Below are 57671 nucleotides of genomic sequence, written 5' to 3' on the forward strand. Positions count from 1 at the left end.
GATGTAGGAATGATTATAATATTTAACAGTATTAGTATTGATATTAATTGATTATTCTTCTTATTTTCATTTAAATCTAATCTCTCTATAAACTCATTTGGTATAAAATTCTTATTTCTTAAATATTTCTTCATAAACTTTTTCTCCTATATTTATAATATAGTCATAATTATTAATAGTTATATCTTCGATACCTTTATCTATAATTAACTTTTTATTTTGATTTTTATATTCTATTATAAATTTATTTATATCTGTAGCATCATTAGTTATATAAGAATTTTCAATGACTCCATTTTCTATATTTATCAAGTGGAATAAGTCTTTTATTCTATATATTATTATCGAATACTTACCTCCTCTTACTTTCTTTATTACATATTTTCTTATTAAGAACTGTATTGGCTCTACTTGAATATGAGTAATATTTGTACAAGATTTAATAAATCTATTATATCTTATAGAATAAATATAGATAATTTTAGAGTTTTTTAAAAACTCATAATGAAACAACAAATTCTTCTTATCTGAAAAGTCCTCTGAAATCTTTTTTTCAATAAACTTATCAACACTTATTCTCTTATTAAGTATTTCATATTTTTTAATAAATATTGATTGAGATAAGATTAATAATCTTCTTTTGTTCCCTAGTTTTTCTAATAGTAAATTTATATTATAGTTATCATATTCCTGTCCCTTATAATAATATTTATTATTAAATATACCTATAGAATTAACCATTTTTACTCCTTAATATAAATATATTTTGTTTTATAAGTAGTTGGGGTAAAGTAAGCTTTATTTCCAATTTCATTTTTCTTTAGCTCAATATACATAACTGAATTTTCCTTCTGTCTTGTTAAATAATAACTTCCATCTTTATATTCAAAATTTAAGCTTTTTAATTCTGGGTATTCTTCAGATTTTTTCTTACTTACTTTTTGTAAAAGTTCTTTCTGATCTAATTTATTATCTTCAGCCAAAGTATTTATAAGTTCTAAAACTCTTTCTTCTTCAACTTCCAGAGTATATAAGTCTCTATATGTTTTAAAATTTTGAGATTTTATATAGTTATTGTATATTATTTTTATTGAAAGATTTACTATAGCAAGAACAAATAAGAATACTATTAAACTTTCAATAAAGACATATCCCCTCTTTTTAGAAATACTTTTTATATGCATATTATTCTTTCCTCGCTATCAAGACTATTTATCTTTAAATAATATATTTTATCTTTTTTTATTATTGTAAAATCAGAAACTCTTCTCATTATTATATTAATCCCTTTTCTTTTATTATCTATATATGTTTCTAAAACTATTTTTTTATTTATATTATCTAAGAAAATTCTTTTCTCCTTAACTTCATTTTTATTATGATCAATTTTGTATATAATTTTTATCATAGCATTATTATTTAAATCATTTTCTTGAATCTCTATTGATTTAACCATTTGCGTCTTTAATAACCTATCAATATTTAATAATGCATCATCAAAAGAATCTTGTGATACTGAATTTTTTATTAAATTTGTATAATTTTTATTAGCAGTCAATGCAATTTTAAAAGATAAGCCAAGTAAAATTAATTGAATAAACATAACTAATATAAGTTCTATTAAAGTAAAGCCTCTCTTTCTTTTATTATCTTTAACAAATTTATTTCTTTTCCATCCAATAAGATTTAATAAACTCTCTTTCACATAAAGTACCTCCTTCTTCATCATTAATTCTTATTTTTAACGAAATTGCTTTTGAAGATTTTTCCCCAGTGAAAATAGAATTACTTAACTTCTCTATTATAACGCCATTACCTCTCTCCATATTTAATATAGGTGTATTAGTAAGTTTATTTAAAATATCTTTTGAGTATTTATATGATATTTTATTTTCATTAAAAGCTCTATTTAGTTCATCCAATGTAACATTATATTTTATTTCACTTTCTATTGAATAAGCTACTCTATCTGCTTGATTTTCTATATTTCTAATTTTTCTAGATCTAGCTGCAGCTATTCCAATTTCTACCGCTATCGTTGCTGCAATTAATAAAATTGCAAGAGCTAATATACTTTCAACCAAAGTGCTTCCTTTTTTCAATCTATTATATCTCCTTCATTTTCATCTGTATCATTTAACCTTATAATATCATTTCCAACAGATACCCTTATTTCTATAAGTTTATCCTTATATGATAAACTTATAGTTCCAGCTGTCTTTATAAAGCCTTGCTTATTAATATTATTAATCCCATTCTGAAAATTTGATGTTACTTTAATATTATCATCCAAATTTAATATTTTTGTTAATTTATGATTTCTTTCAACCACTTCAAATACAACTTCCTTTTTATTCTTACTTATAGCAATATTTCCTATAACTTCATTTTTCCTACAATAGCTCTTTGCAAAACTTAGCAATCCTCTAACTTCATATACATTATTTTGAAGCTTTAAACTTTCAATTTTATCCTTAAAATATTTAACTCCACTAAATCCAACTGTTGAAAGTAGTGTAATTATTGACAATACAACTATTAACTCTATAAGTGTATAACCTTTCTTTCTCATCATAACCCACCATCTAATAATGAACTAAATAAAGGGACAATAAATATCATTAAAAACGCTATTACACAAGCCCCCATAATCAAAATTGATGCTGGTTGTAAAATTGCCATATACCTATTTATATCTGATAATAACTTCTTTTCTAAATGATCAGAAAGCGATTTCATTCTTTCATCCATAGATCCACCTTCTTCTCCTAGCTTTATAATAGATGTTGTATAATTACAATAGTAACCATGTTTCTTTAAGCTTTCAGATATTGTTTCACCTCTCAATATACTTGAGTTTAAGAGCAAAAATCGTTCTTTTAAAGCTGAATTTTTAAAGCTAGTTGCAGAGTATACTAATCCATTTGATAAATTTACACCACTTCTAATTATTATAGATAGAAGTGAAATAAAAATAAATTCATTAAATTCTCTAATTATTGCTATTTTATTAAATAAAGCTTTAATATAATTTTTAAGATAAAACTTATATATTATATATGGCAGTAAAATTCCCCAAGAAAGAAAATATATAAAAGAATATATAGGATTAGTTTTTATATAATTTACAAGATCATATAGAAACTTACATACACTAGGTATCTCAATATTTAAATTAATATAAAACTCATATAAACTTGGTATAGTTACAAAAGCAATAAATATAAAAACTGTAATAATAGATATGAACAATAAAATTGGGTATGCTAAAACATTTTTAATTGTAGATTTGAAAAAGCTAATTTTATCATAGTACTCTTCTAAACCTTTTAACACTTCTGATAAGTTACCACTTTTTTCTCCCATCGAGACCATTCCAACAAAAAACTCTGGATATAAATCATTGAATTCATTAAAACTATCATTTAATGATTTACCTTCAGCAATAAAGTTTTTTATATTTCTTATACTTTCTTTATAAGTTTTTCTTAATGGTAATTCCGTAAGTAAATCCATCATAATTAAAAGTGAAATTCCTTCTTTATGAAGCATTGCCATGTTTCCTGATAATAAGCTTAAGCTATTAAAATCTGATTTATTAAATATTAATTTTATTTTCTTCATAATTAAGACCTTCTTCTATTAAAAAATTATTGTAATCCATAATTGATATTTTTCCATTAGTTAATAAATCATTTAAGCTATCTATCATTTCTTCATTATTTAACCCTCCTATTTCCTGGAAAATATTTGAAACTTGTTTTTTAATTTCTTTATCAATAAATACAACTGAACTTACTACTTTTCTTCCTTTATAACCTGTATAGTTACAATTACTACATCCTACCCCTTTGTAATTTATCATTTCATTCCCTTTAAATATAAACTTTATATCTTCTTTTTTACAATTATCACAGAATACTCTTATTAGTCTTTGAGATACTATTCCAATTAGAGAATCTTTAATTAGATATTGTTTCACACCCATATCTTCAAGTCTAAAATATACTTCTTGTGGAGTTTTTGTATGAATTGTCGAATATACTTTATGCCCTGTTAACGATGCAGTAACTGCCATATTAGCAGTTTCTTCATCTCTAATTTCTCCTATCATAAGAACATCAGGATCTTGCCTTAATATACTTCTGAGTCCAGTTGCAAATGTAATATTTGCTTTCCTATTTAAACTCACTTGATTTACTCCTTTAATTATTACTTCTACTGGATCTTCTAAAGTTGTGATATTGATATCTTTTTTGTTAATTTCTTTTAAGATACAATATAATGAACTTGATTTTCCACTTCCTGTAGGACCATTTATAATTACTAATCCATTTTTTAATGCAATTATTTTTTTTAATTTCTTCATTTGGTTTACATTTAAATTTAAACTACTAATATTATAATTAAATATTTCTCCATATAGGATTCTAATTACTAGTTTCTCTCCATAAATTATCGGAATAGTAGATAATCTTAAATCATAATTTTTTCCATTTACTTTTATTAAACTTTTACCATCTTGAGGTCTTCTTTTCTCCGTGATATCCATATTCCCGCATACTTTTATTTTAGATAATAATTTTTGATATTCTTCATTTTTTATCTTCGTAAATCCTATTAATACACCATCAACTCTAAATCTTATGAAAACGTCTTCTTTTCGAGGTTCAAAATGAATATCCGATGCATTTAATTCTATTGCTTTAAGCAATAATATATCAAATAACTCCTCTAATTCTCCTAAAAAGATATTCTTAATTAGTTCATTAATAAAGTCTTCACTTAATTTTATTATTTTTGCTCTTTTATTAAATAAAAACTCTACTTCTTCTTTATTATCTAATGTCTCATTAGATGTTACTACAATTACTTTATCTTCTTTTATCATAATAGGTAAACATTTGTTTTCTATAGCCTTTAATTTCTTTAATTTTCTAGCTATTTCTAAGTTAACTTTCTCTAAATCAAATTCAAAAATACTCATATAATATCACCATTTAAATTAATGTCCAACAATGGTAAAATTATACATATATTCTTAAATAAAAAAGATATTTATAAAATAAATTATAAATATCTTTATCTGCACTCTATAAAATTGTATGTTCCTGAAGCACCATCAATTATACTTATAGCATCATCAGTACATCTATATATTCTTTCTACTTTAACATCTTCACCACCAACAAAGATTATATTACCATCCTTATCTTTAGAAAGACCTTTTTCTAAGTTTATTAATTTAGGAAAATCATACACTAATCTTTTAGCTTTCCTATCATGATATTTATATAATGAATAGTTGTTATTTTCCAATTTACCTAATATAAATATTCCCTCTTGAGTAGACTCAACATCACTAACATCCAATACATCTTCTATTACTTCATTAACTTCTCCATCTTCATCTATTACTTTTAATATCTTTTGTTTTCCTTCTTTTTCTTGCACAAAAACTATTCCATTATCTAAAACTTTTAAAAATTCAACATATCCTAAATCTAATTTGTATAAAAGTTTTTCTTCATTGCTATCAATGTTATAAGTAAATATACCATTAGTTTTATCTTCTCTTATTCCATAATAAACCAAGGTATTTCCATTTAGCCAATCAATTAACTCTCCTGAAATTGCAACCTTGGTATCAATTGATATATTCTTATTTTTAGATAAATCCTTTATTTTTAAATCTAAGTACTCATCCTTTAAAAAATACGCTAAATATTCACCATTTTTAGCTAGTTTAGGTGAAATAACTATTTTTTCTTCTTCTATATTTTCTTCTTTTCCTAGATAATTTATTTTATATTCACCATTTTCATTATATATAAAATTACCACTTTCTAAATCATAAGCTGTAATTATATATTCAGTATCTACTTTTTCATATTTATCATTTGTTAAATTATAAATTTTGTATTCTCCTGAATTTTCTATGGCAACTGCTCCATTTAGTATATCTACTTTATTTTTTTCTTCTACTTTATTTTTACATCCATAAAGAAATATACTTATTAACAAAATAAAATTAACAAGGAAAATATTCCTTATCCTTTTTTTATTCATCTTTTACCTCTTCTAATTAATATAGTTCCCTTTACAAATAAACTCTGCTGAACCTATCATATATACATCATTATTTATAATCTCTACTGCTAAACTTCCTCCTAAAGTTTCTACATTAACCTTATTTGAGCATAATCCTAATTTTTTTAAAGCTACAACTGAAGCACAACATCCTGTTCCACAAGCTAAAGTAGCTCCTGCACCTCTTTCCCAAGTTTTTACCTCTATATTGTTAATATCAATAACTTTAACAAAGTTAACATTTGTTCCTTCAATAAATAAATTGTTTTTTTCTATATCTTTTCCTTCAATGACATCATATTCATCATTATTATTAATTAAGATAGTATGAGGTACTCCCATTAATAAGGCTGTTAATTTATATTCCTTTTCTTTAATTTTAATCACTTCATTTATTAATGAATTTTTATTATTTAAAGGAATATCTTTTCCATCAAAACTTGCCTTTCCCATATTAACTTTAACTAATTCAACCTTATTTTTATCATTAATATAAAGTTCTACGCACTTTATTCCATCTCCAGTTTCTATGCTAATTATATTTTTTTCTACTAAGCCATACTCGTATAAATATTTAGCAAAGCACCTAATAGCATTACCACACATATTAGCACGAGATCCATCACTATTTATTATTACCATTTTAGCATCTGCAATATTAGATTTTCTTATTATAACTAATCCATCTGCTCCTATTCCAAATCTTCTATTACAAATTTTTTTAGCAATTTCAGTTTCAGTTTTAATTAATGTATTTTCATTATCTATAATAATAATAAAATCATTTCCTAATCCTTGCATTTTTATAAAATTCATAAAAACTCCCCCTCTTAACTTTATATGCCCCATTGATAAGTTTACTAATTAAGTGTTATACTATCTTTATCTTATTACCAAAGAAAGGATGATACTTATGGCTTTGGATGGTATCTACTTATATAGTTTAGTATATGATTTAAAAAAATCAATATTGAACTGTAAAATAGATAAAATTAATCAACCAGAAAAAGATGAAGTAATTTTAACTCTAAGAAAAGATAGAAAAAATATAAAATTATTAATTTCAGCTTCTTCTAAGTTTCCTAGAATTCATTTAACTAATATAAGTAAACCAAACCCCTTGCAAGCACCAATGTTTACAATGGTTATGAGGAAATATCTAATTGGTGGTCGAATAACAGATATAACTCAATTAAATGGTGATAGAATTCTTCAATTACATATTGAGTCTACTGATGAATTAGGATTCGATAGTAAATATATATTAATAGTTGAAATTATGGGAAGACACAGTAATATAACTCTTGTTAGAGAAAGAGACAATAAAGTCATGGAATGTATTAAGCATATTTCTGCTGATATAAATACTTTCAGAGTTTTATATCCTGGTGTAAATTATGTATATCCTCCAAACTCTAACAAATTAAATCCTTTTAACTTCTCAATTAACGATTTTAATTCATATTTAAATAATAATGATATAAGTATTGATGAAGGAATATTTTCAAGGATATTTACTGGAATAAGTAAATCTCTATCAATAAGTATATATGAAAATCTCCTACAAGATAATAATACCATAAATCGAGAAAATATTTTTAATTTCTTTAAAAATTTTATAAAAAATTTAGAAAGCAGTTTTAATTTTAAAATTTATAGAAATAATGAAGTTTTCAAGGATTTTCACTGTATTAAATTAAGTAATTTAGAAAGTATTTATTCTTCAATATCTTTTAAAAATCCAAGTGAATTACTTGATGAATTTTTCACAGTAAAAGATAAACAAGATAGACTATTAAATAGATCTACAGATTTACAAAGATTAATTTCAACTAACATAGATAGGTGTAATAATAAAACTAAAAAATTAAAAAATATTCTTAAAGAATGTGAAGAGAAAGAAAATTATAAGATTAACGGTGATTTATTAACTTCATATATTTATATGTTGAAAAAAGGATTAAAAGAAATATCCTTATTAAACTTTTATACTGATGAAGAAGAATATATAACTATAACGCTAGATGAAAATAAAACACCATCTGAAAATATACAATATTTTTATAAAAAATATAATAAACTAAAAAAGTCTGAAGAATCTGCATTAGAACAATTGAAAAAAAATGAAGAAGAACTTCAATACCTAAACTCAGTTATGACGAATATCCTAAACTGTGAAAGCTATATTGAAATAGACGATATAAAAAAAGAATTAATTGAAACTGGATACTTAAAATTCAAAAATACTAATAAAAATAATAAAAAAGATAAATCGTCTAAACCTATACATTTGCTTTCTTCTGATGGAATAGACATTTATATTGGTAAAAATAATATTCAAAATGATTATTTAACTTTAAAATTTGCTAATAAAAATCATATGTGGCTTCATACAAAAAATATTCCTGGATCACATGTTATTCTTTGTAGTGACAATCCATCCGATGTAGCTTTAGAAGAAGCTGGCATACTTGCTGCTTATTATAGCAAAGCTAAGAATTCTACAAAAGTTCCTGTTGATTATACTACAGTAAAAAACTTAAAGAAACCTAATGGGTCAAAGCCAGGTATGGTTATATATCATACTAATTACACTTTATATACAGAGCCATCGTTATATAATAATTTTAAAATTGAAAACAATAAAATAATAAAATAATAAAAAAGAAACCATATTTGTAAATACAAAATATGGTTTCTTTTTTATAGTTCTCAATAAAGTTTTATACACAATTGAATACAACAATAAATAATAATATCTTAATATTTATCGTATTACATGACTTAAATGTTATATATGGTTTATAAGCATATCCCCATCATTTTTAATAAGTTCATTATCAAAATATTGATAATAATAACATTTTATTTTACCATTGTATAATTTTCTATTTTTACTTGACTTCTTTCCAAATGGTCCTTCAAATCCTTCGTAAGATGTAAGAATATTGTAATCCCAATTGAAAAATTTCTTTTTAAAGCTTCCAAAAATTTTATATAATTGTTCTACTTCTTTCTTTTCTCCTAATCTTTCTCCATATGGTGGATTAGAAACTATAAATCCATATTTATTACTATTTGAAAAATCCTTAAAATCTCTTCTTTGGAATTCAATATATTTTGAAACTCCAGCCTTTTCAGCATTACTTCTTGCTACTTTAAGAATTCGTCCATCTATATCATATCCTATTAATTTTATATCTTTATTTTTAATTGCTCTTTCAGCACCTTCTCTTACTTGTTCAAAAACATCTGAATCCATTGTTGGCCAAGTTTCACATGTAAAACTTCTACACATTCCAGGTGCGATATTTTGCATAATCATAGCTGCTTCTATAAGTATAGTACCTGAACCGCAAAATGGATCAACTAAAATAAATTCTTCTTTCCATCTTGAAATAAGTACCATAGCTGCTGCTAGAGTTTCTTTAAGTGGTGCTGCTCCAGCCTCTTCTCTATATCCTCTCTTATGCAATCCTGGTCCTGATGTATCTATAGTTAATGTTACTACATCCTTTAAAATTGATACTTCAATTTTATATAATGGACCACTTTCTTCAAATTGGCTTATTCCATAAGAATTGCTCATACTATCTACAATAGCTTTTTTTACTATAGATTGACAATCTGGAACGCTATGTAAAGTTGATTTTACAGATTTACCATTAACATGCATTATCCCATCTTTAGGTATTATATCACTCCATTTTATGTTCTTTGTACCTTGGAAGAGTTCTTCAAAACTTCTTGCTTCGAACTCTCCCATTTTTATTAATACTCTATCTGCAGTTCTTAAATGGATATTAGCTATTGCAATATCCATTTCATCTCCACTAAAATGAACTTTACCATTTTCTGTTCTTAAATCTTCATATCCTAAAGCTTTTAATTCTTTTGCTGTAATACCTTCTAGCCCAAAGGTAGTAGTTGCAATTAAGTTATATTCCATGTTTTTCTCCTCTAATTTCCTTCGTAAATTTTCACTGAATCATTTCCATCGATTTCTGCTATTTCAACTGCTATTATTTCACTCTTAGATGTAGGAAGATTCTTTCCTACATAATCAGCTCTTATTGGTAGTTCCTTATGTCCTCTATCTACTAATACAGCAAGTTGTATTTGTTCTGGTCTTCCAGAATCAATTATAGCATCAATTGCTGCCCTTACTGTTCTACAAGTATATAAAACATCATCTACTAAGATAACTTTTCTTCCTATAACCTCTACCCCTAAATCAATATTATTAACTCTTGGTGTATCTTTTATTTCTGTAATATCATCTCTATATAAAGTTATATCTACATAACCTACAGGGACCTTTATACCTTCTATACTTTCTATATTTCTTGCAATTCTTTCTGCTAAAGGATACCCTCTTCTTTTAATCCCTACTAAAACTATGTTTTCTATCCCTTTATTTTTTTCTATTATTTCATGAGAGATTCTTATTAGTGTTCTTTTGATAGCTTTATCATCTAATAAATTTGCTTTTAATTTCATTTAACCCACCTCTATTTTCTTATATTTTCTAATAGTTCTAAATAATATTTAGGTAATTCTGAATCAAACTCTATATACTTATTACTTCTTGGATGAATAAATCCTAAAGTTTTTGCATGTAGTACTTGCCCTTGTAATTTAAATTTTTGCTTCTTATTACTATTGTAAAGAGGGTCTCCAACTAAAGGATGACCAATAGAAGCCATATGAACTCTTATTTGATGTGTTCTTCCAGTTTCTAAAGTACATTTTACTAAAGCAGTTCCATTATTATATTGTTCTAGTACATTATAATGAGTTACTGCTCTTTTACCATCCTCCATTATAGCCATTTTTAATCTATCTTTTTTATTTCTTCCTATTGGCTTATCTACAGTACCTTCGATCTTACTAAATTTACCTTCAACTAGAGCATAATATTCTCTTTTGATACTATGATCCTTAAATTGTTTAGCTAAATGATTATGTGCATCATCATTTTTTGCAATAACTAATATTCCCGATGTATCTTTGTCTATTCTATGAACTATCCCTGGCCTTATGACTCCATTTATACCTGATAGATCTTTGCAGTGATAAAGTAATCCATTTACTAATGTACCACTATAATTCCCTGGTGCCGGATGTACAACTACTCCTTGAGGTTTATTTAAAACTATTATATCTTCATCTTCATATACTATGTTAAGATCTATATCTTCTGGCTCAACATAAAGCTCAATTGGTTCTGGCACACCTACAATAATTTCATCATGATTTCTTAATTTATAATTACTCTTTATTTCTTTATTGTTTACTAATACAGCGCCTGAATCAATTAATCCTTGTATAAATGATCTTGATTTTCCTTCTATAATATTAGATAAATATTTATCTATTCTAATCCCTATATTTTCTTCTTCAGTTATTTTAAATACTAGTTCATCCATTAATACAAATCTCCATTTTCTTCATAATTGTTAACATATTATAATTCTTAACACATTATAATACATTAAAACATTACACTCAATAGTTTAAAATTTATTAAAAATAAAAAATCCGTATTAAACGGATTTTATGTATTAGTTTTTAGCGAAAAAGCTTTTTATCTCGTCCATATCCTCAGTATAAACTTCTTCTAATTCTTCTATGTTTTTACTGGATAGTTCTATATTTTTTTCGATAGCTACTTCTTCTAATGGCTCTGCAATACTATAATTTTTAGTTAAATCTTTTTCTAATTCATCAAAAGTTTCAGTTTGAGCATTCATAAAGTTTCTAAATTTAGCTCTAAACTTAACAAATTCTTGTTTAACTTTTTCATATTCATCATTTATTGAAACTACATCATTATGAGCCTTATCTAAAATTTTCTTAGCTACATCATTAGCATTTTTTAAAATCATATCTGATTCCTTTTGAGATGCTTCTCTAGCTTGCTCAGCTGCATTTTGGGCTAATAATAACGTATTTTGAATAGTATTTTCTATTTTAACATAATGTTCTAATTTTTCATTTACTCTTGATAGGTTTTCTTTTAATCTTGAATTTTCTTTATAAAGCTCTTCATAATTTTCTATAATTTCATTTATAAATTCATCAACCTCATCACAATCGTATCCTCTAAATCCCTTTTTAAATTCTTTGTTACTTATATCCATTGGAGTAAGCTTCATAAAATCACCTCTACACATTATATATATTTTTTAATTACAATTCTCTGTTTACCACTTCTAGTTCCGCCAATAACATCTCCAATTATAAATTTTCCAATTCCTCTAATTGTAACTCTAGTGTCTTTTACAATGTCTTGACTTTTGTCTTTTGCTTTTACATAATTTATTAAAACCTTACCACTATCTATAAGCTCAATAGCTTTTGCTCTTGACAGGCTAGAGAGTTTTGCAACAATGCTATCTGCTCGTAAAGAAGAAACATTAATAACTATTTCTTCAAAATTAACAGATGGTATATCACTAATATTATCTATAATTTTTATCTCTATTGGTGATTTTCCTATATGAGATAAATTATTTATTATATAATCACTTATTTCTTCTAAAACAGGCAAATAAGCCTTATTTTCTTTTACAATTATATCTCCTAATTTATTACGTTCAATTCCTAATGATAAAATTGAGCCTAAATAATCCTTATGCTTTAAATTAGAAAAATTTGATTTATTCTTAATTTCTAATATTTTTATAGGATAATCAACATTGTAAAGATTATTAAAACAAATCATTCTTCTTTCACTTTCTTCAAAGAAACCATTTGCTTCAAACATAACTTCATTATTACTACAATAATTTTCAAAAAAGCTCCATATATTAGGTGAATAAAAGCTACTTGTAAAAACAGTTATGTCTTTTCCGTAAGCTAGCTTATATTTTTCATATATTTTTATAGCTTCCTTTGCATCATCTTCATTAAAACTTTTTAGTATTGTTTCTTTTTTAATCATTAAAATAACATCCTAATATAAGATAATAACATAATAGCAAACAATGGTGAAAAGTCTATCATACTATTTCTTAAAATTTTATCTTGTAAAAACCTAAAAGGCTTTAATATCGGATTATTAAATAATGCAATTAGCTCATAAAAAGCACTTTCTCTAATACTTGGTAAAATAGACATTATAACTTCTGCAAAGATAGTTATTTCTAAAACTCTTGTTATTAAATTTATTGCTGTAAATATTATTCCTATTTAAATCTCCTCCTACTTGTTCCAATTAAATAATGCCTTTGAACTAAGTTCATTTTTTAATTCATTTGTAACTTCTACATTTGAAGGTGATAATAAGTAAACTCTTTGTTCTATTTCTTGTAAAGTAGCACCTAAAACATAACAAGATCCACTAATAAAATCTACTAATCTTTGTGCTATTTTTGTTTCTAAAGTAGTTGCATTAACTAAAACTATTTTTCTTGCTTTTATAGCATCTGCTATTTCTCTAGCGTCGTCATAATTTGTAGGTTTTGTTACCATAACTTTGGCAGTTGATGCAGTATGTATATTTACTACTTTATTTCCTTTTTGCTTTGATATAATTGGTTCAATTTCTTCTTGTACTTCTTCTTCTTCCACTTCAGTATCTTCTAAATCCTCAAAATCATCCTCATATTCACCAAGACCAATTATTTCTTTAAACTTTCCAAACATATTACCCATTCTTCAATCCTCCCACTACATTTCTTTTACCAAATATTCCTTCTCCAACTCTTATTAAGTTAGAGCCTTCTTCAATAGCTATTTCATAATCATTTGTCATTCCCATAGATAAAATCTCCATAGAAATATTTTTATATGATTTTTTACTTAAATCATCATATATACTTTTCATTTTTTTAAAATAATATCTATTTGTATTTTCATTTCCTTTTGGAATTATGGCCATTAATCCTTTAACCTTGCAATTATTGCAAATTTCAATTTCATTTATCAAATCATTTAGCTCTTCTTCAAAAATTCCACTTTTGCTTTCTTCTTTACCTATATTTATTTGAATTAAAAGATTAGCTGTACAATTTTTTTTAGAAAATTCACTTTCTATCTTGTTTAATAACTTAATACTTGATAAAGAATGTATTAAGTGAACTTTACCAACTAAATATTTTACTTTATTAGTTTGTAAGCTACCTATAAAATGCCATCTTATATCTTTTTCAAGAGATTCCTCTTTATCAATAAGTTCTTGAACTTTATTTTCTCCAAAATCTCTTTGACCAGTTTTATATGCTATTTCTATATCTTCTATAGGTTTAGTTTTTGAAACTGCTACTAGTGTGACATCCTTAGGTAAACTTCTTCTCAATTTAATTATATTTTCTTCTATATCCAAGTCATTTCCTCCTAAAGAAGTTATTTACACATTGTAAATATTCTTCAAAAAAACTTAAATTCCTTCAATTTTAAAATATTTTTTAATAAAATTTTATTTTTCTTCATATCTTTGCATATATCTTGCTTCTACACTTTGCTTTGTAGCAGGAATAATTATTTCATCCCTTATTTCTATTTCTACTTTTATCTTTCTTATAATCAATTTTTGTATAAAACCATTTTCTGCTAGTAGATATGCTTTCATTTCTTCTGGATTTCCTATAGCATAAATATAAAATGGAGCATAAGTGCTTGATTCATCTTCAAATCCTATATGAGCAGAATAACACTTTACTCCTGTATTAGGTAATATTCTATGATTATTCATAGTAATTGCCTCTGCTCCTGCATTTCTTAGTTCATTTAAAACCATTGATAGGTCATTTTCATGAAATATCTTTCTCCATATTTCATAATCAGCATCTAATTTTCGGTCTATATCTCCATCTTTTATCTCTATTACTAAACCTGGCCCTTTAACTGATGTAATTCCACTTAAGGCTCCATAATCAAACAATTGATTTTTCATATCTTCTACTAATTTTTTATTTTTTTCAGGATCATTCCCTTTATATTTACTTATTTTATATCTATAATCTATATTTTCACTTTTTATCTTTTCTATTTCATTATATAAAGTACTTCTTTCTTCTACTGCATTTTTATATTCTAATGCATTTAAAGATATATTTATTTGTGTATTATTTAAATTAATAGTGTTTACTATAAGAAATCCTGTTATCATTGCAGCTATTAAAATAAAAAATCCGGATTTTGTATTCTTCATTTATTCACCTCGCTTACGAGATTTTAGCCTTTCAATTAGTAGTCTTCTTATAACTGCAAAGTTATCAAATATTCTACCTCCAAAAACAATAACTGCTGCTATATACATTGGAATTCCAAGTTTATCTCCTAAATATGCAAGACCTGCTGCTAATACTGCATTACCAAAAAATCCTGAAATAAATATATCTGACTTAAAGTTTTTTGATAAGGATGCTCTTACTGCTCCAAAAACAGAATCCAAACACGCTAAAATTGCAACGGACATATAGGGAGATAATGTATCTGGTATATTTACATCTAATAATAATCCTAAGAGCACACCTATTAATAATCCTATAAATGCTATCATAAAAATCTCCCTTCTTTAATTCACAGGCTTAACAAATTCACTTTTTAAAGACTGTGTAGTTTTATTTATAATAATTTCATCACTATCATCTACTTTAATGTCATAACTTTTTAATGCCCCATACTCTAACACTCCAATAAAATTTATTGAAGTTTTTAACGCTTGCTTATCACCTATAGCTTTTATTACTATCTTATCATTTGGATCTATTTGTCCAGCAGTTCCTACCCAAATCCAATTACCTGAATTTTTAATACCACTTTGAGGAGTAACTCTATAATCATTTACAGATATTGCCTCTGCCTTTACGTATCTAAGAGTATTAACTATATGCATTATTTCATCTTCACTAATAATTCTAGTTACATTTGAGTTATTTGATCCAAATATATTATTTTTAGAAGTAATAGTTATAGTTATCCCCGGCCCCTTAACGTCTACTAATCCTAAGTTCATTCTTGCATTATCAAGTTGTTTTTTTATTTCCGCTTCAACTTCGCCTTCCTTAGATGCAGTTTCTTCTAATTGTTTTAATTCCTCTGATAAGCTACTATTTGATTTAATTAATTCTTCTTTTTCTTTCTTTAAAGCCTCTATTTCAGCATTTATATTTAAATTTTGTGATTCTATATTACTCTTATTTCTTTCATTTAACAGCTTAAATTGATGTGCAAGTAAAAACCCAAGAAACGCGCAAACAATAGCAATAAATATTTGTGATGTTGCTCTTTTCATATAGTTTCCCCCTTATCTAGTTAATTTGCTTTATAACTGGTGGTCCATTAAAACTCATATCAATATAACCTTTTGAAATAACTCCTTGTTCAATAGCGTTAAGTGCTAAATTCATTTTATCTATTAAGTCACTGCTATCTCCAATCATTATTTCTACATTTTGAATATAACAAACTATATTGTTCAAATCTTCAATATCTATTTGAGAAAAAACATATTCTTGTGGCATAGCTTCTATTATGTTATAAAATTTTTCTAGCGTATCTGGAATATTTACATCATCTGATATCTTATCTCCAACAACTTTACCAGATAAATCAATTCCTATTAACTTAATTAAATTTCTATCATCCATTGCAGCTAATTCTTCAACTACTACCCCTTCATTATTAATAGCTTTTATTTTTCCATCACTTTCAAAATAATATGCAATTTTATTTTCTTTTATATTTATATTTAAAGAATTTATTCCTTTTTTATTAACCTTTATTTCTTTTATATATGGATTTTCTCTTAACTCTTTTTCTATTTCGTTATAATCTATAGTAAATATATTTTGACCTATATGATATTTTAATTTTTCTTGTAAACTATCATTAGATAATGTAACTAATCCACTTATATTTATTTTCTTTAGATTGAAAATTGGAGATTTATATATGAATATTATAATACCGATTATAATAACAAATAATCCTAATATTAATCTCTTAAATATTTTATTTCTCTTTTTTCTTCTTATAAATTTATTCGACTTATTCTTCATAATTCCCCTACTTTTACATAATATAATGACATAATATAATAATATCACTTTCTGGGTATTTTTTCATTATTATTTTTACTAAATTTAAATTTTTTATAATAATTTAATATTTTTTTAATTTTTTAATACCTAAAAAGGGATTATAGATTTACCTCTTTATTATATAATTTATAATTTATAATTTATTTATATAGATTAACTTAAAAGTGAAGTAAGAAAAATTTAAAGTAACATATCTACTTAAAAAGTATTAAATTTACAAATTCCTTATATAATATCAGTTTGAAACACGTTAAATTTCAACTAACTAAAAAAGAGTAAGAATTTTAATATCCTACTCTTTCCTTATTATATAGTTATACTTCTTTTCCTTGTACTTGCCTTGATATGTTCAAAAGTATTCCCATTGCCATCATGTTTATTACTAACGATGTTCCACCATAACTAATAAAAGGCATTGGTACACCAGTTACAGGCATTGATCCTGTTACAACCGCAATATTAATAATTGCTTGAACCGCAATTATAGATGTTATTCCTATGGATAAAAGTGTTCCATAAGTATCCTTAGCTTTCATAGCAACTTTAATTCCCCTCCAAACAAAGAATACAAATAAAGCAACTATAAATAAACATCCAATTAATCCAAGTTCTTCTCCTATAATAGAGAAAATAAAATCATTATGTGGTTCTGGCATATATAAAGTTTTTTGTCTTGACTGTCCAAGACCAAGTCCTGTTATTCCTCCAGCTCCTAGGGCGTAAAATGATTGAATTAATTGATAACCATCTCCAGCTGGATCTTTCCATGGATTTAAAAAGTTAAGCATTCTTGCTCTTCTATAATCTTCTCCAAATATAAAAAACATAACTGCAACTAATAATACTGGGGCAACTTTTCCAAATAAATCTTGGATTCTTCCACCTGCTACAAATAACATTATAAATGTAACTATCATTATAATAGCTGCTATACTTAAGTTTTTTTCTAATAATATCATACCTGCAAAAAAACCTGATACTCCTAAATACGGTACTATACCAGTCCAGAACTTTTTAACTCCATCTCCCTTTAAGTCTAAGCTCATTGCTAAAAATAAAACTACTACATATTTAGTTAGCTCAGACGGCTGAAAAGATAACGGTCCAAGTTGTATCCATCTCTTTGCTCCATTTACTGCTGGAAAGAAAAATACTGCTACTAGTAATGGTATAGTCACAATTAAAAGATGAGGAGTAATTTTTTTCAGCTTATGGTAATCTAAGTTAGCCATAATTCCCATAACAGCTAACCCACTAATAGCCCAAATCAATTGCTTTTTTAAATATACCATGCTATCACCCTCTTTAAACATAGCATAATATGAACTTGCTGAATATATCATAATTACTCCTATTGCTAATAGCAATATAACAGCATAAAATATACCATAGTCAATTTCGCCCATTTTTACTTTGGGCCTTTTTTCTCTCATAAAAACTCCTCCAATCTAGTGATTAAAGGGCTATAAATCCTATAAAGCATAATATTACAGTTATTATAGAAAAAACTGTAACTATTTTTGTTTCACTCCATCCTACTTGCTCAAAATGATGATGAATTGGTGCCATTTTAAATAATCTTTTTCCTCTTAACTTATATGATGAAACTTGTAAAATTACTGATAAAGTTTCAAATACATAAATTCCACCAACAATAACTAATATTAAAGGCAGTTCTAAAACTAATGCAATAGTTGCTATTGCACCTCCAATTGCTAAAGATCCAGTGTCACCCATAAATACTTTTGCAGGATATGCATTAAACTTTAAAAATCCTAACAATCCTCCTGCTAATACAATTGAAAATACTGCTAATGATTCATGCTTCATTGTAAATGCTATAACTGCAAAAAATGTTAACACTAAAACACTAACTGTAGATGCTAATCCATCTAATCCATCTGTTAAATTTACTGCATTTGTTGCACCAGCATAATACACTATTACAAAAGGAATATAAAGAATTCCAAGTGGAATTTTTGTATCTATAAATGGTATTCTTAAAGCAGTTCCTAAATTAACATATCCATATACTGCAATTGCAGTTGAAAAAATGATTAATAGCAACATTTTTTGCCATGCTTTTAAACCTTCATTTTGTTTCTTTATAATTTTTAGGATATCATCTAAAAATCCTATAAATCCAAAGGCAAGTAATGAATATAGTGCAATCATTGCTTCATCTGTAGGACTAAATCTCATTACCACCATAACTATTGCTGTTGAAATTATAAATATAATTCCTCCTATAGTTGGAGTTCCTGCTTTTTTTAGATGGCTTTGAGGCCCTTCTTTTCTTATATTTTGACCAAACTTTAATCTTCTAAGCATTGGTATTGTTATAGGACCTAGTATTAATGATACTATAAACGCTAGTACTAATCCTATTGTTAAGTTCGACGTAAATATGTCTATTAATTTATCCCCCATTGTACCTGCCTATAAAGGCAGTTCACCTCCTTCGTTATATTGAGACTTCTTCTAATGAACTAACTATATCTTCAAACTTCATACCTCTTGAAGCCTTTACTAAAACTACATCATTTTCTTTAATTATCGTATCTAATTTATCTATACATTCTTCTTTTGTAGCAAAAGTAATGATATTTTCTCCTGTAAATCCCTTTTTAAAATAATCTTTGTATTCTCCTACTGCTATTAATAAATCAACTTTAGTTAAAGCATAGTTTCCTACTTCAATATGTGACTTTACAGCTTCTTCTCCTAATTCATTCATAGTCCCAAGTATAGCTATTTTTCTTCCTGTTTTATAACTACTAAGTACATCCATTGAAGATTTCATTGAATCTGGACTAGCATTATAACAATCATTTATAATTGTTATTTTATTTCTTTTAATAACTTGTAGCCTCATTGATGTAGCTTCTAAATTTTTTATACCTTTTTTCATTTCATCAAAAGTAACATTTAATTTTTTAGCCACTTCTACTGCAAGCATAGAATTTAATATATTATGTTTGCCAGCCATAGGTATTGTAAATATACTTTCTTCATTTTTATCTTTAACTGTAAATGTTGTTTTGTCCTCCTCTAGTATAATATTAAATGCATAAACATCATATTCATGATTATATCCAATTTTTAGAATTTCAAAACACTTGTCTTTTATTTTTAATAAGTTTTCATCTTCACCATTTATTATAAGAGTATTTGTTTCATCAAAATAATTAAATATCTCACTCTTAGCTTTTAATATATTTTCTTGAGTTTTTAGGTTTTCTATATGAGATAATCCTATATTGGTTATAACAGCTATATCTGGTCTTGCACAATTTGCAAGAACATCTATTTCTCCTAAGTTACTCATTCCCATTTCTAAAACTGCTACATCTATAGAACTATCAAGTTCTAAAATCATTAGCGGTAAGCCTATTTGATTATTAAAGTTTCCTTTTGTTTTAAAAACCTTATATTTCTCACTTAAAAAAGCAGCAATCAAATCCTTTGTAGATGTTTTTCCACATGATCCAGTAACTCCTATAACTTTTAAGCCTAGTTTTTTTCTATAGTAATTGGCAAGGTTTAATAGGGCTTTTTCAGTATCTTCAACTTTAATTACTGTTTGTAGATTATCTGTATTATTTAAATCAAATAATATTTCATCAACTATTGCTATAGAAGCTCCTTTTGAAAAAGCTTCTATAACAAATTTATTTCCATTAAATCTTTCGCCGTTTATAGCAAAATAAATATTGTTCTTTTCTATTTTTCTAGTATCAATACAAACACTATTGAAATCAGTTTTTCCTTTAACTATTAATTCACCATTCATGGCTTCTAAAAGTTCGTTTAAAGATAATTCCAATTTATCCACCTCTAATTATTTCTTTTTACTTATTAAAATTTCATCTACTACTTCTCTTTCATCAAAATGAATTACACCTTCATTTGTGATTTGATAATTTTCATGTCCTTTACCAGCTAAAACAACTACGTCTCCTTCTTCAGCCATACCTAAAGCAAGCTTAATTGCTTCAACTCTATTTTCAATTGCTAAATAATTTGACTTTGTAATGCCTGCAACTATTTCTTTTATAATTGCCATTGGATCTTCTTCTCTTGGATTGTCCGATGTAATTATAGCTAAATCTGCAAGTTCTGTTCCAATCCTTCCAAGCTCAGCTCTCTTTACCTTATCTCTATCTCCACCACATCCATATACAGCTATTAATCTATTTTTAGTAAATCCCTTTAATGTTTCTAAGATATTTTTTAACCCATCAGGAGTATGCGCAAAATCTATTATTATGTCATAAGGTATGTCATATTTATAACCTATTCTTTCGCATCTACCTGGTACAACAACATCTAATAATCCTTTCCTTATTGACTCATTGCTAATTCCTAAAATACTCATTGCGCCTACTGCACCTAAAGCATTATATACATTATACTCTCCTGGTAAGACTGAATTAAATTCTTCCCCATTTATCTTAAAATGTATATCTCCTTCTTTTAACATAAGATCTGATGCTTTAAAGTCACTATTATTATTTATTGAATAAGTTTTAATTTCCTTATTTTCTAATTTTTCAACATCTTTCAACACTCTATATCCATAATCATCATCAACATTTATTACGCTAGCCTTACTTCTTTCAAACAATTTAAATTTTGCATTGTAATAATTATCAAAAGATTTGTGGAAATCTAAATGATCTCTAGTTAGATTAGTGAATATTCCCACCTCAAATTCACAACCATAAACTCTATCTAATTGTAATGAATGTGATGAAACTTCCATAACACAATACTCACAATTTGCATCTACCATATCCTTAAATAATTTTTGAAGTTCTAATGATTCAGGAGTAGTTCTTTCAGATTTAAGCTTATTTTCTCCAATATAATTAGCTATTGTTCCAACAAGACCTACTTTCTTCCCTGCTTTCTCAAGCATTGATTTTAGTAAATACACTGTTGTTGTTTTACCATTTGTACCTGTAACACCTATTAATTTTAAAGATTTTGTTGGATGACCATAATAGTTTGCTGACATTGTAGCAAGGGCTTTTCTTCCTTCATTAACAAGAAGAACTGTTACTCCTTCACTTTTTATATCTATTTTTTTCTCACATAGTACTACCTTAGCACCAGCTTCTATAGCTTTATTTGCATAGTCATGTCCATCAACTTCGAAACCTGTAAGACACACGAACAAGTCACCTTCATTTACTTTTCTACTATCATATTGAATGTGATTTACTTCTTTTTCTACTGTTCCTTCTAATAATTCATAATCTACTCCCTTTAATAAATCTAATAACTTCATTTCACCATCTCCTTAATATTCTAAAAAGAACTCCCTATGTCTTTTGTATAAAAATTTAGCATGTGAGTGTCCCACATGCTAATGTAAAGGGATATTCTAAATTAATCTCCATATTCTTCGTTTAATACAAGTTTTACATTCGTTCCTTTTATTATCATTTCACCCTTTGGAATACTTTGCTTAACTATTGCGCCTTCACCTTCAAATGTATAATTTATACCTAAATCATTTAAAATTTTAGATGCAGACTCTAAGGAGTACCCCCTTAAATCAGGCATAACGACATTTTTATTATAAGACTCTGAATCTCCTGTGTCTATATTAATCTTAGAATTTTCTTTAACTGTGTATCCTGGGTAAGGCTTCACACTTGTTATTATAGACCCATTTCCTTCAATATTATACTCTAAATTATATTCTTTCAATATTTTTTTTGCTTCATCTATTTTAAGTCCTCTTATTTCAGGAATAACTACTTCCTTCACAATACTATCTATATCATCCTTTGATATTTCTGAGCTCATATAATTAAATATATCTGTAAACAGCTCATTTGCAAGTGGAGCTACTATTTGTCCCGCATAATAAGTACCTGTACCAGGCTCATCAATAGAAATAAACACCGAAACTTGCGGATTATCAGCTGGTGCAAATCCAGCTAAGGAAGATATATATTTTCCCGATTCGTATCCACCACCATTTGGATTAACTTTTTGAGCTGTTCCTGTTTTAGCCGCAATATGATATCCTTCAACGTAAGCCTTGCTTGAACCTCCATATGAAACTACTCTTTCTAAATAATCTCTTAAAATAGCAGTATTTTCTTCACTTAAAACTTCTGTTACTTTTGGTTCAAATGTTTTATCAACAACGACATTTCCATTTTCATCTTTAGAAGTAACCTCTTTCATTATATGAGGTTGGATTAGCTTTCCACCATTTACAATGCTATTAAATGCTGTCATATATTGAATTGCATTTACAGTGTTTGTTTGACCAAATGAAATTGTCGCAAGGTCAGCTTCATTGATATTTTCTGTTTTTTTAACAATTCCTTTTGCTTCCCCTGGCAAGTCAACTCCACTAACTTTACCAAATCCCAATTTAGCTATATAATCATTTAACTTTTCTTTTCCAATTCTCTTACCAATTTCCATAAATCCAACGTTACATGAGTTTTGAAGTATTTCTGGTAATATTTGTGTGCCATGTCCTGATGTTTTCCAACATTTAATTGTATGAGGCCCAACCTTTAAACTTCCGTTACAAGTAAATGTATCTGACTCCTTAACAAGACCTTCTTCTAAGTTTCCAATCATAGTTACAACCTTAAAAATTGATCCCGGCTCAAAAGTATCGTTGACTAAATGATTTCTCCACATTTTTTGAACTTTTTCTCCTGTAGTTGAACCCTCATAATTTTCTGCACCTTCATATGGGGTATTCGGATCAAAATCAGGTTTGTTTACCATTGCTAATATTTCACCGTTGCTTGGATTCATTATAATTATAGAAACTTGCTTTGCCTCATTATCTTTATAACCTTTTTCAGCTATTTTTTCAGCAAATGACTGTAAATTAGCATCTATTGTTAATGTAACATCTTTTCCATCTATTGGAGCTGTAAATTTAGATATTGTATATGGTAATTGATCATTATATTTATCTAATTCTGAAATACGTAATCCAGGAGTACCTGATAAATAATCATTATACTGTAACTCTACTCCAGTTAAGCCTTGACCATCAATATTAGTACTGCCTAAAACATGAGCTAAAAAGTTTCCATTTGGATAATATCTTTTTGTATCTGGAGATACTATCACTCCCGGTATGTTTAAATCCTTAACTTTATCTGCCTGTTCTTTTTCTATTCTCCTAACTAATGTTGCTGCCCCAGCATCAGCTCCACTTGGAAGCTTTGTATTTAGCTTTTTAAGAACTTTTTCTACATCCATTTCTAATGCTTCTGCTATTTTAGGAGCTATAGAATCATTAGTTAAATTTTCTTTCCTTAAATGTGACCTTATTGAGTTTAAGTCAAAATCTACTCTATAAACATTTGCAGATACTGCAAGTTCTACTCCATTTCTATCAAGTATTCTACCTCTTCTTGCATCAATTTTAACTTCACTTGTCCACTGTTCTTCAGCTCTTGCCGAGTATTCTCCTCTTTTGACTATCATTATGTAGGACAGTCTGATTATTAAAAGAGAAAATAAACACGTTAATGCGGTAAGCGCTAATGATATTCTTTTTTTCATTAGCGCTTTATCTCTATAATTCTTCTTATTCACATCAATGCCTCCATGTAATTTTTTTAAAAACATGTCGAGTGTAAACTTAACACTCTTTATCTTGGCAAGTGTACTATTTTATAACTTATGTTTATTCCCCTAAGTTAGCAAAAAAGTTTTTAGTTAAATCCACTTCTACTGAATCATTTTTCTCTGGAATTTTCATTCCAGATTCATTAGCTATATCCTTTATATCTGCTAGTGATGAATATCTTAATAAGTTTACCCTTAATGCCTCTCCTTCTGCAGTAGCAGTCTTTATTTCACTTTTTACTTTTGAAAGATCATTTTGCATCCTATAAACTTTACCATCCCTTGCAATAGTGCTAACACCTAAAATTAAAGCAATACAAGATACTTGCAATATACTTTTTACAGTAGCCTTCTTTGCTGCCTTTTCTTTTCTTTGTAGTTCTCTTTGTCTTCTTTCTTGCTTTTCTCTTTCTATTCTCTTGTCTATCTCATTATACTTTCTCTTTGGAGTTAATACTGTATTACCCCTTATATAATCATATTCTCTCTCAACCATTTTATTACATCCCCCATACATTTTACTTAACTTTTTTTAAATTCTCTCTATAACCCTTAATTTAGCACTTCTACTTCTAGGATTTTCTTCTACTTCTTCTTTTGATGGCTCAATAGCCTTTCTACTAATTAATTTAACTTTCGCTTTGCCACCACAAACACAAATTGGAAATTCTTTTGGACAAGTACATGATGTTGCTAATTCCTTAAATTTAAGCTTAACTATTCTATCCTCTAAAGAATGGAAAGTTATTATAGCCATTCTCCCACCCTTATTTAATCTATTTACGCCATCTTCAATTGCCTTATTTAATATAGATAATTCACTATTCACTTCTATTCTAATAGCTTGAAAAGTTCTTTTTGCTGGATGTGGTCCTTCTCTTCTAGCCTTAGCAGGTATAGCAGCTTTTATTATTTCTACTAACTCTAAGGTAGTTTCTATTGGTTTATTTTCTCTGTTTTCTACTATAAATCTTGCGATTCTTTTAGCAAATTTTTCTTCACCATAATCTCTAATTATTCTATAAATTTCTTCCTCTTCATATTCATTTATAACTTCATATGCAGATAAAGAACTTTCTCTATTCATTCTCATATCTAAAGGGGCATCTTGCATATAGCTAAATCCTCTATCACCTTCATCTAATTGATAAGATGACACACCAAGGTCCATAAGCATTCCATCTATTTTTTCTATTTCTAAGTTATTTAAAACTGAATCAATATTATAAAAATTACTATGGACAAACTTTACATTTGCAAAATCTTGTAACCTTTCCCCTGCTGCTTTAAGTGCATCTTTATCTTGATCTACACCTATTAAAGTTCCATCTTTTGATAGCCTTTTTAATATTTCTAAAGAATGTCCCCCTCCTCCAAGTGTTCCATCAACATATATTCCATCTTCTTTAATATTTAATCCCTCTATGCACTCATTTAAAAGTACCGATACATGTTTAAATTCCATAATATTACTCCTTATATTCCTAAATCGCTCATTTTTTCAGCAATAGAATCAAAATCTATATCTGATTCATTATATTCTTGCCATTTTTCCTTACCCCAAATCTCAACTCTAGTTAATACTCCTATACTTACTATTTCCTTTTCTATACATGCATATTCCTTTAAATTTTGAGGAATTAAGCCTCTTCCTTGTTTGTCAACTTCAACTTCACAGGCACCTGAAAAAAAGAATCTAACAAATGCTCTTGCATCCTTATTTGTAAGTGGTAAAGATTTTAATTTAACTTCTAGAGCTCTCCATTCTTCCATTGGATACGCGTAAAGACACCCATCTAAGCCTTTAGTAATAACAAAATTATTACCTAACCCTTCTCTTAGCTTTACAGGGACTATCATTCTATTTTTAGCATCTATCGCATGTTGATATTCTCCTATAAACATCTTTACCCCTACCTCATAATACTAATAATATATTTGCTCCACTTTTAACCACTTTTAACCACTCTATAGTATTATTTTATAGAATTTCAACCAATTCTTCAAGGTTTATTTGATTTTTTAAGAATTTATTTTACATAATTAATAAAAAGTTATAAAATTTGTAATTATTAATTTCAAAAATAAAAAAGGCTGATTCAAAATCAGCCTTTTTTAAAGAAGTAATTAAACATTAAATCTAAAGTTTACTACATCTCCATCTTTCATAACATATTCTTTACCTTCTAATCTATAAAGTCCCTTTTCCTTAGCTGCTGCTTCTGAACCACATTCTACTAAATCATTATATGAAACTATTTCTGCTCTAATAAATCCTCTTTCTATATCTGAATGTATCTTACCAGCTGCTTGTGGAGCTTTTGTTCCTTCTTTTATAGTCCAAGCTCTTACTTCTTGAACTCCTGCTGTTAAATAGCTTATTAAACCTAATAATTTATAACTAGCTCTTATAAGCTTATCTAATCCTGATTCTGTTAAGCCATATTCACTTAACATTTCTTGTTTTTCTTCATCTTCTAAACCTGATAGTTCTTCTTCTAGTTTTGCACAAACAACAACAACTTCAGAGTTTTCACTTTCTGCATGTGCTCTTACTTTTTGAACATACTCATTATTTGTATTCCCTTCCATCATATCATCTTCTGATATATTACATGCATAAAGAACTGGTTTTGAAGTTATTAAGAATAATCCTTTTATTAACTCTTCTTCCTCTTCTGTTACTTCTAATGTTCTTATAGGTAAGTTTTTTTCTAAGTGAGTTTTAACCTTTTCCATTAAAGCATATTCTTCCTTAGCCTTTTTATCTCCAGATCTAACTTGCTTAATTGATCTTTCCATTCTTCTTTCTAGGACTTCTAAATCAGCAAATATAAGTTCTAAATTTATAGTTTCTATATCTCTAATTGGATCAACTGAACCTTCAACGTGTACAACATTTCCATCATCAAAACATCTTACAACATGAACTATTGCAGAAACTTCTCTTATATGAGATAAAAACTTATTTCCTAACCCTTCACCTTTAGAAGCACCTTTAACAAGCCCTGCTATATCATAAAATTCAACTGCAGTATAAACTTTCTTCTTAGTGTTATACATTTTTTCTAAAACATCTAATCTTTTATCTGGTACACTAACTACTCCAACATTTGGTTCTATAGTACAAAAAGGATAGTTTGCTGACTCTGCTCCAGCTTTTGTAATTGCATTAAATAAAGTACTTTTACCTACGTTTGGTAAACCAACTATTCCTAAATTCATCTATGTACATTCCTTTCTTCTCTTAAATCATATCCTTAAAATTATACTCTACAATATTAATTATTTCAATATATATAAGTTATAATGAAAATTTATAAGTAATGAAAAAATATAAATAATTGCTAGCATTATATAAGTTATAAAGAATTTTAATAATAAAAGAATTAATAATTAAAAAATTAAAGAGTAAAAACTCAAGGAATTTTTGAATTAGATATGAGTTTCATAAATTTAATTTTGAGTTTTATTTATCAAAACATCATTACTTTTTCAATTTTTATTCTTTTACCTTTTCATTAAATATTATTTTATAGACAAGATTTCATATTCTAAAATAATGTTACTTATATATATTATTAACTAAAACATATATAATCGGCAATTAATAGCATTTATACATTGTATTTCTATGTGTAAAAGAATTTTTTTAGATAAAAATAAACTTATATAAGTTGTAGTTAAAAATTCTATTTTTTAAGCAACTTATAAAAATAGATATTATTTATAAAAAGGTGGTGAACTAATGAAAAAAGTAAATATTTTTGCTACTTTTCTACTATCTTTAATTATTATCTTTACTTTTTCTTTTATACCTACAAATGCTCTAGCATCTGATGATTTAGAGCTAAATTGGTATTTTGTAAATAGAGAAAAAGGTAAAACTCCAGAACCTCCAAAAGAATCTGCTGACTTCTTTAGTGACTTTGGAGCCTATTATGTAGGTGATACAAACTCTAAAGTATTATATTTAACTTTTGATGAGGGTTATGAAAATGGTAATACCCCTAAAATTTTAGATATTTTAAAAGATGAACAAGTTCCTGCTGCATTTTTTGTAGTTAAGCCTTATATAAAGGAACAACCTGAAATAGTTAAAAGAATGGTAGATGAAGGACATTTAGTTTGTAATCATACATCTCATCATCCATCAATGGCTAGTATTCTAGATACTGAAAAATTTAAAAAAGAATTTACTGAAGTAGAAGAAGAATTTAAAGCATTAACATCACAAGATATGCCTAAATTTTTTAGACCTCCAATGGGGAAATATTCTAAAAATTCTTTAAAGAAAACTCAAGATTTAGAATATAAAACAATTTTTTGGAGCTTTGCGTATAAGGATTGGCTTGTTGATAATCAACCTGAAGAATCGGCTGCAATAAAAAAGATAGTAAATGGAGCTCATCCAGGCTCTATAATGTTGTTACATGCAGTATCTGATACAAATACAAAGATATTAAAAACTGTAATTCAAGAACTTAAAGCTCAAGGTTATGAATTTAAATCTTTAAATGAATTACCTTAAAAAAATATAGTCTCTTTTGAGACTATATTTTTTTAGGATATATTATATTTTCAACTTCATTCATTAAATTACATTTTTTCACATAAGAAATATTAAGGATACTCTTACATTTATTTTCTATTTCTTCACAAAATTCTTCTTCCTTTAAAAAGTTCAAATTAACTTTTACATTAATTATTGAACTTTCTATTGCTGAGTGTAATAAAACAGTTGCAACACCAGCATCAGAAATCAAATTTTTATTACCATGTTTAATTGCAAATTCAATATTATCATAAAACTTAATACACTCTTCTGCTAATAATAACGGTGTTTTCATTGCTTTCATGGTGTTTTCTTTAATTTTTTCTTTCCTTATTATATTTTCCTCTTCATTATTCTTAGGTAATTTATAGCTATCCATTAAACTTAAAAAATCATCTCTATCTTGTTCCATGAAATTTTGAGCTTTCTTAATAAACTCTTTAGCTTCTTCTTGTAGTTTAACCATCTTATTTTTTTCATTGTCACTTAATTTTTCAAAAACCTTTTTACCTATTGTTAATGAATAAACCATAGAGTTTAAACTACTAGATAACGCCGCTACTAATGCAGCAGTACTTCCACCTCCTGGAGAAGGCGCATCTGAAGATAATTCTAATATAAATTTATCTACAGTATAATCTTTAAACAACATAATTAACTTCTCCTATCTAATACTAAATTATAAATTTCTAGTATTTCATTTGTTATTTTTTCTTTAGAGAATTTTTCTATACAGTCTATTCTTATATCTTCTGCATTATAAGAATTACTATTTTCCATTATATATTTCATTGCATTCCCTAATTCATCAACATCGTCAACTTTAACAATCAATCCATTTTTAGAATTTATAATATCTTCAGCACCACCATTATAAGTTCCTATTATTGGTTTGCCTGATGCTAAAGCTTCAATATAAACAACTCCAAATGTTTCGTATCTTGAGGCTAATACAAAAGAATCACATATACTCATATAATGCGAAACTTCTTTCCTAGACAGAGCGCCCAAAAATTCTACTTGATTTTTTATTTCCAACTCTTCGCATAGTTTAATTAAAAAATCCTTTTGACTTCCATCTCCACCTATTAGAAGTTTAGAATCAGTTTCCTTTAGGTATTTAGCATATGATCTTATAAGAGTATCCATCCCTTTTTCACCTTCCAAAAATGCTAAAGATAAGAAAGTGAAATTTTTATTTTTATTTTTACTTATATAGAAATTTTCTATAGGTATTAAGTTATGTATAACCTTTATATCTTTCCTTCCACAAAATTTTGATATTTCTTTCTTTAGCCCATTACCAACAGCTATTAATTCATCTGCTTCTAAATAAGATTCTTTTATTAAAGGTTTATAACTTTCTTTTATATATATTGCTTTCTCCAAAGAAGAATGTTCGGTTATTATTAATGGTATATTATACTTTTTTGAAATATAATTAGCACTTATTCCTGCCCAAAATGAAGATTGGCAATGTATTAAATCTACTTTACCTTCTTTTTTCACTACTTCCTTATATAACTTCTCTAATCTCCTATTAAATACTTTAAACATCATAGGATTCTTAGGAAGATAATTAAAATTTTTATATCTATATGTTTTTAAGCCTTCTTCAACACTATAATTTAACCCTATTTTTTCTTTTACCTTAAAAGCTAATGTTAATGGCCAAATCTCATTATAAGCAATAGTAATTTTTATTCCACGTTCCTTAAGTGCTATCGCTTGTTCTTTAAAAAAGCTTCCATGCACGGGGTTTCTTTTATTATGATACCACGACGGTATAAACATAACATGCATAACTACTCCCCCTTCAAAATGGAATTTAATCTTTTAGATATATTTTCCCACTCATACTCTTTAATTGGATTTGATTTGCTTCCCATTAAAATCTTTTGTGATAATTCAGAAATACTTTTATAAATCTCTTGTTCATTATTTAAAGCTATACTACACTTATCTAAATTATTTACTACATCAGTTATAGGATCATTTTTATCACCTAAAACAACTAGAACATATCCATTACAGCCAAAGTAATCATATATTTTAGCTGGTATTTGCTTTGAATTTTTATTGCCAAAAAGCAATAATATATCAGCATTAACCATATATGCTAGTGCTTCTCTATAAGGTATTCTATTTGATACTTTCACATTACTTATACTTGATAATTCATTTTTAATATTTTCATCGTCTATATTTCCAAAGAAAAGTATATTTAAACTTTCATATAGCTTATTATTTTCCACTTTAAGTTTATTTATAACTTTAATAAATGGTCTAACATCCCTAAGCTTTGAAAAGATTTCTCCAGTATAAACTATATTTATCTTCTTCTTATCAATTAATTTTGGATTTTCCTTTTCTTTTATATCTGAATATATTTTTTCATCATAGCCTCTTGTTATAATGTAAGTATCTTCTTTTTTTATGTTATAGGTTTCTATATAATCATCCCTATTAGCATTTGTAACAAAAATATATTTATCAGCTAAAGAAATTATATTTCTTTCATAATTTTCCTCAAAATTTCTTCTTATTGAACCAGATCCTTCTCTAGTAGAATCTTTAAGCCAAGGATCACTCCAATATGTTATCCATTTAAGACTAGGAAATTTCTTCTTAATTTTATATGCACATATATGACTAGATGGAGGTTCATGCATAGAAAACATAACATCAAATCTTTCTTTTTTCATAAGCTCAATGCCATATTTACTTGCTCGAAAAGCCCAATATAAATACATATCTGGCACTGCAAGTATCTTTTTCACCTTTCTTAAAGCACCTTTAACTTTAATATTTCCTAAACTAGCATTAACAACTGCTGTTTCTTGAGTTTTTCTTGGCATTATTGCTTCAAATAACTTTCCACCTGAAATTATATGTAATTTAATTCTCTTATCTAACATATTAAATATATGTTCATCATAATAAATTGAATTTGAAGGAAAGTTTACAGTTAATAAATGAATAGTATTCTCTTTAATTTTTGCTAAATTATTTAAATATTGAAGAGTTTCAATCGATGCTGAGTTGTTAATTAATGGTGAATAACATGCAATAAATAATATTTTCATTTTATTAATTTAAACCTCCTTCTTAACTTTTCCTTTTATCATATTTAAAGCCTCATCAAATTCTTCTATTTTTAAAATTTTACACATAATCATAAATAATATTGCTCCAAAGCTTCCGTCAATTAAAATAATAATAAAAGGACTTTCTATTCCTAATAAATTATTTACAAAATAAAGAATTAAAATCATTAATGATGAGCTTAGTATAACTTTGCTAATCTTTATAATAACTTCTTTTACATTAAAGTTTCCAACTAACTTTCTAGTTGAATTTAATAATAATAAAGCTATTACTAAAGATGATACAGATGTAGCTATCGCTATCCCCAGCACCCCTATGTATTTAGATAAAATTATACTTAAAAGTATATTTATAACAACACCTATTATTCCATTAATGGTAGTAAGTTTTGTTTTTTTCATTGAAAATAATGAAGAATTTAAAATATCTCTTATTCCTGCAAAAGGTAGTTGCAAGGAATATCCAAGCAATGCCATAGAAGTTAAAATAACAGCACTTGAATCAAATTTTCCTCTTTCATAAAATACTGCAACTATTTCTTTACTTAAAAATAGCATTCCAAAAGTTATAGGAATTAAAAATAAGCATATTATTACTATTGATTTAGTTAAATATTTTATAAATCCAGTATTATCTCCAGCATTCAATCTATTTGCCATTAAAGGATAAACTACTGATACTATTGATGTTGTTATTGCTGTATTTGCAAATGTAACTATTCTTTGAGAGTATTCTAATGAGGCCATTGCACCTGTAGTTAATCCTGATGCCAAGCTTTTATCTACTAACATATTAATTGAATTTGCTCCAGCTCCAACTATAACTGGAAGTATTAAAATCATCATATTTCTAAGCTTTTCATCTTTCAAATCTATATATAACTTTAATTTATAACCTTGCTTATATAAAGATGGGATTTGAACTAATACTCTTAATAAATTTCCTAATATATTTGCAATAGTTAATCCTATAATACTTACCTCTCCAAAAAAAGCTAAATAAACTATTATTGGAAGATTAAAAAACAATCCTAATATTGATGGGACAATAAAATCTTCACACACTTGTAGTATTGATAAAAAACAAGCATTAACACATAATAAAACTATATTTATTAAAGTTATTCTAGTTAAAAATATAGTTAGCTCAATTTGCTCTATAGTGAACTTAGGCACAAAAATATTAACTATTTCCTTTGTAAATATTAATCCTAAGATAATTATAAATATTGATAATATACTTAAAATAGTAATAACATTATTTGAAAACTTAAACATCTCTTCTTTACTTTTATTATGTTTAATTTCACTTAACATTGGTATAAAGGTAGTTGATATTGCAAGCCCAACTATCATAAATACCGACTCAGGTATTGCAACTGAAGCAACATATATGTCATAAGAACCTTCTACCCCAAAGTGATATGCTGCTAACATATCCCTACCAAAACCTATTATTCTACTTAATAAAGTCATAGCCATTACTATAAAAGTTGCTTTAAAAATCTTATTTTTACTCATACTTCACCTTTTTATTTTTAGCAACAAGCAATAAAAACTTAGGAATACTTCCAAGTCTCTTTATCCTCCATGGCTCCTTTGAAACCCTATAGAGCCACTCTAATCCAAGTTTTATCATCCACTTAGGTGCTCTATTAACCTTTTCTGCAATCACATCAAAGCTTCCGCCAACTCCCATAAAGATTTTACATGGTAACTCTTCCATATATCTTACTATAAACTCTTCTTGTCTTGGACATCCCATAGCTACAAAAATCGCATATGGTTCTTTTTCTTTTATATCATTTAATATTTCATTTACTTTATCTATATCAAAAAAACCATTCCTATATCCAACAATGTTTATATTTGGATACTTAACCATTAAATTTGCAACACAAGCATTAAGATTTTCATCACTTGTTCCTAATAAATATATCCCTTTATTCTCCTTTGAACACTTTTTTATTATTCTTTTCATTAAATCTATTCCTGCTATTTTTTCTTCAACAGGAGTCTTTAAGTATTTAGCTGCAATTTGAAGGCCCACACCATCTGGTATTATAAATGCTTTATCACTTTTAAAGTTTTCTAATAATTCCTTATTATAAAGTCCTGTGTATAGCACTTCTGGATTTCCTGATATTATATGAACCTTATCAAGCTTATCAATATATTTTAAAGCATCTAGTAATTTATTTTTATATACTTTATATCCTAATACATTAATAAAATCATTATCTTTCATCTTTTCTCCTTAATAATACATAAGTAAAATTATTCATAATTATAATACCATATTTATCTAACTTACTAAAGTTAAAAATTGCGAAGCAATTTATTAGTGAAAAGTTAGGAGTGAAAGAGTGAAAAGCTTAGGATATTTTGCTACGCAAAATTTAATCTATAAGTGCAAAACACCTTTTATTCAAAAAAATCCTGTAAGGATTTTCTCCTTAACTTTTTCCCTATTAACTATTTCACTCTTCACTATTTTGCTTCGCAAAATATAACTATTTGTTTAACATCTTTTCTAAGTCTTTTACAATTTCATCTTCTGGATCTAATTTTTTAGCTATATCAAGATGCAATTTAGCTTCTTCTAAATTATTTAAATTTATATAGCACATAACAATATTTGTACATATTTCTACTTCTTTTGTAACTTCAAAAGCCTTCTTAAAGTATTTAATTGCACTTTCAAAGTCATTTATACACGCATAGTTTATTCCAAGCTCTACAACTACTTCATATATTCCACTTTCTCTTCCTAAACTTTCATTTAAATAATAAATAGCTTTTTCATAATTTTCAAGTTTTCTATAAGCAACACCTAAATAATAATAAACCAATGGATTATTTTCAAATTTTTCTAGTAATTCAAGTAATAATTTTACTGTTTTAACTGGATCGTCTTTTAAATGTTCTATTGCAATTTCATAATTTGATATATTAGTTATATCATCAATTAATATACTTACCTCTTCTGTTTTTTTACCACCATTATTTAAATACTCATTAATTGCAACATTTGCTCCTTTAAAGTCCCCATCATCTTTTAATATCAAAGTCTTATAAAGATATGCTTCCGGGACTTTTAAAGAATTTTCTTCACAATATTCTATATCTTGCAATAAAATATCTTTAAAAGCACTATCCTTTTCTCTTAAATTTTCACCAACTAATAAAAGTTTTTTCATAACATCCATATCTTTTGAATATCTATAAAATCCTTTTAAAAGTAAATAAGCATCTATTAATTTCTCATCATTTATTTTTTTAGAAATTATACTTTTTATACAATTTTCTGTATCCTTAATATATGTTAATATAGTTTCATAATCTTCATTAAATCTTAAATTTTCATCTGCTCCTATTGCAAAAAACATTCCTTCTATAAAATAATATATAGGTAAATTTTTAATTTTAACTTCATTATTAACATTTGATGTTATATATTCTGGAGAAATAGGTAAATATAAATCTTTATTTTTAAAATCTACATAAGTAGGAATATGTACACTTTCTTTAAACCCCTCTTTATCCATTTCTAAAAATAATAACTTACCTAACTTTTCTTTAAATGCTGCATTATAATCCAATACAGATACCTCCTTAAAAATAGCTTTATTATAAATAATACTATATATTTTTAAAGCTTTCAAATAAGAAAGTTAATATCCAAAGTTTACTTACAGTAACTTGAAGTAATTTGATAAGTTTTTATTACACAGCTTTTTATTCATTCCAAATTAATGACTACGTACCCTTTAATAAAACTAGCCATTTTTAAACAAATATACTTATAATTTAAACTTGAAATTTTATATAAAGCACTTTCATATTTTATAAGTTTTAAGGTTATACTTTATTATATAAAATAAGGTAAGCTATTAACATAATAACTTACCCTACTATCATAACTATATAACTTTTTATATTTAATTTAACTTAGAATTGATTAAACTTACTACTTCATTTTTGAAACTTTCTAGTTTTTCTTCTGAATCTTTTAAGCTATTTCCCTTAACAGCAACATAAGCTTTCATTTTTGGCTCTGTTCCTGAAGGTCTTACTACAAACCATGCACCATTTTCTAAAACGAACTTTAGAACATTTGACTTTGGAAGATCTATTTCTTTTTTATCTCCACTGCTTATATTTTCTTCAGTTCCTAACTTATAATCATATTTTGTAACTACCTTAACTCCATTAACTTCCACAAGATTTTCATTTCTTAAAGAATCAATACACTTAGATATTTTTTCGCTTCCTTCTTTTCCTTTTAACTCAAATGATACTAGAGTTTCTTTAAAGTATCCATACTTTTCATATAACTCTACTAAACCATCATAAAGACTTTTTCCTTTTTCCTTATAGAATAAAGTCATTTCCGCTATTAGCATAGCTGCTATTACAGCATCTTTATCTCTAACAAAATCTCCTGCTAAATATCCATAACTTTCTTCAAATCCAAAAATATAAGTCTTATCTTTATTAACTTCAAATCCTTGAATCTTTTCACCAATATATTTAAATCCAGTTAATACTTCCATAAGCTCAATATTATATGCTTCAGCAATTTTCTTAGCACCATCTGTAGTTACTATAGTTTTAATTATAACTCCATCTTCTGGCAGCCTTCCTTCTTCTTTTAAAGCATCTAAAATATATTGAGTTAACAATAATCCTGTTTGATTTCCAGTTAATACTCTATATTCACCTTCACTATCTTTTACAACAACACCAATTCTATCTGCATCTGGGTCTGTTGCAAAAATAACATCTGGATTTTCAGTTTTAGCCATTTCTAATGCTAATTTAAATACTGCTGGTTCTTCTGGGTTTGGATATGATGCAGTTGGGAAGTTTCCATCTGGCATTTCTTGTTCTTTAACTACCGATACCCCAGTGTATCCAAGTTCATTAAGAATTCTTCTTACTGGCATGTTTCCTGATCCATGTATTGGAGTATATATAACCTTTAAATCACTAGCATTTTCTTTTACTAGTTCTTTTCTAATAGTTAAACCTTTTACTGAATCAATATAAGCTTTATCTACTTCTTCTCCAATATATTTTAGCAATCCTTTTGCTAAAGCTTCTTCCTCATCCACTGTATTTATCTTATCAAAACTATCTATTTTATTAACTTCACTTATTATTATGTTAGCTTTTTCATCAGTAACTTGACCACCAAACTCATCATAAACCTTATAACCGTTATACTCTTTAGGATTATGTGAAGCTGTAACAACAATACCACCAGTACAATTTAAATGTCTTACTGCAAAAGAAAGCATTGGAGTTGGTCTTAAACCTTCATACAAATACACATTGATATTATTTGCGCAAAGAGTTAAAGCTGCAGCTTTTGAAAACTCCTTTGACATATTTCTAGAATCATATGCTATTGCTACTGAAGGATTTTCAAATCTTGTATTTAAATAATTTGCAAATCCTTGAGTTGCTTTGGAAACAGTATATATATTCATTCTATTACTTCCTGCACCAATTACACCTCTAAGTCCACCTGTACCAAACTCAAGATCCTTATAAAATCTATCTTCAATTTCCTTTTCGTCCTTTATAGCTCTTAATTCATCTTTCATCTTTTCATCAACTATGTTTGATTCTAACCAATCATTATATTTTTCTCTATATAACATGCTACCCCTCCTAAAACTAATAATCAGGTAATATTATACACTAAAGAGTTTAATTATGGAATAAAAAAATGTAAAGGGATAACATATTGCATCTCTTTACATTTTTCAAGGTTATTTTTATTAATTTTTACTATTTTCTTCTGCTATTTCTTCCATATCATCACTTACAGTTTTTCTTTCGTAGCTCACTGAAGCAATTACAGTATTTAAATCATCAATTATTGAAAGTTCAGATGCTATTTCTAAATCTCCTACTCTATAGACATATCCATCATCACTTCTATTGATATTTATATCTACATGTTTTGGTAACGTATCCGCTGTACATTCTACTCTTATACTATCTTTCTCTTTTTGTAATACCATTCCTCTTTTACCTAAATGACCTTCGCCCACATAATGAATTGGTACAGAAGATACTATTTTTTGATTTTGTTCTAATTCTTCTAAGTCCAAATGAATTATTTTATGTGATACTGGATCTCTTTGAACATCTTTAATTAAAGCTTTATGAGCACATCCATTTAAATCGAAATCCAATACTCCATGCTCTCCATTTTTAGAAATTTCTCTACATAATTCTAATTCTCCAACCTCAAACATAAAATCATTTAAACTCTTACCATATAATATTCCTGGAACCTTTCCAGCTCTTCTTAGCTTCTTTGCATTGTTAGATATGTTTGAATCTCTCTTATTTAAGTTTAAGTTATTCACAGATAATTCCTCCTATTATTCAGCTTCTCTTCAAATATTGTTGTCAGAAAAACTATATTTTATTCAAATTTCACTATTTTACATATTTCTTTTAATTAAATTGAGTATTTTATTGCATAGTTTAAACTAATAAAATATAATATTATTGTTTGTATAAAACTTATTGGATAACCAATAATATTTATAAGAGAGAAGGTGTTCTAAATTGTATAAATTAAATCAAAATGAAACTCCTCTTTTTGATGCCCTTAAGGAGTATGTAGATAGAGACACGCTACCATTTCATGTTCCTGGACACAAAAAGGGAGTAGGTATAGATAAAGAATTTAAAAATTTTATAGGTGAAAATCCATTTAAAATAGATGTTACAGTATTTAAACTAGTTGATAGCTTACATCACCCTACTGGCCCTATAAAAAAAGCCCAAGAATTAGTAGCTGATGCTTATGAATCACATGCTTCATTTTTCTCAATTCACGGTACATCAGGTGCTATACAAGCTATGATCCTTGCAGTAGTAAATGATGGTGATAAAATAATCGTTCCTAGAAATGTACATAAATCAGTTACTTCTGGTATTATTTTAAGTGGCGCTGTTCCAGTTTTTATGGAACCTGAAATTGATAAGAAATTAGGAATTGCTCACGGTGTAACTCCTGAAACTGTTGAAAAAACTCTTAAAGAAAATCCAGATGCTAAAGCTGTATTAATTATAAATCCTACTTATTATGGTGTTGCAACCGACATAAAGAAAATTGCTGATATAGTCCATAGCTATGATATTCCATTAATAGTAGATGAAGCACATGGTCCTCATTTAGCATTTTCAGAAAAATTACCTATGTCAGCTTTAAAAGCTGGTGCTGATATTTGTGCTCAAAGTACACATAAAATAATAGGATCATTAACTCAAGGCTCTTTATTACATGTTAAAAGTAAATATGTAGATCCTAAAAGAGTTCAGCAAATTTTAAATTTAATGCAGACAACTTCTCCTTCATATATAATAATGGCATCTTTAGATTGTGCTAGAAGACAAATTGCATTAGAAGGAAAAGACTTACTTCAAAAAACAATAGAACTTTGCAAGTATACTAGGGCTGAAATAAATAAAATTCCTGGATTCTATTGCTTTGGAGAAGAAGTTCTAGGAAAGCCTGGTTCATATTCATTTGATCCTACAAAACTTACTATTTCTTCTAGAGAACTTGGAATAACAGGATTTGAACTTGATATGATCCTTGCAGATAAATATCATATTCAAATGGAATTATCTGATTTTTATAATGTTTTAGCGGTTGGCTCATTTGGAGATACTAAAGAAGGTATGGATAGATTACTATCTGCACTTAAAGAAATATCTAATGATTATTATGGTAAAAAGGAACCTGTTCAAGACTTTTTAGATATTCCTGCTATACCAACAAAAATACTTAATCCAAGAGAAGCTTTTTATAGTGATAAAATTTCAATTCCTTTAAATGAAAGCATAGGTAAAATTTCTGGTGAATTCTTACTTGCTTATCCTCCTGGAATTCCAGTACTTTGTCCTGGAGAGGAAATAACTCAAGAAGTTGTAGATTATGTTCATGATTTAAAAAGAGCTAATTTATATGTTCAAGGAACAGAAGATTTAACTGTAGAAAACATTAAAATTGTAAATAAATAGAACACCTATAAGTTTTATTTATTTACTATAAAATAAAAAAGAATATTTTATAGTTTCTATAAATAATAAAAAGGTAATTTGATAAATAAAATTGTCCTTGACATAAGGTCCATTTTAAAATCAAATTACCTTTTTATTATAATCCTAAATATTCTTCTAAAGTTAAGTCACTATCTTTAAAGTTTTTACTATGATCAACTCCAATATATCTAAAGTGCCATGACTCATGCATATATCCAGTTTTCCATTCCTTACCTTCCGGATATCTTAAAATAAATCCATATTTATAACTATTGTCTTTAAGCCATTTTGCTTCATCAGTATATTTAAAATCTTCTTCTGCCCAAAGTGATCTATCAACACCACCTATATCAAAAGCAAGCCCTGTTTGATGTTCACTAAATCCAGGTTTAGCAGAAAATGTATCTGTAGGATCTTGCCCATAATTCGATACATAATTCCAATATAGTCTATTTTGACTCCAATAACTTCTATAAGTTGAAAATGCATTTAAATAAATGCCTTCGTTAGCTGCATCTGCCTTCATATTTTCAAATGCTTGCCTTGCTTCTGCCCCTTCTCCTGGTGCAAAGCTATCAGGTAATCCAAACTCTTTATTTACAATTAAAATTCCATTTATATATTTAGGCTCCCTTACACTTGCATCTTCATTTGACTTTTCTTCATATGTCTCCTTTATACGTCTTTCATTGGCAACCTTTTTAGTTTCATTTATATAATTAATCAATGAATTTAATGTTTCTTTAGCTTGTTTATATTTTTTCTCACTAAATAATTGATTGTATTCATCAGCAAGTTCATTAACCTTATTCATTTCTTCTTCTGAAAAACCTTTTAGGTTGTCCTCATTTATATCATTAAACATATTTTCAAGCTCTATTTGATTTGATGCACTTAATTCATTTATTTTTGATTTTAAGTTTGAAATTAAGCTTTCTAACTCTTCAGTTATCCCTTGTGATAAATTCTTTTCAATATTTTCTATAAATTTATTAATTTCATTTATCTTTTCATCTGTAGTATATATATTGTTAAAACTCTCTTTGATAGATTTATAATCATTTATAGCTTCCATTTGAAGACTAAATCGCTCACTAGCTTCTGCTTCGGAGTGCAATAAACTAAAGTGTTTTATTTTAATAGGAGTATATAAAAACAATCCAATTATAACTCCCAAAATAGTTAACGAAATAATCCTTCGTTTTAACATTTTCCTTCTTCTGCTTGTTTTATGCTTTTTCAAAATCCACCCTCCATTACTTTTCAGCATTCATTAGTGCACATAAATTTAAATATAATTTATATTTTATAAATTTTCTACTCACTTAATAAAATCTTAATTTTTTCTCTTAAGTTTTTATCTAAAGAATATTCACTTAAATAGTATAACTTGCTATTTATATCAGCATCATTATTATCTAACGTAAAATATGTCATTGCTGCATCAATTCTTAAAGAATCATCAATTTTATCAATTGAAACAGTCCTTGGATCATCCTCTTCTATCATCATAATTTCTTCTAAGTTAATTACATTTTTGCCCATAGCTATTGCTTTAAGAAATTTCAAATGTCCTTTAGTAAATCTTTCTGCTGCATTTATTAAATGCTTTAATGTCTTATAAGCATTTTCTATTTCTCCATTCTTTACAAAACTCTTATAAAAATGTTGGATTAATCCAATTACTTGATTATTTTCTTTAATTTGAGACATAAATCCTAAAATAATAATTTTATTTTCATCATTAAACGCAATTAAATTATTCATAATTGAATTAATTATTTCTTCCGTTCTTACATTTTCGCTTGCTAACTTGCATAATAAATTTGTAGCTTTTAAATTTAAATTTGAATTTCTTTGTGAAACTTTCTCTAGAATAGGAACTGCATCTTCTTTATAGCTGTAAATTATCATTAATACTGAATTTTCAACAACTATAGACCACTCTCCTATTTCATTGTACTTATCTATAAACCTACTTGGCTTATGTATTTTTCCATTTAAGTAATTTGGTAATTCACTTAAATATTCTCTTCCTATATTATTTGCTGCTTCTCTTGCTACTATCCTAACTTGATCGAAATCATCATATAATTCAATTACCTTTAAAATCTCACTGGAAATTATGTTATCTATTTCTTCCTTTGATAGTTTAACCTCTTCTTTTAAATTTATTTCTTCAAGATTTTCAATAGTATTTTTTTCTACTTTCAAATCTATTTCTTCTTTATAATTAAGTTCTTCTTTATAATCATTCTCTTTTAAATCATCTATCTTTTTTTCATATTCATCTTCATACTCTTCATCATAATCGTCTTCGTAATTTTTTCTTTTTCTAAAAATATCTAATATCCCCATAATTATTCTCCCTTCAAGTCAATATCACTTATAATATCTATTCCATTTTTCTCTAGAATAGTAGCCGTCAAACCTTTGCCTTTTATTTTTGTTCCATTAAAATTTCCATCATAAATATAATTAACTCCACATGATGGGCTTCCTTCTTTTAAAATAGCTTTATTTATTTTACTTAATTTAGCTATATGTAAAGTCTCATATGCTCCCTTTAAAAACTCTTTGGTAACGTCTAAACCTTTTTTAGTTATAATTTTATTGTTACCATTTAAAACGCCTTCTGAGTCTCCTTGAATTTCTGCTGGAGTTCTAGGTGTAGGGAGTCCTCCTAGTTGTTCAGGACATATCAATATGGCTTTACCTTCTTTAAAAAGATCCAAACACTTACTATTTAAGTTATTACTACCATTATATTTGCAATTAACCCCACATAAACAACTACTTATAAGATACATATATACACCTCTTTTCCTATATAATTATAACATAAAAAAAGACTCGAAAACACGAGTCTTTCCTTATCTTAATAGTATTTTAATTATTATTTTATTTAAGAATTGCTATTGTTACTCCATCGCCACCTTCGCCATATTCGCCTAATCTATAGCTTTTAACATGTGGATGCCTTTTTAACATATCATTTATAGCTTTTCTTAAAACTCCTGTTCCTTTTCCATGAACTATTGTTACTTCTCCTAAATTAGCCATATATGCTTCATCTAAATATTTATCTGTTTTATAACAAGCTTCTTCTGCATCCATTCCTCTTAAGTCAACTCTATTTTCTATTGATTTTAAGTTTAACTTAAGCTCTCTCTTCTTCTTTTCTTTTTTATTTGGTGTATTATTAACTTTTCTTAAATCTTTTAACTTAACATTTATTTTCATTATACCTGCTTCTACTTGTACTTCTCCTCTTGAATCAGGCATTGTAATAATTATTACATTTTGATTTAAAGAAGGTAAATATGCATCCATTCCTAAAATTACTTTTTCAATAACTTCTCCTGTATTTTCTCTTATTTTATATAATGACTCTTCCTTCTTTTCTAAACTATCCTTAAGTTTCTTTCTTTCTTCTTCTAATCTCGCTCTACCACCTTTAGAAATTCCAAGCTTCTCAAGTTCTCTCATTGCCTTTAAGATTTCATCTGCTTCATCTTTTGCTTTTGCTATAATATCTTTTGCTTCTCTTCTAGCTTCATTATAAGCCTTATCTCTAACTTCTTCTAATTTTTTAAACTTTTCATCATATTTCTTTTTAAGCTCTTCTGCTTCTATTTTTATTCTTTTAGCTTCCCTTGCATCTCTATTAGCTAAAATACTTTTTTCTTGAAGATCCCTTATTAAATCTTCAAATTGAAGATTTTCTGATGAAATATTACTTTTAGCTTTATTTATTACATCGTCTTGAAGTCCTAATCTCTTTGAAATTTCAAAGGCATTTGATTTTCCTGGAACACCAATTAAAAGTCTATAAGTAGGTCTTAAAGTTTCAACATCAAATTCAACAGATGCATTTTCAATCCCAGCTGTTCTTAAAGCATATCCTTTTAATTCACTATAATGTGTTGTTGCTATTAATCTAGCTTCTTGCTCTCTTAATGTATCTATTATAGCTATTGCTAGAGCTGCACCTTCAACTGGATCAGTACCTGACCCTAATTCATCAAATAAAACTAATGAACTATCGTCTGCTTCTTTCATTATTTTTACTATATTAGTCATATGAGATGAAAAGGTAGATAAGGATTGCTCTATACTTTGTTCATCTCCTATATCAGCAAATATCTTTCTGAAAAAGCTTATGCTTGAAGCATCTTTTGCTGGTATTAAAAGTCCACTAAGTCCCATTAAATGTAATAATCCAACTGTCTTTAACGTTACTGTTTTCCCCCCAGTATTTGGTCCAGTAATCATTAAAGTATTAAATTCTTTACCTAAATAAATATCAGAAGGAACTACTACCTTAGGATCAATTAAAGGATGTCTTCCTTGAATTATATCAAAACTTCTATCTTCATTAACTTCTGGACAAATAGCATTTAAACTAGAAGCATATTTCCCTTTTGCAAATATGAAATCTAATTCTGTAAGAATCTTATAATTAGATTCAACAGTTTCAATATTTTCATAAACTCTATTAGATAAATCCATTAATATCCTTTCAATTTCTGCTTTTTCCTTTAGTTTAAGTTCTTTAATTTCATTATTTAAATTTACAAGACTCATAGGCTCAATAAATAATGTTGCTCCAGTTGAACTTTGGTCATGTACAAGACCTGGAACTGCTCCCTTATATTCAGCCTTTACAGGTAAAACATACCTATCTCCCCTCATTGTATATAAAGTATCTTGAAGGTACTTTGCATTTGCTCTTACAATTGAATTTATTTTATCTCTAACCGAAGAATTTTTTTCTTTTAAATTTCTTCTTATTCCATTTAAAGTACTACTTGCTTTATCACTTATTTCATCTTCAGAAATTATAGACATTTCTATAATGTCTTCAAGATTTTTTATAGGAGTTAGTATATATGCTAAATCTTCTAAAATGACATGAGGAACTTCATCTTCTCTTCTAGATATATATTCCTTAAATCTTCTTGAACATTTAAGCATACCACCAATTTTTAATAATTGACCTGCTGATAGTACTCCTCCTTTTTTAGCTCTCTCCACTCCCTCTCTGACATCAAATAATCCTTCAAATGGAGGATTTCCTTTTGTTATTAATAAATCCAATGCTTCATTACTTTCCTTAAGCTTATTTTTAACTTCAAATACAGTATCATAAGGTATAAGATTATCTATAAGATTTTTTCCACCATGTGTTATTGCATATTCTTTTAATTTTTCTTTTATTTTATTAAATTCTAATACTCTAAGAGTTCTTTCTTCCATAATATCTCCTCTTCATTACCTTAGCCTTTAATTTTGCTTAATAAATTAGCTATGCCTCTATTAAAATTATTATAGTTATAGGTAGCTAATAATGCTGAAATCAGTACATATAAATTACTTATAACTGCAAATGTATTAATTGGAATCTTATTATCATTTTCCTTAATTAATATAGCTAATAAAAACAACGTTACTCCTATAGCAATCATTATAATTTGCTTTTTCCAAAGATCTTGTAATAATTTAATACCTTCTCTTCTATATTCAGCATTTGCATTTATTATTTCATTATTTTTTTTAAATTTTCTTGTTCCTAATATAACTAATAAGTTTAATAAAACTACGCCTAAAAGTAAATAATTTAGTAATGTAATACTCATATTTTCTCCTCTATTCTATCCCTCTTCTATAATGACCTTTTGTATAATTATTAGTATTAACTTTTTCCTCTCCTCTTATCATTCTAAGTACCTTCTTTACTTCATTAGAGCTTTCATCTCTAAATTCAACTCTAAAAGAATTTACTCCAAGATTTTTCAAATCATCTTTTTCCTCAATAAGATTCAATGGATAAGGATTTAAAATATAGCTTCTACAGAAAATATCAGTCATTACTCTAAATTTTTCATTCATTCTATCTATTAGTGTAAACTCATCCCTTGTACATGCAAGATTACAATCACTGCAAGATGACTTTTCACCAAAAGTACTTCCAATAGGGCAATATTCACTTATCATAAGCTCAGTTTTACCATATATTATTCCTTGTACATTCCCCTTATTTCCTTTTAGCATATTTTTAATTTCTTTCCTATTAAGCTCTAAACTTAGTGTAGGAATATCAATTTCATTTTGATAAAACTTTAAAGCTTCTGAATTTATTATATTAAGTTTATAATCACCTATTATCATCATTTCATCTTGATAATTACGAATTATCCCAACATTAACAGTCACTATTCCTTTAATATATTCTTTTACCTTTTCTATTATATTTATTACATTATTAAATTCACTCTTTATTATATTTGGAACCTTTAAATATATATTAAGCTCCTTATTTTGAGATACTTCTATTAAATCTTTAACCTTAATAGAATCTTTATCCCTATTAAATACATCAACTATTATATCCTTAATACCTTCTTCTATTAAAGTATCAAGCTGTTCTCTCGTAATACATTGATATATTATATCTAAACCTATATCACTGCTCTTAATATTATCAACTTTATCTAATTTTTTAGGTCTCTTTCTTCTAAAAGATTTTGTAATAGATTTTTGAACTCCTTCTAAAGCCTCTCTTCTTAGGTTATTCAAATCACTAACTCTTATAAATCCATCCTCAAAAGCCTCAAAATTAATTTCATCTATTTTGAAAGCGCTCTCTCCAGATTTACATAGTGAGTCTATAACTCTATCTTTTTCTAAAGGTCTTTTTTCTGCCTTTTCAACAACTTCGCCTAAAAATTCATAATTCTTATCATTATATTCTATTCTTATTCTTAATGGTTCTGCAACCTTAAAAGTAACATTTGCTTTTAAGGAAATTTTTCTATTATATGGTTTTATAGAATCCTCTAAAGAATCAAACAGTTTTTTATCTAATGATTTAAATATCTCATCCCCTACCTTATAAGCAGTTGGAAATATTTTAACTCTTTCTCCTCTTTTTGCTTCTTTTACTTCTTTTCCATTAGTGATAATTTTATTTATTGAAAATCCACTTTCCCTAAACCTAAATCCATCACCTAAAGCAATATCTTCTTTTAAAACTATTTCTCCATTTTTCTCTATTTTTCCTAGAGGTACTCCCGTATTTCTTGGATGCTTAAAGCTCATCATATCCATTCCAACATTTTTATGTAAATAAGCTTTAGAAAATCCTCCTCTATTAAATAGTTGTAGCAGTTCTCTTTTTCCTTTACTAACATTATATTCAGTATTATATAATTCCTTTTCTACTGCATTTTTATAATTTTCTACTACTCCAGCAACATATTCTGCCCTTTTCATTCTTCCCTCTATTTTTAATGAATAGGTTCCTGAATCTATAATATCTTTCATGTCTTCTATTGTGCATGTATCCTTAGGACTTAAAAGATAAGCCTTTCTTTCTCCAGATGTATTTCCCTTTAATGTATATTCCATTCTGCAAGGTTGCGCACACCTACCTCTATTTCCACTTCTACCACCTATCATGGAGCTCATAAGGCATTGTCCAGAGTATGAAATACATAATGCACCATGAACAAATATTTCTGTTTCTATTCCTAAATCTTTAGAAATATATTTAACTTCATCTACAGATAATTCTCTAGATAAAACTATCCTATGAAAACCTCTTTCCTTAAAAAATAGCGCACCTTCTCCATTATGTATAGTCATTTGCGTAGATGCATGTATTTCAAAATCAGGATAGTCCTCTTTTATTCTTTTAAATAAACCTAAATCCTGAAGTATTATTGCATCTACACCTATTTCATATAAAAATCCTACATATCTAACAGCTTCTTCAATTTCATTTTCCTTCAATATAGTATTTAATGTTACATAAACCTTAGCTCCATAGCTATGTACATAATCAACAGCTTTTATCATATTATCATTATCAAAATTAGATGCATATGCTCTAGCTGAAAATTTATTTCCACCTAAATAAACTGCGTCAGCACCTTTGTTCATTGCTGCAATAAGACTTTCCATACTCCCTGCTGGAGCTAAAATTTCTACTTTCTTCATAACTACTTCTCCTAAACTTTAGTTTATTATGCTTTTATCGTTCCTAATTATATATATCATAAATTCTAATTTTTTTCTATTATAGTTTTATAACTTACTTTCTGAATACATAAAAACAGCTTAATTAAGAAAAATCAAGCTGTCTTTAAAACATTAGATACATTATAATTATACATCTTTAAGCAAAGCATTTTTTTGTTTTTTCTCATAAGCTAGCTTTACTTGTATATCAATCAATTTTTTTTCCAAATCTAAAACTTTATATTTCGAATTTTGTAATTGGAATTTTATTTCTTTGTTTCTTTGCTTTAATAAATCTTTTTCTGCCTTTGTCTTTTTAAAATCATCTTCCATTATTTTGCATTCTTCATTAAGTTTAATAAACTTTTCCTTATAGCCTACTTCATTAGTTTTTAATAACTCATTAGTTTCTTTTAAGTTTTCCACTTCTTTGTAGCAGTTTTCTACTTCTTCTCTTAAAGTTAAATTTTCATCTTTTAAAGAATCTATTTCTAACTTTAAAGAGTCTTTTTCATTTATATCTACTTCTTTAGCACTTATTTCTTTCTCTAATTTTGATATTTTTTCTCTTAATAGATTATTTTCTTCATTTTCATTTTCAAGAAGTGTAACTTTATTTTTTAATTCTTCTGCCTCTAAAAGTTTTTTATTTAATTCGTCTATTATTTCATTTAGCTTATTAATTTCTCTAGAAGTATTAAATTCTATTCCTTCAGCTTCTTCTCTAATTTCTTTTATTCTTTCTTTCAATGTTAAGTTTCTTTCATCTAAAGAAGTATTTTTCTTCATTAATACTTCTATTTCTATATCTGCTTTAAATAGTTCATCTGCTATATTTAACGCAACAAGAGTAGCTGCTGCTGTAGAGCTTAGCTTTCTATTGTTTGCCATAATATCCTTCACTTTTCCATCTACGTACTTTGCTACTTCTAATAAGTATTCTTCATTTTCTCTTCCCTTTAGATTATATTCAATCCCATTTATCTTTATAGTTACAGTATTCATAATACACCTCGTTAACATAATAATTATAACTAATTTTATTCTAACATAAATATTCCAAAGAATGTATATATGTTGCGATAAAGATTTAAATTTAACTAAAAATATACAACAAATTCATATATGTGTACTAAAAACTATATGAATGAATAAAACAAAAAGATATTTTAGACTTAACAATATTAAAACCTAAAATATCCTTTTGTTATTTATATTTCATTTTTTCCTATTACATAAGCAATAACAAATCCTACTATTAAGGAAATTATTGATACTATTCCCATTAATCCAAATGTAAAACCTGGATAAATTACAAATACTGATCCTATTACTAATCCAAAAATTATACAAAAAGCAGTTTGAGGATACTTGATAAATATTTTTTCTATAAGTTTAGTCATTAATAAAAATCCACCAACAACTCCAACTCCAACTATGGCCATATTTACGATATCAAAGTTTTTTACTATTTCTATTATCGGCTCATATAAACCTATTAGTAATAACATAAATGAACCGCTTATTCCAGGTAATATCATTGTTGCAGCTGCTATAAATCCAGCTACAAAGAATCCTATTGCATTAGGTTTAAATATTGAACTTAAAAACGCAGCATCAGGATTAACTTTTTCTATTAAACCTAATCCAGCAACAATTATAAACCCTATCACTAATCCTATCCAATTACCAGCACTTACTTTTGTTTCTGTTGCTTTTTTAAATAATAATGGTGCTGTGCCTAATATTAATCCAATAAAGAAAAAATTAGTTTGTTCATTATAACTTTTAAGTAAATAATCAATTAAGTTAGTAAACAATAATATTCCTACTACAGCTCCAATACCAAGTGAGCCTAAAAATAATATATTTTTCTTTATGTCCTTAAAAAAATTATTAACAGAATATATTATTTTATCGTATATTCCCATTACAACAGCCATAGTTCCACCACTTACCCCTGGAATAACATTGGATACTCCTATAACTATCCCTTTTAATGCATTAATGATATAATTCATATTTTTCTCCTTTACATAAATAAGAATATGTCTTATTTTATCATATATTTTATATTATAAAAAACATATTATATATACACAAATATTATTAATAAAGCTGTATTTTAAGAATTCTCTCTTCATACAGCTTTATTAATATTTTATATAAAATTTTTATTATCTTAAAGTAGCACCTAATTTATATTCAAGGCTTCTTAATATTTTATCATGAACCTTATTAACATCATTATCTGTAAGTGTCTTCTTTTCATCTCTATATGCAATTGCATAAGCTATACTCTTTTTACCTTCTGGTATTTGAGTTCCTTTATAAATATCAAATAATTTTACTTTTTCAACTAAGTTTCCACCAGCTTTTTTAATAGTATCTTCTATTTCTTGCACTAATACTTCATCATTTACTAATAAAGCTATATCTCTTGTAACTGCTGGGAACTTTGGAAGTGGCTTATATTTCTTAGTTGTTTCAGCACTATTAAATAATAAATCTAAATCTAATTCAGCTAAATAGCAATTAACATCAACGCCATAGTTTTCTGAAACGTCAGGGTGAACTTCACCTAATACCCCTACTTTTGATTTACCAATCATTAAAGCAGCAGTTTTACCTGGGTGATAGCTAGGATTTTCAGCTTCACGAGCAAATGTTACTTTATTTAGACCTAAAGCTTCAACAATATTTTCTACAACTCCCTTTAAATCTAAATAATCGCAGTTTCCGTACATACCAATTGTTAATATATTCTTTTCAGTTGGAAGAACAGTTTCATCTTCATTTGGTATATATATCTTACCAACCTCAAATAATCTAGCATATTCATTATTTCTTGAATAGTTTCTTCCTAAAGATTCCATCATTGAATGAATAGTAGTTGTTCTCATTACAGAATAATCTTCGCCAAGTGGATTTTTAATCTTTACAACATTTCTTAGCTCACTATTTTCTGGTAAATTGATTTTATCAAAAACTTTAGGTGATACAAAAGAATAGCTTATAGATTGATTTAATCCACTTCCTATCATAGTATTTATAACTTCTTCAGTTAATATTTCATTTTTATATTTAGGCTCTCTTTCAGTAGATACCTTAAATATTGTAGTTGGAATCTTATCATATCCATATATTCTTGCAACTTCTTCAGCTATATCTTCTTTAATTGCTATATCAATTCTAAATGTTGGTATATTTATAACTAAATCATCATTTACAACTTCTGTTTTTAAATCTAAAGAATCAAGATATTTTTTCATATCTTCTTTTGCTATTTCTGTTCCTAAAAATTTATTTATCCAGTTAGAATCTACTGTAATACTTCCTTCTTCTTTCTTTTGAGTATATACATCAATAGTTCCTTCCATTACTTCACCACATCCAAGCTCGCAGATTAAAGCACAAGCTCTATCTATTGCAAGACTTGCAAGATTTGGATCTATATCCTTTTCAAATCTTGATGAACTTTCAGTTCTTAAATTAAGCTTTTTAGAGTTAACTCTTATATTAGTTCCATCAAAGTTTGCACATTCAAAAATAACTTCAGTTGTATCTTCTTTAATTTCTGAATTTAATCCACCCATTATTCCTGCTAAAGCTATAGTTTTATCTCCATCCTTTATGCATAGGAAGCTAGAATCAATATTTCTTTCAATTTCGTCTAAAGTTACAAAAGTCTCTCCATCTTTAGCTCTTTCTACAACTATTTTTCCACTTTGAATTTCCCTTGCATCAAAAGCATGCATTGGTTCTCCAAGTTCTAACATTACAAAATTAGTTATATCAACTATATTATTTATAGGTCTAACACCAGCTTCTAATAATCTTTCTTGCATCCAGCTTGGTGAAGGCATAACCTTAACATTTTTAACTCCTCTTGCCATGTATCTTCTACATAAAGAATCTTTAACTTCAACTTTTAAATTATCATTGATATTTTCAGAATTCTTTACTTCATAATTAAAACTTGGCATCTTATATGATGTAGAAAGAGTTGCTGCAGTTTCTCTTGCCATACCAACAATACTTAAACAATCTGGTCTATTTGAAGTTATTTCAAAATCTAATATTGATTTGTTAAGTCCTAGGTATTTTTTAATATCCATTCCTAATGGTGCATCTTTAGGTAAAATCATTAACCCATGAACTGGTTCATCACCAGCTATTCCAAGTTCTTCTTCTGAGCAGAACATACCATTAGATACTACCCCTCTAAGTTTACCCTTCTTAATTTCTGTTCCATCTGCTAAAGTTGATTTATGAAGAGCAACAGGTACTATATCTTCTTCCTTCATATTTGTTGCAGCTGTAACAATTTGAATTTTTTCATCAGCTCCTATATCAACTTGACAAATCTTTAATTTGTCAGCATCTGGATGTGTAGTTACTTCAACAATTTTTCCAGTAACTACATTTTTAATTACATCCCCTTGAGTAATAACTTCTTCTACGGCTGAACCTGTTAATGTTAATCTATCTCCAAGCTCTTTTGCATCTATATTCACTTCAACATAATCTTTTAACCAATTAAATGGTACTTTCATCTCTTTTACCTCCTCTAATTAAAATTGATTTAAAAATCTCATATCACTTTCGTATAATAGTCTGATGTCATCTATTCCATATTTAAGCATAACCATTCTATCAACGCCAAATCCGAAGGCAAATCCGCTATAAACTTCTGGGTCTATACCACAATTTCTTAATACTTGTGGATGAACCATTCCACAACCTAAAAGTTCTATCCATCCACTTCCTTTACAAACTCTACATCCTTTTCCTTCACATACGAAGCAAGTTGCATCCATTTCTGCTGAAGGTTCTGTAAATGGGAAATGGTGAGGTCTAAACTTAGTTTTAACCTTATCTCCAAACATCTTCTTTGCAAAAAGCTCTAGAGTTCCTTTTAAATCTGCAAATGTAACTCCCTTATCAATAACTAATCCTTCCATTTGATAAAATATAGGTGAGTGAGTTGCATCAACTGCATCTGATCTATATACTTTACCTGGAGCTATCATTTTTATTGGTGGAGCTTGATTTTCCATAACTCTAATTTGAACTGGTGAAGTTTGTGTTCTTAATACTAAATTATCATTTATATAAAAAGTATCTTGTTCACTTCTTGCTGGGTGATCCTTTGGAATATTTAAAGCTTCAAAATTATAATGATCTAATTCTACTTCTGGGCCTTCTTCTACTGTAAAACCCATTGATATAAAGATATTCTTCATACTTTCTAAAGTTAAATCTAAAGGATGTCTCTTACCAATTAAACTCTTATTTCCTGGAAGAGATATATCTATAACTTCTGATGCTAATTTAGCATTTTTTTCTTTTTCTTTTATTCCTCTTGATATTTCTTCAATCTTATCTTCAACTTCTTTTTTTACTACATTTACAAGCTTTCCTACTATTGGTCTTTCTTCTTGAGATAATGATCCCATTCCTCTTAATATAGTAGTTAGCTCTCCTTTTTTACCTAGATACTTAACTCTTATTTCTTCTAATTCTGAGCTAGTATTTACATTTGTTAATTCATTAAATGCATTTTCTTTAATAGACATTAACTTTTCTTGCATATTTGTTCCTCCTTTTTGATTAAAATAAAAAAACTTCGTCCCTAACAAAAGGGACGAAGTGCCGCGTTACCACCCTAATTGGTTATAAAATTTTATAATTTTATAACCCAACTCAAATTTAAATAACGGTTAAACCCGCTAGAAACTACTTTTAACTTCACTTCTAGGACTCCTGAGGGAACTTCAATATAAACTTCTTTAAAATAGCTTCCAGTCTTAGACTATTTCTCCCTGCAAAGTCCTTTATATCTACTTTCTCATTCATTGTCTTTTTATATTCAATTTATAATTTATTATACAAATAAACTTAATTAATTTCAATAGAAAGTTTCTATTTATTTCTATATTAGATTTTGTCTTACTTTTTCAAATAAAATTATGGATGTTGCTATTGCTACATTTAAAGATTCAGCTCCACCTGGCATTGGAATTTTAACCTTTTTACTTGCAAGCTCAAAAAGTTCATTACTTATACCATTACCTTCATTGCCTACAGCTAGCATTATTTTTCCCTTTAAATTTTCTTCAAAAAAGTTTTTAGATTCCTCAAGAGATGTTGTTACTAAGGCAACCCCATTATCTTTAAGTTTTTTAATAATACTAAAATCTTCATCATCATAAAAAATAGGAACATAAAATATAGAACCCATAGTAGATCTTATTGTTTTATCATTATAAATATCTACTGTTCCCTTTGTTAATATTATCCCATCAACTCCAGCTGCGTGGCCAGTTCTTATTATGGTTCCTAAATTACCCGGGTCTTGAACTTTATCACATACTAGGAAAAATCCACCGTCTAAATCAATAGTCATTTTTTTATTTTTGACTACTGCTATAACTCCTTGAGTATGTTCTGTAGAAGATATTTGTAGGAATAAACTACTTGAAAAAACATATATTTTATCATCATTAATAACTTCTTTTAAACTACTATTATATAATTTTTCCTCATTACCTTGAGATAAAATTATATATTCTATTTCCATATTAGCTTTTGCAGCTTCTTCTATTAATCTAAATCCTTCTAAAATGAACTTACCTTCTTTTTGTCTAAATCGTCTTTCTTTAAGTTTCTTTATAGACTTAAAAAAATTATTTTCTTTACTTTCTATATAAATCAAAATTTACACCTCGTTAATTTGATTTAGCTATCATGCCTTCTAATCTATTTAGGTCTTCAGCTGATCCTATAGCAACAATTACATCATTATCTTCAATTATATCTTCTGCTGATGGTGATAAGTTAACTTCATCGCCTCTTTTAATTGCCATAACATTTATTCCATATTTGCTTCTAAGTCTTAATTCATTTAAAGTTTTTCCTGACCATTCATCTAAAACTTGAATTTCCATAACGCTGTAATCTTCTGAAAGTTCAATATAATCTAATATATTTGCGGAAACTAAATTATGAGCAACTCTTACTCCCATATCTTTTTCTGGTAGTACAACTCTATCTGCTCCAATTTTGTAAAGAACTTTTGCATGTAAATCGCTATGACCTTTAGCTATAATATATTTAACTCCAAGTTCTTTTACTAATAACGTAGCCATAATACTTGATTGAATATTATCCCCTATAGTAACTACTGCTACATCAAAATTTCTTATTCCTAATGCCCTTAAAGCATTTTCATCTGTTGCATCTAGCTGTACAGCATGTGTAACGCTATCAGCTATTTCTTGTACTATATCTTCATCTTTATCTATTGCTAATACATCATTTCCCAAAGAATATAAGGTTTTTGCTATTGAAGATCCAAATCTTCCAAGCCCTATAATTACAAATTGTTTATTAGCCAATTGAATTCATCTCCTAACCTATCAAAATTTTCCCTTCTGGATATTTATAACCAGATTTCTTGCGCTTTCTTGTTAATGCAAGCATTACAGTAAGAGGACCAACTCTTCCAAAATACATCATAAGCATAATTAAAACTTTACCTATAGAACTTAGATTAGGAGTAAGCCCTAATGTTATCCCTACAGTCCCAAATGCTGATGTCGTTTCATATAATAAATCTATAAAACTAACACCAACTTCAGTGTATGATAAAATCATTGTTGAAAATATTACTAAAGATACTCCTATAAATAATAAAGTAAATGACTTATATACGATTTCTTTTGTAAATCTTCGTCCAAATACTTCCGTATCTTCTCTTCCTTTTATTACACAAATAACAGTTAATACTAAGATACCAAAAGTTACTGTCTTTAAACCACCAGCAGTAGATCCTGGAGATCCTCCAATAAACATTAATATTATAGTTAAAAATTTACTTGCTAAGGTCATGCCACTAGTTGATATACTATTAAACCCTGCTGTTCTTGGAGTTACAGATGCAAAAAACGAATTTAATAATTTATCTTTAATATTCATATTTGCTATTGTATCAACGTTATTATATTCAAATATTAACATTAAAATAGCTCCACCAAATACTAATATAGCCGTAGTTATTAGTACTAATTTAGAATGAAGGGATAACTTTTTCATCCCTTTAAATTCATATATCTCTAAAAGAACTGTAAATCCTAATCCACCAATTATTATTAATGCACTTATTACTAAAATCACTACGCTATTACTTGAATAACCGACTAGGCTTGTTCCAAACAAATCAAATCCTGCATTGCAAAAAGCTGAAATCGAATGAAAAATGCTATAAAATATTCCTCTACCAATACCATATTCAGGCACAAATTGTGTTGATAACAATAATGCTCCAAAAAATTGTACTGACATAGTAAAAATCAGAACATATTTAACCATTTTTACAAGGCCTTGAATAGAATATGTGTTCATTGCTTCTTGCATAACAAGTCTTTCTCTTAAAGTTATTTTCTTACCTAATATTAAGGATATAAGAACTCCAAAAGACATAAAACCAAGCCCACCAATTTCTATTAACGTTATAATAACTGTCTGACCAAAAACACTCCAATGTGTACTAGTATCTAATGTTATTAATCCAGTTACACATACTGCAGATGTAGATGTAAAAATAGCATCTAGAAAATTTGTTGGCTCACCAGTTCTTGATGAGATAGGTAGGGATAATATAATTGCACCTATTATAATCACTATCAAGAATCCTAATGCTAATATTTGAACTCCATTTAACCTAAATTTTTTTTTCGAACTAAACTGCATATCTTCACCTCTTAGATATACTAAATTTATATATAAGTTTCAATTAATGATCTAAGTAATTGATATTAGTACAGTATTACTTATTAATATAATAATTTTACAACTTATATAGTAATACTAATTATTATAAACTATTTATATTTATATTATTTATATCTATCTACAAAAAATGCGACCATAAGGTCGCAGTAATTATTTATTTAGTTGGCTTTTTGCTACTTCTACTAAATCTGCAAATGCCTTAGGATCATTTATAGCTATTTCTGATAACATTTTTCTATTCATATCAATTCCAGCTAATTTGATTCCATTTATAAATTTTGAATATGAAAGACCATTCATTCTTGTAGCAGCATTAATTCTTGCTATCCATAATCTTCTGAAATCTCTCTT

The 57671-nt window shown here is 27.1% G+C and carries 55 protein-coding genes and 1 other annotated feature (1 of these 56 running past the window's edge); of the genes, 3 read left to right on the forward strand and 52 right to left on the reverse strand.

All coding sequences use genetic code 11. The annotated features are described in order from the left end of the window. Positions 1 to 111: 111 nt before the first annotated feature. The 9 genes from J2Z25_RS09020 to dapF form a co-directional block, all read right to left on the reverse strand. Complete coding sequence (locus tag J2Z25_RS09020) at positions 112 to 741, reverse strand: hypothetical protein (protein ID WP_209739966.1); 630 nt, start codon at positions 739 to 741, stop codon at positions 112 to 114. 2 nt (positions 742 to 743) lie between these two features. After that, positions 744 to 1184, reverse strand: a complete 441-nt coding sequence (locus J2Z25_RS09025; protein ID WP_209739968.1) for a hypothetical protein — start codon at positions 1182 to 1184, stop codon at positions 744 to 746. After that, positions 1175 to 1705 (reverse strand): prepilin-type N-terminal cleavage/methylation domain-containing protein, encoded by a 531-nt coding sequence (locus J2Z25_RS09030; protein WP_209739970.1) that lies wholly within the window; start codon positions 1703 to 1705, stop codon positions 1175 to 1177. The genes J2Z25_RS09025 and J2Z25_RS09030 overlap by 10 nt, the downstream gene beginning before the upstream one ends. After that, a complete protein-coding gene (locus J2Z25_RS09035; RefSeq protein ID WP_209739972.1) occupies positions 1662 to 2102 on the reverse strand; it encodes a type II secretion system protein in 441 nt (146 codons plus the stop codon). Before J2Z25_RS09035 ends, J2Z25_RS09030 begins: the two co-directional genes overlap by 44 nt. Continuing rightward, positions 2099 to 2572 carry a type II secretion system protein gene (locus tag J2Z25_RS09040; protein ID WP_209739975.1) on the reverse strand — a complete coding sequence of 158 codons (474 nt, stop codon included), beginning with the start codon at positions 2570 to 2572 and terminating at the stop codon, positions 2099 to 2101. Before J2Z25_RS09040 ends, J2Z25_RS09035 begins: the two co-directional genes overlap by 4 nt. After that, the gene (locus J2Z25_RS09045) at positions 2572 to 3624 is read right to left on the reverse strand and encodes a type II secretion system F family protein (protein WP_097032914.1); all 1053 of its coding nucleotides are present in this window, start codon (positions 3622 to 3624) and stop codon (positions 2572 to 2574) included. The genes J2Z25_RS09040 and J2Z25_RS09045 overlap by 1 nt, the downstream gene beginning before the upstream one ends. Then, positions 3599 to 4987, reverse strand: a complete 1389-nt coding sequence (locus J2Z25_RS09050) for a GspE/PulE family protein (protein WP_209739978.1) — start codon at positions 4985 to 4987, stop codon at positions 3599 to 3601. Before J2Z25_RS09050 ends, J2Z25_RS09045 begins: the two co-directional genes overlap by 26 nt. A 95-nt stretch (positions 4988 to 5082) precedes the next feature. Next, positions 5083 to 6069 (reverse strand): hypothetical protein, encoded by a 987-nt coding sequence (locus tag J2Z25_RS09055; protein ID WP_209739980.1) that lies wholly within the window; start codon positions 6067 to 6069, stop codon positions 5083 to 5085. A 12-nt stretch (positions 6070 to 6081) separates the two neighbouring features. Next, complete coding sequence (dapF, locus tag J2Z25_RS09060; RefSeq protein ID WP_209739983.1) at positions 6082 to 6906, reverse strand: diaminopimelate epimerase; 825 nt, start codon at positions 6904 to 6906, stop codon at positions 6082 to 6084. Positions 6907 to 7003: 97 nt separating this feature from the next. On the opposite strand from dapF, the gene J2Z25_RS09065 reads away from it, so the two are divergent. Next, positions 7004 to 8749 carry an Rqc2 family fibronectin-binding protein gene (locus J2Z25_RS09065; protein WP_209739986.1) on the forward strand — a complete coding sequence of 582 codons (1746 nt, stop codon included), beginning with the start codon at positions 7004 to 7006 and terminating at the stop codon, positions 8747 to 8749. A 132-nt stretch (positions 8750 to 8881) separates the two neighbouring features. On the opposite strand, the gene J2Z25_RS09070 is transcribed toward J2Z25_RS09065, so the two are convergent. The 21 genes from J2Z25_RS09070 to ychF form a co-directional block, all read right to left on the reverse strand. Further along, positions 8882 to 10039, reverse strand: a complete 1158-nt coding sequence (locus J2Z25_RS09070; protein WP_209739988.1) for a THUMP domain-containing class I SAM-dependent RNA methyltransferase — start codon at positions 10037 to 10039, stop codon at positions 8882 to 8884. Positions 10040 to 10050: 11 nt separating this feature from the next. Beyond that, positions 10051 to 10590: a bifunctional pyr operon transcriptional regulator/uracil phosphoribosyltransferase PyrR gene (gene pyrR / locus J2Z25_RS09075; protein ID WP_099346244.1), complete on the reverse strand. Its 540-nt coding sequence runs from the start codon at positions 10588 to 10590 to the stop codon at positions 10051 to 10053. 11 nt (positions 10591 to 10601) lie between these two features. Further along, positions 10602 to 11519, reverse strand: a complete 918-nt coding sequence (locus J2Z25_RS09080) for an RluA family pseudouridine synthase (RefSeq protein WP_209739991.1) — start codon at positions 11517 to 11519, stop codon at positions 10602 to 10604. Between the two features lie 135 nt (positions 11520 to 11654). Beyond that, a complete protein-coding gene (locus J2Z25_RS09085) occupies positions 11655 to 12248 on the reverse strand; it encodes a DivIVA domain-containing protein (RefSeq protein WP_008679171.1) in 594 nt (197 codons plus the stop codon). 17 nt (positions 12249 to 12265) lie between these two features. After that, positions 12266 to 13036 (reverse strand): YlmH family RNA-binding protein, encoded by a 771-nt coding sequence (locus tag J2Z25_RS09090; RefSeq protein WP_209739993.1) that lies wholly within the window; start codon positions 13034 to 13036, stop codon positions 12266 to 12268. Continuing rightward, positions 13036 to 13284, reverse strand: coding sequence for a YggT family protein (locus J2Z25_RS18980; protein WP_425340182.1), 249 nt, complete (start codon positions 13282 to 13284; stop codon positions 13036 to 13038). The genes J2Z25_RS09090 and J2Z25_RS18980 overlap by 1 nt, the downstream gene beginning before the upstream one ends. A gap of 12 nt (positions 13285 to 13296) precedes the next feature. After that, positions 13297 to 13749, reverse strand: coding sequence for a cell division protein SepF (locus J2Z25_RS09100; RefSeq protein WP_008679174.1), 453 nt, complete (start codon positions 13747 to 13749; stop codon positions 13297 to 13299). Then, entirely contained in the window at positions 13742 to 14419 is a 678-nt protein-coding gene (locus J2Z25_RS09105; RefSeq protein WP_097032904.1) for a YggS family pyridoxal phosphate-dependent enzyme, read from the reverse strand. Before J2Z25_RS09105 ends, J2Z25_RS09100 begins: the two co-directional genes overlap by 8 nt. Before the next feature lie 93 nt (positions 14420 to 14512). Further along, positions 14513 to 15247, reverse strand: a complete 735-nt coding sequence (locus J2Z25_RS09110) for a DUF881 domain-containing protein (protein ID WP_209739995.1) — start codon at positions 15245 to 15247, stop codon at positions 14513 to 14515. Continuing rightward, complete coding sequence (locus tag J2Z25_RS09115) at positions 15248 to 15598, reverse strand: small basic family protein (RefSeq protein WP_008679180.1); 351 nt, start codon at positions 15596 to 15598, stop codon at positions 15248 to 15250. It abuts the gene before it with no gap. Positions 15599 to 15613: 15 nt separating this feature from the next. Then, on the reverse strand, positions 15614 to 16333 hold the full coding sequence (locus J2Z25_RS09120) for a DUF881 domain-containing protein (protein WP_209739997.1): 720 nt from the start codon (positions 16331 to 16333) through the stop codon (positions 15614 to 15616). Positions 16334 to 16349: 16 nt separating this feature from the next. Next, a complete protein-coding gene (locus J2Z25_RS09125; protein ID WP_008679183.1) occupies positions 16350 to 17099 on the reverse strand; it encodes a cell division protein FtsQ/DivIB in 750 nt (249 codons plus the stop codon). Positions 17100 to 17455: 356 nt separating this feature from the next. Next, a complete protein-coding gene (gene spoVE / locus J2Z25_RS09130) occupies positions 17456 to 18574 on the reverse strand; it encodes a stage V sporulation protein E (protein ID WP_008679184.1) in 1119 nt (372 codons plus the stop codon). A 22-nt stretch (positions 18575 to 18596) separates the two neighbouring features. Further along, a complete protein-coding gene (gene mraY / locus J2Z25_RS09135) occupies positions 18597 to 19571 on the reverse strand; it encodes a phospho-N-acetylmuramoyl-pentapeptide-transferase (RefSeq protein ID WP_008679186.1) in 975 nt (324 codons plus the stop codon). Positions 19572 to 19605: 34 nt separating this feature from the next. Continuing rightward, the gene (locus tag J2Z25_RS09140) at positions 19606 to 20967 is read right to left on the reverse strand and encodes a UDP-N-acetylmuramoyl-tripeptide--D-alanyl-D-alanine ligase (protein WP_008679188.1); all 1362 of its coding nucleotides are present in this window, start codon (positions 20965 to 20967) and stop codon (positions 19606 to 19608) included. Positions 20968 to 20982: 15 nt separating this feature from the next. Further along, entirely contained in the window at positions 20983 to 22434 is a 1452-nt protein-coding gene (locus J2Z25_RS09145; RefSeq protein WP_008679190.1) for a UDP-N-acetylmuramoyl-L-alanyl-D-glutamate--2,6-diaminopimelate ligase, read from the reverse strand. A 101-nt stretch (positions 22435 to 22535) separates the two neighbouring features. Beyond that, on the reverse strand, positions 22536 to 24731 hold the full coding sequence (locus tag J2Z25_RS09150) for a stage V sporulation protein D (protein ID WP_008679191.1): 2196 nt from the start codon (positions 24729 to 24731) through the stop codon (positions 22536 to 22538). Between the two features lie 91 nt (positions 24732 to 24822). After that, positions 24823 to 25260 (reverse strand): cell division protein FtsL, encoded by a 438-nt coding sequence (locus J2Z25_RS09155; protein ID WP_209739999.1) that lies wholly within the window; start codon positions 25258 to 25260, stop codon positions 24823 to 24825. Positions 25261 to 25296: 36 nt separating this feature from the next. Continuing rightward, a complete protein-coding gene (rsmH, locus tag J2Z25_RS09160; RefSeq protein WP_209740002.1) occupies positions 25297 to 26229 on the reverse strand; it encodes a 16S rRNA (cytosine(1402)-N(4))-methyltransferase RsmH in 933 nt (310 codons plus the stop codon). Between the two features lie 11 nt (positions 26230 to 26240). After that, positions 26241 to 26669: a division/cell wall cluster transcriptional repressor MraZ gene (gene mraZ / locus J2Z25_RS09165; RefSeq protein ID WP_008679194.1), complete on the reverse strand. Its 429-nt coding sequence runs from the start codon at positions 26667 to 26669 to the stop codon at positions 26241 to 26243. A 222-nt stretch (positions 26670 to 26891) separates the two neighbouring features. Continuing rightward, positions 26892 to 27989: a redox-regulated ATPase YchF gene (gene ychF, locus J2Z25_RS09170; protein WP_209740012.1), complete on the reverse strand. Its 1098-nt coding sequence runs from the start codon at positions 27987 to 27989 to the stop codon at positions 26892 to 26894. Between the two features lie 523 nt (positions 27990 to 28512). Between ychF and pdaA the strand changes: the two genes are divergently transcribed. Beyond that, a complete protein-coding gene (pdaA, locus tag J2Z25_RS09175; protein WP_142418846.1) occupies positions 28513 to 29295 on the forward strand; it encodes a delta-lactam-biosynthetic de-N-acetylase in 783 nt (260 codons plus the stop codon). Positions 29296 to 29317: 22 nt separating this feature from the next. On the opposite strand, the gene J2Z25_RS09180 is transcribed toward pdaA, so the two are convergent. The 8 genes from J2Z25_RS09180 to J2Z25_RS09215 all read right to left on the reverse strand — a co-directional run bounded on the left by J2Z25_RS09180 (position 29318) and on the right by J2Z25_RS09215 (position 38812). Further along, positions 29318 to 29971, reverse strand: coding sequence for a cyclodeaminase/cyclohydrolase family protein (locus J2Z25_RS09180; RefSeq protein WP_209740016.1), 654 nt, complete (start codon positions 29969 to 29971; stop codon positions 29318 to 29320). A 2-nt stretch (positions 29972 to 29973) separates the two neighbouring features. After that, complete coding sequence (locus J2Z25_RS09185; protein WP_195624567.1) at positions 29974 to 31122, reverse strand: glycosyltransferase; 1149 nt, start codon at positions 31120 to 31122, stop codon at positions 29974 to 29976. Positions 31123 to 31124: 2 nt separating this feature from the next. Next, positions 31125 to 32405, reverse strand: coding sequence for a glycosyltransferase (locus J2Z25_RS09190; protein WP_209740019.1), 1281 nt, complete (start codon positions 32403 to 32405; stop codon positions 31125 to 31127). Between the two features lie 9 nt (positions 32406 to 32414). Beyond that, positions 32415 to 33947, reverse strand: a complete 1533-nt coding sequence (gene murJ, locus J2Z25_RS09195; protein ID WP_209740022.1) for a murein biosynthesis integral membrane protein MurJ — start codon at positions 33945 to 33947, stop codon at positions 32415 to 32417. Continuing rightward, positions 33940 to 34674 carry a WecB/TagA/CpsF family glycosyltransferase gene (locus tag J2Z25_RS09200; protein WP_209740025.1) on the reverse strand — a complete coding sequence of 245 codons (735 nt, stop codon included), beginning with the start codon at positions 34672 to 34674 and terminating at the stop codon, positions 33940 to 33942. Before J2Z25_RS09200 ends, murJ begins: the two co-directional genes overlap by 8 nt. Before the next feature lie 265 nt (positions 34675 to 34939). Next, on the reverse strand, positions 34940 to 36028 hold the full coding sequence (locus tag J2Z25_RS09205) for a tetratricopeptide repeat protein (RefSeq protein WP_425340181.1): 1089 nt from the start codon (positions 36026 to 36028) through the stop codon (positions 34940 to 34942). A gap of 339 nt (positions 36029 to 36367) precedes the next feature. Further along, positions 36368 to 38095 (reverse strand): phospho-sugar mutase, encoded by a 1728-nt coding sequence (locus J2Z25_RS09210; RefSeq protein ID WP_209740027.1) that lies wholly within the window; start codon positions 38093 to 38095, stop codon positions 36368 to 36370. A gap of 120 nt (positions 38096 to 38215) precedes the next feature. Beyond that, positions 38216 to 38812, reverse strand: coding sequence for a 50S ribosomal protein L25 (locus J2Z25_RS09215; protein WP_209740041.1), 597 nt, complete (start codon positions 38810 to 38812; stop codon positions 38216 to 38218). Between the two features lie 205 nt (positions 38813 to 39017). Between J2Z25_RS09215 and J2Z25_RS09220 the strand changes: the two genes are divergently transcribed. Continuing rightward, positions 39018 to 40481 (forward strand): aminotransferase class I/II-fold pyridoxal phosphate-dependent enzyme, encoded by a 1464-nt coding sequence (locus J2Z25_RS09220; protein WP_209740043.1) that lies wholly within the window; start codon positions 39018 to 39020, stop codon positions 40479 to 40481. A gap of 136 nt (positions 40482 to 40617) precedes the next feature. On the opposite strand, the gene J2Z25_RS09225 is transcribed toward J2Z25_RS09220, so the two are convergent. From J2Z25_RS09225 to rplT, 14 genes are all read right to left on the reverse strand, one after another. Further along, positions 40618 to 41745 (reverse strand): M15 family metallopeptidase, encoded by a 1128-nt coding sequence (locus J2Z25_RS09225; RefSeq protein WP_209740045.1) that lies wholly within the window; start codon positions 41743 to 41745, stop codon positions 40618 to 40620. 74 nt (positions 41746 to 41819) lie between these two features. Beyond that, positions 41820 to 42860 (reverse strand): hypothetical protein, encoded by a 1041-nt coding sequence (locus J2Z25_RS09230; protein ID WP_209740047.1) that lies wholly within the window; start codon positions 42858 to 42860, stop codon positions 41820 to 41822. Between the two features lie 2 nt (positions 42861 to 42862). Continuing rightward, complete coding sequence (locus tag J2Z25_RS09235; RefSeq protein ID WP_008679214.1) at positions 42863 to 43312, reverse strand: 2-thiouracil desulfurase family protein; 450 nt, start codon at positions 43310 to 43312, stop codon at positions 42863 to 42865. Between the two features lie 91 nt (positions 43313 to 43403). After that, positions 43404 to 45761: an endonuclease MutS2 gene (locus J2Z25_RS09240; RefSeq protein ID WP_209740049.1), complete on the reverse strand. Its 2358-nt coding sequence runs from the start codon at positions 45759 to 45761 to the stop codon at positions 43404 to 43406. Positions 45762 to 45781: 20 nt separating this feature from the next. Next, positions 45782 to 46141 carry a hypothetical protein gene (locus J2Z25_RS09245; RefSeq protein WP_209740051.1) on the reverse strand — a complete coding sequence of 120 codons (360 nt, stop codon included), beginning with the start codon at positions 46139 to 46141 and terminating at the stop codon, positions 45782 to 45784. 10 nt (positions 46142 to 46151) lie between these two features. Beyond that, positions 46152 to 48503 carry a U32 family peptidase gene (locus tag J2Z25_RS09250; protein ID WP_209740053.1) on the reverse strand — a complete coding sequence of 784 codons (2352 nt, stop codon included), beginning with the start codon at positions 48501 to 48503 and terminating at the stop codon, positions 46152 to 46154. Between the two features lie 168 nt (positions 48504 to 48671). Next, on the reverse strand, positions 48672 to 49529 hold the full coding sequence (locus J2Z25_RS09255) for a cell division protein ZapA (protein WP_209740055.1): 858 nt from the start codon (positions 49527 to 49529) through the stop codon (positions 48672 to 48674). Between the two features lie 206 nt (positions 49530 to 49735). Continuing rightward, positions 49736 to 50545 (reverse strand): DUF368 domain-containing protein, encoded by an 810-nt coding sequence (locus J2Z25_RS09260; RefSeq protein WP_099346232.1) that lies wholly within the window; start codon positions 50543 to 50545, stop codon positions 49736 to 49738. Positions 50546 to 50701: 156 nt separating this feature from the next. Then, a complete protein-coding gene (pheT, locus tag J2Z25_RS09265) occupies positions 50702 to 53080 on the reverse strand; it encodes a phenylalanine--tRNA ligase subunit beta (protein WP_209740057.1) in 2379 nt (792 codons plus the stop codon). Between the two features lie 18 nt (positions 53081 to 53098). Beyond that, a complete protein-coding gene (pheS, locus tag J2Z25_RS09270) occupies positions 53099 to 54118 on the reverse strand; it encodes a phenylalanine--tRNA ligase subunit alpha (RefSeq protein WP_008679226.1) in 1020 nt (339 codons plus the stop codon). A 46-nt stretch (positions 54119 to 54164) separates the two neighbouring features. Then, positions 54165 to 54392, reverse strand: a binding site (T-box leader). 67 nt (positions 54393 to 54459) lie between these two features. Beyond that, complete coding sequence (locus J2Z25_RS09275) at positions 54460 to 55242, reverse strand: TrmH family RNA methyltransferase (RefSeq protein ID WP_209740059.1); 783 nt, start codon at positions 55240 to 55242, stop codon at positions 54460 to 54462. 13 nt (positions 55243 to 55255) lie between these two features. After that, a complete protein-coding gene (locus tag J2Z25_RS09280; RefSeq protein WP_008679230.1) occupies positions 55256 to 55924 on the reverse strand; it encodes a potassium channel family protein in 669 nt (222 codons plus the stop codon). Between the two features lie 13 nt (positions 55925 to 55937). Next, positions 55938 to 57278, reverse strand: a complete 1341-nt coding sequence (locus tag J2Z25_RS09285) for a TrkH family potassium uptake protein (RefSeq protein WP_008679232.1) — start codon at positions 57276 to 57278, stop codon at positions 55938 to 55940. 192 nt (positions 57279 to 57470) lie between these two features. Further along, positions 57471 to 57671, reverse strand: partial view of a 50S ribosomal protein L20 gene (gene rplT / locus J2Z25_RS09290; RefSeq protein ID WP_008679234.1) — the 3' portion only. Its footprint extends 159 nt past the window's final position; the window shows 201 of its 360 coding nt (coding positions 160-360); its start codon lies beyond the right edge, outside the window — the gene reads right to left on this strand; the stop codon is at positions 57471 to 57473.

It is taken from the genome of Clostridium tertium, from assembly GCF_017873245.1.
GTDB classification, from domain to species: domain Bacteria; phylum Bacillota; class Clostridia; order Clostridiales; family Clostridiaceae; genus Clostridium; species Clostridium tertium.

Bases quoted from the DNA above. Each gene is read 5' to 3' on its own strand.
- J2Z25_RS09020 (WP_209739966.1), bottom strand. From the start codon at position 741: ATGGTTAATTCTATAGGTATATTTAATAATAAATATTATTATAAGGGA.
- J2Z25_RS09025 (WP_209739968.1), bottom strand. From the start codon at position 1,184: ATGCATATAAAAAGTATTTCTAAAAAGAGGGGATATGTCTTTATTGAA.
- J2Z25_RS09040 (WP_209739975.1), bottom strand. From the start codon at position 2,572: ATGAGAAAGAAAGGTTATACACTTATAGAGTTAATAGTTGTATTGTCA.
- J2Z25_RS09045 (WP_097032914.1), bottom strand. From the start codon at position 3,624: ATGAAGAAAATAAAATTAATATTTAATAAATCAGATTTTAATAGCTTA.
- J2Z25_RS09050 (WP_209739978.1), bottom strand. From the start codon at position 4,987: ATGAGTATTTTTGAATTTGATTTAGAGAAAGTTAACTTAGAAATAGCT.
- J2Z25_RS09055 (WP_209739980.1), bottom strand. From the start codon at position 6,069: ATGAATAAAAAAAGGATAAGGAATATTTTCCTTGTTAATTTTATTTTG.
- dapF (WP_209739983.1), bottom strand. From the start codon at position 6,906: ATGAATTTTATAAAAATGCAAGGATTAGGAAATGATTTTATTATTATT.
- J2Z25_RS09065 (WP_209739986.1), top strand. From the start codon at position 7,004: ATGGCTTTGGATGGTATCTACTTATATAGTTTAGTATATGATTTAAAA.
- J2Z25_RS09070 (WP_209739988.1), bottom strand. From the start codon at position 10,039: ATGGAATATAACTTAATTGCAACTACTACCTTTGGGCTAGAAGGTATT.
- pyrR (WP_099346244.1), bottom strand. From the start codon at position 10,590: ATGAAATTAAAAGCAAATTTATTAGATGATAAAGCTATCAAAAGAACA.
- J2Z25_RS09080 (WP_209739991.1), bottom strand. From the start codon at position 11,519: ATGGATGAACTAGTATTTAAAATAACTGAAGAAGAAAATATAGGGATT.
- J2Z25_RS09085 (WP_008679171.1), bottom strand. From the start codon at position 12,248: ATGAAGCTTACTCCAATGGATATAAGTAACAAAGAATTTAAAAAGGGA.
- J2Z25_RS09090 (WP_209739993.1), bottom strand. From the start codon at position 13,036: ATGATTAAAAAAGAAACAATACTAAAAAGTTTTAATGAAGATGATGCA.
- J2Z25_RS09100 (WP_008679174.1), bottom strand. From the start codon at position 13,749: ATGGGTAATATGTTTGGAAAGTTTAAAGAAATAATTGGTCTTGGTGAA.
- J2Z25_RS09110 (WP_209739995.1), bottom strand. From the start codon at position 15,247: ATGAAGAATACAAAATCCGGATTTTTTATTTTAATAGCTGCAATGATA.
- J2Z25_RS09115 (WP_008679180.1), bottom strand. From the start codon at position 15,598: ATGATAGCATTTATAGGATTATTAATAGGTGTGCTCTTAGGATTATTA.
- J2Z25_RS09120 (WP_209739997.1), bottom strand. From the start codon at position 16,333: ATGAAAAGAGCAACATCACAAATATTTATTGCTATTGTTTGCGCGTTT.
- J2Z25_RS09125 (WP_008679183.1), bottom strand. From the start codon at position 17,099: ATGAAGAATAAGTCGAATAAATTTATAAGAAGAAAAAAGAGAAATAAA.
- spoVE (WP_008679184.1), bottom strand. From the start codon at position 18,574: ATGAGAGAAAAAAGGCCCAAAGTAAAAATGGGCGAAATTGACTATGGT.
- mraY (WP_008679186.1), bottom strand. From the start codon at position 19,571: ATGGGGGATAAATTAATAGACATATTTACGTCGAACTTAACAATAGGA.
- J2Z25_RS09145 (WP_008679190.1), bottom strand. From the start codon at position 22,434: ATGAAGTTATTAGATTTATTAAAGGGAGTAGATTATGAATTATTAGAA.
- J2Z25_RS09155 (WP_209739999.1), bottom strand. From the start codon at position 25,260: ATGGTTGAGAGAGAATATGATTATATAAGGGGTAATACAGTATTAACT.
- rsmH (WP_209740002.1), bottom strand. From the start codon at position 26,229: ATGGAATTTAAACATGTATCGGTACTTTTAAATGAGTGCATAGAGGGA.
- mraZ (WP_008679194.1), bottom strand. From the start codon at position 26,669: ATGTTTATAGGAGAATATCAACATGCGATAGATGCTAAAAATAGAATG.
- ychF (WP_209740012.1), bottom strand. From the start codon at position 27,989: ATGAATTTAGGAATAGTTGGTTTACCAAACGTAGGTAAAAGTACTTTA.
- pdaA (WP_142418846.1), top strand. From the start codon at position 28,513: ATGAAAAAAGTAAATATTTTTGCTACTTTTCTACTATCTTTAATTATT.
- J2Z25_RS09180 (WP_209740016.1), bottom strand. From the start codon at position 29,971: ATGTTGTTTAAAGATTATACTGTAGATAAATTTATATTAGAATTATCT.
- J2Z25_RS09185 (WP_195624567.1), bottom strand. From the start codon at position 31,122: ATGCATGTTATGTTTATACCGTCGTGGTATCATAATAAAAGAAACCCC.
- J2Z25_RS09190 (WP_209740019.1), bottom strand. From the start codon at position 32,405: ATGAAAATATTATTTATTGCATGTTATTCACCATTAATTAACAACTCA.
- murJ (WP_209740022.1), bottom strand. From the start codon at position 33,947: ATGAGTAAAAATAAGATTTTTAAAGCAACTTTTATAGTAATGGCTATG.
- J2Z25_RS09200 (WP_209740025.1), bottom strand. From the start codon at position 34,674: ATGAAAGATAATGATTTTATTAATGTATTAGGATATAAAGTATATAAA.
- J2Z25_RS09210 (WP_209740027.1), bottom strand. From the start codon at position 38,095: ATGTTATATAGAGAAAAATATAATGATTGGTTAGAATCAAACATAGTT.
- J2Z25_RS09230 (WP_209740047.1), bottom strand. From the start codon at position 42,860: ATGGGGATATTAGATATTTTTAGAAAAAGAAAAAATTACGAAGACGAT.
- J2Z25_RS09235 (WP_008679214.1), bottom strand. From the start codon at position 43,312: ATGTATCTTATAAGTAGTTGTTTATGTGGGGTTAATTGCAAATATAAT.
- J2Z25_RS09240 (WP_209740049.1), bottom strand. From the start codon at position 45,761: ATGGAAGAAAGAACTCTTAGAGTATTAGAATTTAATAAAATAAAAGAA.
- J2Z25_RS09245 (WP_209740051.1), bottom strand. From the start codon at position 46,141: ATGAGTATTACATTACTAAATTATTTACTTTTAGGCGTAGTTTTATTA.
- J2Z25_RS09250 (WP_209740053.1), bottom strand. From the start codon at position 48,503: ATGAAGAAAGTAGAAATTTTAGCTCCAGCAGGGAGTATGGAAAGTCTT.
- J2Z25_RS09255 (WP_209740055.1), bottom strand. From the start codon at position 49,529: ATGAATACTGTAACTATAAAGATAAATGGGATTGAATATAATCTAAAG.
- J2Z25_RS09260 (WP_099346232.1), bottom strand. From the start codon at position 50,545: ATGAATTATATCATTAATGCATTAAAAGGGATAGTTATAGGAGTATCC.
- pheT (WP_209740057.1), bottom strand. From the start codon at position 53,080: ATGAAAGTACCATTTAATTGGTTAAAAGATTATGTTGAAGTGAATATA.
- pheS (WP_008679226.1), bottom strand. From the start codon at position 54,118: ATGCAAGAAAAGTTAATGTCTATTAAAGAAAATGCATTTAATGAATTA.
- J2Z25_RS09285 (WP_008679232.1), bottom strand. From the start codon at position 57,278: ATGCAGTTTAGTTCGAAAAAAAAATTTAGGTTAAATGGAGTTCAAATA.